The sequence below is a fragment of the Paraliobacillus zengyii genome, assembly GCF_003268595.1.
In the GTDB taxonomy this organism is placed as follows: domain Bacteria; phylum Bacillota; class Bacilli; order Bacillales; family Amphibacillaceae; genus Paraliobacillus_A; species Paraliobacillus_A zengyii.
The window spans coordinates 610,881-668,551 of record NZ_CP029797.1; the positions used below are offsets into that span (position 1 = coordinate 610,881).

A 57,671-nucleotide genomic window follows, 5' to 3' on the forward strand; every position below is an offset into this window, starting at 1 on the left:
CCGACTCGTAATCCATGGAACACAGATTATGTCCCAGGTGGCTCTAGTGGTGGTTCAGCTGCAGCAGTGGCGGCCCGTGAAGTGTTTTTCTCACTAGGTTCAGATACAGGTGGTTCGATTCGTCAGCCTGCAGCATTTTGTGGTGTTGTCGGGTTAAAACCAACTTATGGACTTGTGTCACGTTTTGGATTAGTTGCATTTGCATCCTCTTTAGATCAAATTGGACCAATTACAAGAACTGTTGAAGATAATGCACATTTATTACAAGCAATTGTTGGACAAGATCCTATGGATTCAACATCAGCAAATGTCGAGATTCCAAATTATAGTGATGCAATCAAACAAGATGTAAAAGGATTGAAAATTGCTGTACCAAAAGAATACCTACAAGAGGGTGTAGCACCAGAAGTGAAAGAAGCTGTCCTACAAGCATTAAAAGTTTATGAAGATCTTGGTGCGACTTGGGAAGAAGTTTCGTTACCACACTCTCAATATGCAGTTGCAGCTTATTATTTACTTTCATCATCTGAAGCTTCGGCAAACTTGGCGCGATTTGATGGCGTACGTTACGGTGTTCGTTCAGAGAAAGCAACAAATATGATTGATATGTACAAGCTGTCTCGTAGTGAAGGATTTGGAGATGAAGTGAAACGTCGTATTATGCTCGGTACGTTTGCACTTAGCTCTGGTTACTATGATGCATACTATAAAAAGGCGCAAAAAGTACGTACATTAATTAAAAATGATTTCGAAAAAGTATTTGAAGATTATGACATCATCGTTGGACCAACAACGCCAACACCAGCATTTAAAGTAGGCGAAAAAATTGATGATCCGTTAACAATGTATGCGAATGATATTTTAACAATTCCTGTTAACTTAGCAGGTGTTCCCGGAATGTCACTTCCGTGTGGTTTCTCCAGTGAAGGATTACCAATCGGCTTACAAATAATTGGTAAACACTTTGACGAGTCTACCATTTATCGTACAGCTTACGCGTTTGAACAAGCAACTGATCATCATAAAAAACGCCCGGAATTGGGAGGTGCTAAATAATGAATTTCGAAACAGTAATTGGCCTTGAAGTCCATGTCGAATTAAAAACAGATTCAAAGATTTTTAGCCCTAGTTTTAATCATTTTGGTGCAGAAGCAAATGAAAACATTAATCCAATTGATTTGGGATATCCAGGTGTATTACCTGTATTAAATGAGCAAGCGGTAAATTATGCAATGAAAGCTTCTATGGCAATCAATTGTGATGTTGCGACCAATACAAAATTTGACCGTAAAAATTATTTTTACCCGGATAATCCGAAAGCCTACCAAATCTCTCAATTCGACCAGCCAATTGGAGAAAATGGTTGGATAGAAATTGAAGTGGAAGGTAAGAAAAAACGTATTGGCATAACGCGTCTTCATTTAGAAGAAGATGCTGGAAAATTAACACATAATAATGACGGTTATTCACTTGTTGATTACAACAGACAAGGAACGCCATTAGTAGAGATTGTTTCAGAACCGGATCTTCGTTCTCCAGCAGAAGCATATGCTTACCTTGAGAAAATAAAAAATATTATTCAATATACTGGCGTTTCAGATTGTAAAATGGAAGAAGGATCACTTCGTTGTGATGCGAATATATCAATTCGACCAATTGGACAAGAAGAATTTGGTGTAAAAACAGAATTGAAAAACTTAAACTCTTTTTCTTTTGTTCAAAAAGGATTAGAATTTGAGGAAAAACGTCAACAGGAAGTATTGCTTGCTGGTGGAGAAATCCTGCAAGAAACGCGTCGTTATGATGAACAAACAAAAGAAACAATCTTAATGCGTGTGAAGGAAGGATCAGATGATTACCGTTATTTCCCTGAACCAGACCTTGTACCACTTTATATTGATGATGCTTGGAAAGAGCGAATTCGTGCCGAAATTCCAGAGTTACCAGATGCTAGAAGATTACGTTATATTGAAACATTAGAATTACCTGCATATGATGCAATGGTACTTACTAGCACAAAGGAAATGTCTGATTTCTTTGAGTCAACAATTGCTGCAGATGCTGATGTTAAACAAGCTTCCAATTGGATTATGGGCGAACTTTCCGCTTATATGAACAAACAACAAAAAGCGTTACATGATTTAGCTTTAACACCAGAGAGTTTAGCGAAGATGATTAAGTTAATTGAAGATGGCACAATTTCTTCTAAAATCGCGAAAAAAGTATTTGCTGAACTTGTTGAAAATGGTGGAGAACCAGAAAAAATCGTCAAAGATAAGGGACTTGTTCAAATCTCAGATGAAGGGCAATTAACAGAGATTATATCTGCATTGCTCGACAAGAATGAACAATCGATTATCGATTATAAAAATGGTAAAGATAAAGCAATTGGATTCTTGGTTGGACAAGTAATGAAAGAAACAAAAGGACAAGCAAATCCGCCAATGGTAAACAAAATAATTTTAGCAGAAATTAAAAAACGATAAAAATGGGAAGGCTACTTGCACAATTGTCTGTAGCCTTCTGTATGTTTAATTTTAATAGCTGCTCTAGTTCTCTTAAATTGAAAAAAGACATTATTCTAAAGATAGATAGAGTAACATAAAAAGGGGGTTCATTATGCAACGTGCCCGAATTATTTATAACCCAACTTCAGGACGAGAGGGTTTTAAAAAAGAGTTACCTGATGTGTTAAGAAGATTTGAAGAATCAGGTTATGAAACCTCTGTTCATGCAACCACAGGTGTAGGAGATGCGACAAAAGCAGCACGAATAGCTGTTGACAGGGCTTACGATGTGATTGTGGCAGCTGGTGGAGATGGGACGATTAATGAAGTGATTAATGGAATGGCAGAGCAACCAAATCGACCAAAACTAGGTATTATTCCAGTTGGAACAACAAATGATTTCTGTCGAGCACTTTCTATTCCAAGAAATATTCATAAAGCGGTGGATGTTATTCTAGAGAATCACTCCATTCCATTAGACATTGGACGTGTAAATGATCAATATTTCATGAATATTGCTGGTGGTGGGAAATTAACTGAATTGTCTTATGATGTACCAAGTAAATTAAAGACGATGCTCGGTCAATTAGCTTACTATCTAAAAGGTATTGAAATGCTGCCATCGCTAAGGCCTATTAAAGTACAAATAGAACATGATGGAAAGCTATTTGAAGATGAAATCATGCTCTTTTTGGTGGCTAATACAAATTCTGTTGGTGGATTTGAAAAACTAGCTCCATCTGCCAAAATGAATGATGGCTTGTTTGATCTACTAATATTACGCAAAACAAATTTAGCAGAATTTGTACGAATTGCTTCTTTAGCATTACGTGGTGCTCATCTAGAAGATGACCGAATTTTTTACACACGTGCAAGTAAGATTAAGATAAATACCGAAGAACAAATGCAGTTAAATATTGATGGAGAATTCGGTGGTTTACTACCAGGAGAATTCACCAACTTATATCGACATATTGAATATTTTGTACCCGAGTCATTCATTAAAGAAGATAGCTAGTAGTAGCAGATCTTCTTTCTTTTTTTTGCAGACTATACTATTATTCGTCATAATAGCTTATTTCCCAGGAAATATTGCAAAACGCCGTCGATAATGACCTCTTGAAGTACAACTCCATTTCTTAAAATGACTAACTTATGATAAACTTTGACCACAGTAGATAAATAAAGGACGATGATATAAATTGGAAAAGCAACAAGTCCCAGTGAAAAAAAATGAAGAAATTACTCTTCACTTCGAAGACATCACGCATGAAGGAAATGGTGTAGGTAAGATCAATGGTTATCCATTGTTTGTTCCATATGCATTACCAGATGAAACAGCAAAAGTTAAAGTAATTAAAGTTAAAAAAAACTTCGCAATAGGTAAGTTAATTGAATTAGAAAAAACAAGCAGTGAACGAGTTGAACCTCCTTGTAATGTTTACTTTCAATGTGGAGGCTGTCAGCTCCAACATATGAGTTACACGATGCAAGTCGATATGAAACGAAATCAAGTAAATAACTCCTTGAAAAAAGTCGGACATATCCAAGATGTTATTGTGCATCCAACAATTGGTATGGTTGACCCATGGCGCTATCGTAATAAGGTTCAAATCCCAGTTGCAGAGAAAAATGGCGGATTGATTACTGGTTTTTATCGTAAAAAAAGCCACGAAATTATTGACGAGATGGATCGCTGCATTATTACCTCAGAAGTAAATGACCGCATGGTAGAAGCAGTACGAAGCATTGCTGATCGACATGGTATTTCTGCTTATGACGAGAAATCGCATCGTGGAATTTTACGTCATATTATGGTTCGTACAGGTGAAGCAACGAACGAAACAATGATTGTAATCGTGACAAGAACGGCAGAGCTACCGCATAAAAAGGAATTAATTAAGGAGTTACATGAGACATATCCACATGTTAAATCTATCATCCACAATATTAACAAAGAACGAACAAATGTCATTCTAGGAAAAGAATCAAAATTATTGTGGGGCGAAGCATATATTTATGACAAAATTGGTGATATTAAATTTGCTATTTCCGGTAAGTCATTTTACCAGGTAAACCCTACACAAACTAAAAAGTTGTATGACAAAGCATTAGAATATGCTAATTTAACTGGTGGCGAAACAGTAATAGATGCCTATTGTGGTATAGGTACTATTTCGTTATTCCTTGCACAAAAAGCAAAAAAAGTTTATGGCGTTGAAATTGTACCAGAAGCAATTGAAGATGCAAAAAACAATGCGAAGCTAAACCAAATGGACAACGTAGAGTTTGTTGTTGGACAAGCTGAAAAGATTATGCCCTGGTGGACAGCACAAGGGTTAAAACCGGATGTTATTGTGGTCGATCCCCCAAGAAAAGGGTGCGAAGAAGCATTATTAGAAGCAATGACTACAATGCAACCAAAGCGTATTGTCTACGTATCCTGTAATCCATCAACATTGGCACGTGACCTCCGTATTCTAGAAGATGGTGGATATCAAACAAAACAAATACAGCCCGTTGATATGTTCCCACAAACAATGCATGTAGAGGCAGTTGCGTTGCTCGAATTAAAATTGTTGTGAAGTTAAAATAGAAATTACTCAGTAAAAATAAATATTTCCGAATTCAGGGTGTTTTTCAGGCCGGTATTTTCCTGATTTTGACGATCTTTTGTTTTAAGACCAGTAAGTATAATTAACAGTAGAACTCTACTCATCTAATGAGTGGAGTTTTTTTATTAAGTTAGATACAAATGAATTGGTTTAATGTAGTATTTTGAATTTTATTTACATAAATATTACAGTAAATTAAAAATATTGGTATTACTGCATGCTATAATTAACTCTCACAGACAACTAAATACGCTTATCCAAGTGATTTGAATCATAAATAAAACTACTTTTTGAAATTCGATGCCCCTAGCAATTTTGACGGATACGTACAAAGATAAGGAAACGGTTTTTCATAATTAGAATTAATGTTTAACATAAATAAAACGCCGATATCGGCGTTTTATTTATGATTTGACAAGGTTTAAAGGAGTATAATAATGACTAATACTAAATTAAAAATCATAGCACTTATTGCCATGCTTATCGACCATATCGGTTACTTTATCCCTGATACTCCGGAATGGTTTCGGTGGATAGGGAGAATCGCTGCTCCTGTTTTTGTTTATTGCATTGTGGTGGGTTATAAAAATACCTCGAACAAGAGAAAGTACCTTATACGTTTATATCTTTTTAATGTAGGTATGGCTTTAGTTAACTTACTTATAAATATGAACAGTTACACACTCGTTAGAACGGGTGCAATTCCAGTTAATGATTATTATATTACGAATAATATTTTTTCTCTATTTTTCTTCATCGTATTTTTACTACTCTTATTAGAAAACAGGAAGATAAAATCTTTCTTTTTGCTTATTGCATGGCAACCCATCTCTAGTGTTTTATTCTACCTTATAATTGAGAAGTACAAACTGTTTGTTCCGGCCGGCGTAGATTCAACATACCATTTTCTTGGATCAGTATTAGGGAACGTTTTATTAATGGAAGGGAGTATCCTCTTTGTTATATTAGGTGTGATATTTTACTTTGCAGATGGTGATAAAATAAAGGATGCAGTTGGTTATATTTTGTTTTGTGTCGTTATTTTTTTAGTTATTCAAAAAGTAGAACTTATGAGGGTAGCGATCTTAAGTCTATTAGTTCCGTTTGGAGACGACCAGTGGATGATGATTTTTGCATTGCCATTAATATTACTGTATAACGGTAAAAGGGGAATTGGATTGAAATACTTTTTTTACATCTTCTACCCTGTGCATATTGTTATACTTTTCTTCGTTGGATTGTGGCTAAGATAGGTGAAAGTCGAGGTAGGAATTGGAGAATAGTAAAGATCAACGAAACTCTGCTTAACTTTGGTAGAGTTTTTTGTTTTATTGGTTTTGATTTAATAAATTTCCATCTTCTCTTTAAAAAGTTCATATGTAAATAGGATTGTAAATGGTAACTTAAAAAGAGCTACTAAGACAATTGAGAATTAGCTACTTTTCCATTTATCTTCTCTCTTCTCTCTAAAACTCTTCTATCTACTATGTGAAGTTAAAATAGTAATTTCTCAGCCAAAATAAACATTTCCGATGCAGACCCCGATTTCGTGAAAATAAACTTTTCCGAATTCAGGGTCTTTTTTCTATTATCCCTTGTCCTGTCAGTCTTTTCCCGATTATCTCTTCCTTCTTTTCTCGGAGAACTTTATTTCAACTGACGAAAAAAGGTGAAAAAACAGGCGAAAAAGCGGCGAAAAACGGTCATTTTTGAAACGAAAAAGGGTGGAAATAGGGGTTCTGTCGGAAAACTTTATTTTAACTGTAACGGTGGAATGCGGGTTTGAGGGGGGGGATTTCGGAGGTGTTTAATATTTTGGTACAAAAATTGTGAAGTTAAAATAGAAACCACCCAGTAAAAATAAACATTTCCGATTAAGACCCCGATTTCGTGAAAATAAACATTTCCGAATTCAGGGTCTTTTTCATGCGAATCCCTTGTCTTTATTCGGTTGTCTCTTGTTTCCATTACGCACAATAATAACTTATGAAATCTCCATTATTTATACAAAAAAGTGAGTAAGGATTAAATGGTATTGTTAATAAGTTATTTATACTGAAAAACTTTACTGAAAATTATTTGGAAATAGAGAAGAATTAAAATACTTAGAATAGTAAAAGTTAACCAAACTAAAGCAGGTTGAAAACTGTAAAGTAACCAACCACCCATTATACTGCCAAATGATCTACCAATTCCATCTGATAATTTACTAATGCCAAAATAAAGTCCCATATTTCCAGATTTATCGGAAAAATTTGCAATAGACATTTCCATGATAGGTAACAGAAAGATTTCACCGATTGTAAATAAGATTATGCTAACAAGTAACATAGTGAAGGTATGCCATAAAGTTAATATAACAAATGCTAAAATAATCAGTGAAACACCAACATTAATGAAGAGTTTGGGTTTAGCATATTTACTTATTAATAAACCAACAAAGTATTGTAATGCTAAGCCTGTAATTCCATTAATAAGAAACAGTAATTGTATTTGGTCTGTATATGTTTTTGCGTATTCGGGCATTGTTACAAATAATTGCGCAAATAAAATATAAAACATAAGCATAAAGATCATTAGTTGTAAAAAGCCTTTGTTGTAGAACGCTTCTTTGAAATGCTGAAGAGACAATCTATTAGAATTATAAACTTTCTTGGGGTTAACAACAAAAGCAATCAATAAGAATGCTCCAAATAGATAAACGGAACCGGCAGAAATAAAAATAAAGTTATAGTTTCCATTTAATATTACAATACCTGCAATAATAGGGCCTAAAAGTAAGCCAGCATTTGTAGCGCTTGCTCTGATAGAGGAAACTTTTGCTCTATCTGTATGTTTTGAACTTTTCATTAGAAGAGATTGTAAAGAAGGACCTGAAAATCCTCCGCCTAATCCTGCTAAGGAAGAAAAGATTAACAATGATATGTAATTAGAAACGCAGCCTACTCCTATAAAACCAAAACCTCTAATCAGTTCTCCTAAAATAGATATTCGTTTATATCCATAATAATCCCCTAGTGGGCCAAGTAACACTGGTGTTATTTTTTGAGTGAAGATATAAGTGGCTGTTAACGTGCTGGCCTGGGTCAGCGTAATATTATGGATATTTGTAAGTAAAGGAAATAAAGGCATCGCAGTGTATCCACCGGTCGAAAGAATAAAAATTAGAAATGCAAGTATATAAGTTTGTTTAGTCACATAATCACTCCTCTATTACATAGTAATGGAGTATAATTGATTATAGAAACGAATTATTTTAATAGAATTAATCGAAAATATTAATTAATAGTGGGTGATGGCGAGTGGACTTTGAACAGTTAAGAACATATGTATCTCTTACAAACAGCAAGAATTTCACAAGAACAGCAGATGAAATGAATGTTGTTCAATCTACTGTTACAGCAAGGATAAAATTACTTGAAGAAGAAGTTGGGAAAAAGCTATTCATAAGGAAAACTCGAAATTTGGAGCTTACGGATGCAGGTAAGACATTTCTATCCTATGCTAAACAAACGTTAGAGATAATGAATGAAGCTATTAAAGCGACGAGGATAAAGTCCAATTATAATAGTAGCTTAGTAATAGGCGGCTTGAATTCTCTCTGGGATACACCTATTTTTGACCATATTAACAATTATCAATCTATTTATTCCAACACTGCAATAAGACTTATAACTGGTCATTCAAAGGATATTATTGAGAAGATCCAATACGGTTTAATAGATGTTGGATTTGTGTATAATCCACCTTATTCTTCGTTTTTTAACGTCTATAATATTAGAGAAGAATCAATATCGCTGGTTGGTTCAACAAAATTAGTTGCAAAATTAAATACATTAACATCAGACTTTGTAAGTGATATTCCGTTTATTCATTATAATTGGGGATCAGATTTTTCTGAATGGTTTGAAGAAGAAATAGGAAGAAATGAAACAATGCGTTACAGAGTTGATCATACAGGGGTCGCCTTACGACTTATATTAAAGGGTGAAGGTATTGGATTTATGTTGAATAGTATTATTGATAAGTATGAGAAAGAAGGTTTGATTTCTTCTGTGTTATATAAACCCAAAATAGAAATACCAAAGCGGAAAATATATATGATCTGTTCCAAAAAGAAAAAAGAAAAGGTGAATGTATTCTGGCAAAATATGATAGATGAAAATAGTGATTAGAATTATTAGATTAGTTTATGGATCAGTTACACTCTATGGGCCAATTTAGTGTAACCGATTCAATTTACTATTAATCCATTTATAATTTATATTAAAATGCTAAATGGTGATTTAAGCAAATTATTTATTTTTAGAGTGTTTAATGAAGTATCCAATAGTATATATGGGTTTTCATTTGAATTTATCGTGGATGGTTTTATAACAGCTTCATCATAACCGAGCCTTCTTAGACGCCTTTTATAAAACGTAAAGTAACTTTCTTTTTGCAATGGTCCTACATGTAAAATTCCGTTAAAATCTATATTAGAAAGTTCTAATATGACTTTTGAAAGGTCCTCAATGTTTACAAATGTTCGATACATATTTGTGGCTGCATGAAAGAACCCTTTTTCCTCGACTTCCTTGATTACTTTTTGGGTTCGCTCTTCAATATTTTGATTTAAATCCTTTCCATAAAGAGGACCTGTACGAATAATCATGTACTTTGGATGGTTATTTTGACCCTTCTTTTCACCTAATATTTTTGAATTGATGTAAGTAGCTAAAGGCGCCTCTTCAGCTATTGGAATTGGATTATCAGATTCTTTATATCCCCCTGTTCCTCCTGCAAAAACACCATCAGTAGAAATGAAAATAAGTTTTGTTTGTGAACTTATTGCCAAAATAAGGTTTGATAGGCCAAATTTTATTAGCACATCTTCTTCGTTCATACTTAATAATGACCATACAACTACATCTGGAAGAAATTCTTGGATAATTTGTTCTACAGCATCTTCATCTGTTATGTCCAATTGAGTTATATTCGCTTTTTCATTCATATGTCTTGAAGTGCCTAGTACGGTATGATTTAAACTTTCTGCTAAACCAAATAAAGTTGATCCTAGAAATCCAGTTGCACCTAATATTAAAATTCTCAAATCTAATTCCCCCATTATACTATTTTGGTCAATTACTGTTTATTGAGATAGTTTAAGTAAAATATATCTCATTCACAGTACAAGGTTATCCAGCTCACTCAATAAAACGGATTTTAATCTTTCTAGTTCTTTGTCATTGGGTTTTATATTTTCAGCATACATTTGATCTCTAGGTGTCCACCAAACGGGGTGAGTTGGATTTGACTCTGTTTCGCTTCTAGTGAAAATGTGCCAATGCATATGAGGATCACTATTACCTAAAAGCTCATAATTTAATTTTAGTGGTTTAAAAGCTCTATGTACTGCTTCTGATACTCTGCTCATTTCTAAAAGAAACTTTTCTTTAAAGTCGTTATTTAATTCATGTAGTTCACTTCGATGCTCTTTACAAAGGAACAGTGTATAACCCTTGAAATATTGATGATCACCAATAACAACATATCCTGTCTCAAGCTCTTTAACAAAATATTTATTTGTGCCTTTTTTAATCATCTTAATCCTAGTGCAAATTAAACAATCTTCCATTAAGTGTTCCTCCAATCTTGTTGAATAAATAATCATATAACTATTTAATATTATTTTCTTACCTTCTCGAACAAACAAATCTAACTGTTAATCGTAAACACTTTCTTCTATATATTAACATAAAATACCAAATTTCACGAAAAATAATCACCTAAAAAGTTACAGTTTAGTTTAAATGTTTAATGAATAATGGTATGGTATTTATATTACATATAGAAAGGTGTGATGTCTTATGGCATATAAACTAAATCATGATAAACAAGTAGGTTTTGGTTTTTGGAAAAAGTATATGCAGAGGAGATGTCAAATTGAAATTGAAAGAAGAAATATTTGAAGTAAGCTCAGAAACAGAGAGATTAGTAATAAGACCTTTAGAGAAATCTGATTATAAAAATTGGTTAAATGAATTTGAAAACCGTTATCCGACGCAATATCGCCATGATAAAGGAAAAATAGATATGAGCGCATGTACAGAGGAATGGTTCGATAATCTCGTAGATAAACATCAAGAATTAGCACTTACGGATACTGCTCACGTATTTGGTGTATTTAGAAAAGAAGACGCTACACACATAGGTATGATAGATTTTTCAACCTTAGCAAGAGATGATTTCCAATGGGGAAGGATAGGATACTCAAACCATAATCAATATTGGAGAAAAGGGTACGGTAAAGAAGCAGTAAAAGAAGCGCTTAATATTGCTTTTGACCATTTAAAATTCCATCGGATAGAGGCCCACATCAATTTAGACAATTTTGCTTCATTCAATCTAGCAGAGAGTGTGGGGATGGAATATGAATGTACAAGAAAAGGATTTATTTTTGAATTTGGAAGATGGACAGATAATTTAATTTATTATAAAAATTCTATTGAGTAAATCTTTACAACTAATAAGGCGATTGTTCAATATAGAACAGTCGCTTTTTCACTATTGAGTATAATTCTTTAACTTTAGGTGTATTAATTCAAACTATATAATATGGGGAGTGATTTAATGGATTACATACAACATTTAAGGTCAATGGTTGGAAATGAGAAGGTGATTATGGTTGTTTCAGGAGCATTTGTTTTTGATAGAGAAAATCGAGTGCTAATGCAAAAACGCTCTGATAATGGACAATGGGGTTTGCCTGGTGGATTTATGGATTTAGGAGAGAGTGTACAAGGTACAGCCAAAAGGGAAGTGTACGAAGAAACAGGACTTTTATTAGAAGAACTTGAGTTATTTGGGATTTATTCTGGTCCTCAATATGATAAGACTTTTTCTAATGGTGATCAAGTATCACTGGTCCTTATATCATTTATTTGTAAAAAATATAGTGGAGAGTTAGTTGAAAGTAACGAGGAATCTTTACAGAATAAATTTTATTCACTTGATGAACTACCAGAATGTATATTTACAGAACATAAAATGCTAATAGATGATTTATTATCAAAGAAACAAATACCGATTATTGGGTGATAATTATAGACTGCATATTAAAGGGATATATTCCTTTTGTGTAAGATATAAATAGTGTTTCAGATTTAATAATTAATTGAGAAATAATCTATGGGGGCTTCCTATTGTGAACAGAATAGCAGTAGACATGGATGATGTACTAGCTGATCCTCTGTCTAAGCATTTAGAAATTTTTAATAAAAGATACGATGAGAGAATTTCAATGCAAGACTTACGAGGAAAATACTTAACTGAAATACGGCCTCAGTTAGAAGAAGAAATTATTAGTATATTAAATGAACCTAATTTTTTTCGTGATTTAGGTGTAATAGAAGACAGTCAAGAAGTGTTAAAGGAATTAACCCAATACTATGAAGTTTTTATTGTAACAGCTGCTATGGAATTACCTACATCTTTTTCGGCAAAATATGAATGGTTAAAACAACATTTTAGTTTTTTGAATCCGAATCATTTTGTGTTTTGTGGTGATAAAAGTATTGTTGATGCAGATTATCTGATTGACGATAATCCAAAGCACTTTAAACGTTTTAAGGGTCAAGGTATTTTATTTAATTCACCTTATAATATATACGAAACAGGCTACTACAGAGTGAATAACTGGAAAGAAGTAAGAAGCTATTTTTTAAATTAAAGTCTTATTAAATAAGGTAGTGTATTTATAAAGAAATGTTAAAGGAGCACTATAATGAAGCTATACTTGATTAGACATGGACAAACAGATTGGAATATAGTTGGTACGATTCAGGGAAGTAAAGATGTTGAACTTAATTCAACTGGGATTTCACAAGCAGAAGAATTAAGTAAAAAAATAGTTGAGACTGACTATTCATTTTCAAAGGTTTATTCAAGTCATCAAAAAAGGGCTACTAAAACGGCAAAAATACTAAGTGACACTACTAAGACTGAATGTATTGAGATTAAAGGCTTAGAAGAAATTAATCTCGGAGAATGGGAAGGCTTATCTTGGGCTGAGATACAAAAAGTGTATCCTTCAGAATTTAGTGAATGGTATAAAAATCGAAGAAACACCAAACCACCAGGAGGAGAGTCATACCAAGAAATGTTGATGCGTGTTTTAAAAACGTTAAGAAAAATAGTTGATAGTAATGAAGAAAATATTTTGATTGTAACACATAGTGCAGTTATTATGTGTTTGCAATGTTATCTAACAAATACGCCATTTGAAGAAATGACAAAATTCAAAACAGATAATATGTCAATTACAGAAATAGATAGCAGTTTAATAGAAGTGAGATGATGATTTAAAAAAAGGGGAATTAATTCATAAATGCTTTTAGTACAACCAACAATAGAATTGAAAATGCAATATAATGATTTTTATCAAGAGTGGAAGAAAAGCGAAGAAGAAATGATACCTTTCGTAATAAGAAAAGAACCGGCGGATTTTCAATCGATGCTTAACTATTTATCTGACTGTGAAAAAGGAATAGAACCATCCGAAATTTGGATACCGGAAAGTTCTACTTATTGGTTAGTAGATCATCACGAGTTGATTGGTGTCGTAAATATTCGCCATCGTCTAACAGAGCCGTTATTAAATGCTGGCGGTCATATAGGATATGGTATTAGACCCTCAAAAAGAAAAAATGGCTATGCTACTCAAATCCTTTCGTTAGCATTAGAAAAAGCTAAAGATATGAATTTAGAGAAGGTCCTTTTAGTTTGTAATTCTGCTAATATCGCATCGAATAAAGTGATAGTAAATAACGGTGGAATAAGTGATGAAGATTTTATTGATGAAAAAAATAATACGCTAAAAAGGTATTGGATTAGACTACTGACATAATTTCAAGAGGTATTAAGTAAAGGGAGGAAAGTTTATGATTAAACCATTTGCATTACAAAAGGGTGATCGGGTAGCAATTATTGCACCGGCTGGAGCACCGGACAGAGAAAAGCTAGAACAAGGAATACGTGTTTTAGAGAAAATGGAACTTGATGTAGTTATTGGACGACATGTGTTTGATGTAGAGGAAGACCTTGCAGTTACAGATAAAAGGAGATTTACTGACTTGCATGATGCATTTAGTGATCCTGCTATCAACGGGGTTTTTTGTGCGAATGGGGGAGTTGGATCAGCAAGAATTGCTCCTATGATTGATTATGAAATGATACAGAAAAACCCTAAGATATTCTGGGGATACAGTGATATTACCTATCTACATAATGCAATTCAAAAATGCAGTGACTTGGTTACATTCCACGGACCAATGGTGGCATCCGATTTGAATGACGAAGAAAGAACAGCTGAGACAGAATCTTCGTTTTTGCCTTTATTCACTAGAGAAACTCTAATCTATGATTCTCACAAATCGCCCCTCATTACACTAGCTCATGGTAAAGGAGAAGGGCGTTTAGTTGGAGGGAATCTCACGCTAATAACTAATGGATTGGGAACGCCTTTTCAAGTGAATGCAAATGAGGCGATCCTACTTATTGAGGAGGTCCAAGAACCTGCGTTTCGAATTGATGTCATGCTTACACACCTTAAACAGGCAGCTGTTTTTGATGCTGTAAAAGGTGTTGTTCTTGGTAACTTCCAAGAGGATCCAGAAGAATATGTGAAGATTAAGAAAGTGCTTGAAGACTTTTTCGCTGATGCTCCTTTCCCGGTAGTTGAGAATTTTTACATCGGTCATTGTGAACCTAATTATGGTGTGCCGTTAGGAGTAAATGCGAAACTCACAACGTCACCTCCTCGATTGGCAATCGATTCAGGTGTAAAGTGATTTCTTAAATCGGTGTTGAGTTACAAGCGTGAAAACTTTGATACTATCTTGCGGTTTTAAAAATAGTAGATTATCGCCACCTTAGTCTACTTATATATATCTTTATTATCCATTCAAGTTATGGCAAGGTGAACCAACTATATGTTTATCCCCCTCTAACTTTGGTTGCTATTGTTTTGATGAATTATTAGGTGAGATTAGATTAGAAACTTCGCTAATTGAAGGACGTAGATGTTATGCAAGGAAGGTTGAAAAGGATGGGTAAAATGTCTTTTAATCCATATTTACCCAGTATGAATATATTCCGGATGGAGAGCCTTATGTATTTGGTGACAGAATATATGTATATGGCTCCCATGATCGTTTTAATGGAAATTTTTTTTGTTTCAGCGATCAGTGCTTTGGTATTTATTGTGAGTGTAAATACAGATGTGGTGTCAACTAAGGAAAGCGTAACCCCAAATGACACGAACGAAACGAGCAAAATTGATGAGATAATTGTGCGAAATGACGAAAAGTTAGAAGAGATTGAAAGAGGTGAAAAATCACCCGAAGCATTAGATGTGGAAGCATACGAAAAAGAAAAAGAAAAAGAAAAATACAATATAGAATTATTAAGCCAAGAACGTGAAATAGCAACACTTATAAAAAAATATTAGTTGCGCGAAAAAGGGATAATAAAAACAGAAGGTAACCTTGTTTATTATGAAAATGGATATCAATTTAATCGAAAAACAAAAAATGGTGGCTAGAACTTATGAAGCCAATGACGAAAAGCCAAAGCCAACAGAAGGTCAGTATATAGCACTTTTCATGGGTTTTATTAGTGATATCGATAATAAGGTAGATTAGAAGAAATGCAGCAATACACAGATAATCACGAGCCAATTCAAGTATGGACAAACGAAACAATGGCTTATCAAAAAGAAGCATAAGAAATCATTGAATCAACAGAAGAACGACAAGAAGCTATAGAGCTTTATTATAAATCGTACGAAAATATAAGAGGTTTCAATAATGCTATATGTAACGAATGAAATATAGAAGTTGATAGAAGGAAAACCTCCGAAACTTTATTATGGCTATAAAAAAGGCTGTTTTGAAATTTCTAAACAGATCTAAGATGTATAAAATTAAAGTTGTGTACTAATGGTACTCTGATTTGGAACAAAGTTATTTATTGAAGCATATTTATTATTTATTAGACATTTTGTATCAATAAAGGTTTACAACATTTTTTGTATTTTTTTTTACTTCCGCAAATACAATAATCGTTTCTCTTAGGTAATTGATAACCAGCTTGAACAAGTTCAATTAATCTTTGTTTTTTTATCTTGGATGCAACTTCTAACAATCTATTATGTGCATATTTATATACTTGCTTATGACTTTCACAAAAGTATTCAACATCCACCTCATTATTATCTCGTATTCGGTTTCTAGGACACCCCCCGTGACATAGGTGGAGAAATTCACAAGATGTACATTGCTTAGGTAAATTGGGTTTTAGTGACAAGAATTTGTCCATCAATTTGTTATTTAAAAGACTATCAAGAGAATCTATCCCAACGTTACCTAAGCGGTAATCCTCGTGGATAAAGAAATCACATGGATAAGCGTCGCCATTTTGTTCTAATACAAGATGTTTAGGGCATGATTCTCGATGAGTACATAATCCTGCTTGTTGATTGAGGTAAGCAGATAGCATATTATCAAAGAAGCGTATAGATATGTCAGGGTTACCCTCATTATACCAAACATCAAAGGCTTCACAGAGAAAATCTCCGTATTCCTTATGAGTAATTAGAAATATACCAGGTTGATTTATATCTTGTGCTTTAAAATCCATACAAGGAATGAATTGAACGAAGGGAAAATTATGTTCCTGGTAAAAATTCATGAGATCCGTTGCTCTTGAAATATTATTTTCGTGCAGAACGGTCAAAATATTAAAATCTACTTTTGCTTCTTTTAGGTGCTCGATTCCTCGCATGATTCTTTTGTAACTTCCTTTGCCAGAACCCATAACACGTCGGGCATCATTTATATCTTCTGGACCGTCTATGCTAACACCAACTAGGAAGTTATATCTTTTGAAAAATTCTGCACACTCTTTATTTATTAAAGTACCATTTGTCTGAATGGAATTACTAATAACGGTGTTATTGGGTGCATGTTTTGCTTGCAAATGAACAACTTTTTTAAAAAAATCTAATCCTGCTAATAATGGTTCCCCACCTTGCCAGATAAAAGTTACAAAACCGTTTGATATATTCATATATTCTATAATAAATTTCTCTAATACCTTATCATCTATTTTACTTATTTGTTTTGGCATGCCGTTACATTGACTATAGTAACAATAATCACAAGCCAGATTACAAGCCTCTGATACCGTTTTCCACATTACAGATGTTAATCCATTTTCTACTATGGATGTTTCTCCATAAACCATCATCTCTCATCTCCTTCAATAAGTTGGTAAGGATAATAGCTATGTTATTAGATGATAAGTGGATTGTATATGATATTTATCACATAATGTTTTGAAAAATATTATGAAAATGGTCTAAATATATGTTTAGTATTTAAGAAGCATTTTCCAAAGTAACCTGATAAATATGTTCTTAAATACTTTTAGTGATTTCATAGGATAATATTAAAAAAATACTAATATTAATATTAAATTACCGAAAAAGTTATACAACAAACTATAATATAGATTATAGAGTTTAAAATTTTCTGATATTTGGAGGAATTGAAATGATAAGAGATGTAAATAAAATAATAGATCAAATGACTTTAGAAGAAAAAGTAGGTATGTGTTCTGGTTTAGACTTTTGGTACCTAAAAGGAATTGAAAGACTTGGTGTTCCATCAATTATGGTAACGGATGGCCCACACGGATTACGTAAACAAGCCGAAGATGCAGATCATTTAGGCTTAAGTAGTAGTGTTCCAGCAACTTGTTTTCCATCTGCAGTAGGTTTAGCAAGTTCATGGGACCGTAAGCTTGTTGAGAAAGTAGGAATTGCATTAGGGGAGGAAGCACAAACAGAAAATGTAGGTGTATTATTAGGGCCAGGAGCTAATATAAAACGTTCTCCATTATGTGGTCGAAACTTTGAATATTTTTCAGAGGATCCATATATATCGTCTGAAATGGCTGCCAGTCATATTAGAGGTGTTCAAAGCCAGGGTGTGGGTACTTCTCTGAAACACTTTGTAGCTAACAACCAAGAACACCGTCGTATGTCCATAGATGCAGTGATTGATGAACGAACATTTAGAGAAATATATCTTGCAAGTTTTGAAAATGCAGTAAAGAAAGCACAACCATGGACGGTGATGTGTTCTTATAATAAAGTAAATGGTGAGTTTGCTGCCGAAAGTAAAACATTATTAACAGATATTTTAAGAGATGAGTGGGCTTTTGAAGGATTTGTCGTTTCTGACTGGGGTGCAGTTAATGAACGTGTTGATGGTCTTGAAGCAGGTTTAGAACTAGAAATGCCAGCAAGTTATGGTATGGGTGATAAAAAGATACTAGAAGCTGTTAAAAACGGAAAACTTTCAGAAGTTAAGCTTGATCGCGCCGTAGAAAGATTACTTAGAATTATCTTTATGGCGGCTGATAATCATAAAGAAAATGCAAGTTATGATAAAGAAGAACACCATCAACTTGCTAAGCAAATAGCTAGTGAAGGAATGGTACTTTTAAAGAATGAAGATCAAGTACTACCACTCTCTAAGGATAATAATATAGCAATTATTGGTGCGCTAGCTGAAAAACCAAGATATCAAGGTGGAGGCAGTTCACATATTAACCCTACAAAACTTGATAATATATATGAAGAAATGCAAAAGGCTGCTTATAGCCAAAACAGTGTTACTTATTCACAAGGATACCACTTGAATAGTGATGATGTTGATGATCAATTAATAGCAAAAGCAAAAAAAATAGCAGCTAAATCAGATGCAGCTGTACTATTTATCGGATTACCAGATCGATATGAGTCGGAGGGGTATGATCGTTCTCACCTGCTTATTCCAGAAAATCAACGTCAATTGATTGATGAGGTATCGAAAGTGCAACCAAATGTGATCGTTGTTCTAAGTAATGGTGCACCAGTTGAGATGCCTTGGTTAAATAAGGTGAAAGCAGTACTTGAAGGATATCTAGGAGGTCAAGCTTTAGGTGGAGCAATTGCGGATCTGATTTATGGTACTGCAAATCCTAGTGGTAAGTTAGCTGAGACATTCCCAATGAAGGTAAGTGATAACCCATCTTACTTAAACTTCCCAGGTGAAGGTGATAAAGTGGAATATAAAGAAGGTATCTTTGTTGGTTATCGTTACTATGATACGAAAAAAATAGAACCTTTATTTCCATTTGGATACGGCTTAAGCTATACTTCCTTTGAATATAATAATCTAAAAATTAATAATAAAGAGATTCAAGATACAGATACGATGACAGTTAGTGTAACTGTTAAAAACTCAGGTCAAATGGCAGGTAAAGAAGTTGTTCAACTATATGTAAAAGATAAACAAAGCACAGTGGTTAGACCTGAAAAGGAACTAAAAGGATTTGAAAAAGTAGATTTAAAACCAGGTGAAGAAAAGACAGTGACAATAACATTAGATAAGCGTGCGTTCGCCTATTATAATGTTGAACTTCAAGATTGGCATGTAGAATCAGGTGAATTTGAAATCTTAGTAGGTAAGTCGTCTAGAGAGATTGTTCTAACGGATACGATTAACGTTACATCCTCGGAATCGCTTGTACAAAAATTGCATAGAAATACATTAGTAGGTGATTTAATGGCTGATCCTAATTTAGCTCCACTTGCGACAGAATTGCTAAAAGAAGCGAATAAGAACAATCCATTATTTAATATGCCTGATGAATCAGATGAAATCGCTGCAATGATGGAAGCGATGATGAAGTATTTGCCATTACGTGCTTTAGCAAACTTTAGTGGTGGTAATTTCACAGAAGATAACCTAACGGATATGATTAATAAATTAAACGAAGTACAAAAGACACCGATAGAATAGACAAATTGAGATATATTAAAAGCAAACACAAACACATTAAGTGATTGTTGTTTGCTTTTTTAGTGTGCCCAGCATGGCGTAATCTATAGGGTGCAAGTCCTGAACTGTGAAGGTAGAAGTAACAGTTAACTTAACGCAAGGGTGTCCACGGTGACGTGGAATCTGAAGGAAGCAGCGGCAAACCTCCGGTCTGAGGAACACGAATTTCATAGAAGGCTAGGTGCAATTGGATGAGTTTGCTAAACAAAACAAAGTCCTTTCTAGCAAAGGTTGTACAGAGTAAATGAAGCAGATAGGTGGAGGGAAAGATTACGTTCTTACCTAGGGAGGTTCTGATAGATAGCGCAACGCATTGCGTAACCGAACAGATCACTGTTCGCTGAACTATCAGAAGTCAGCAGAAGCCATAGTACTAGATAATTCTAGAATATCTAGGAAGGGCTGAATCATTTAGGAAGAATTGTCACTTGGCGTACGTAACACTTGATGAAGCAGAAACAAGTAACCATTCCTAATGGAGGAAACGGTGAATCCCGTAGGGGACGACATTAAAAGGGCTGAAAGCTGTTACCACACAAAAAGAAGCGACAATTCACGTAGGAGTTGGATATCATGTTGGAGAAAATCTTGTCACGAGAAAACCTATTATGAGCCTTAGAACATGTAGAACGTAATAAGGGGAGTCATGGTATAGATGAAATTCCTGTACAAAAACCTACGAGCGTATATCATGGAAAACTGGTCTACCCTGCGTAAACAAATTGAAGAAGGTTCCTATTATCCGCAACTAGTCCGTCGTGTCGAAATCCCGAAACCAAACGGTGGGAAGAGGAAATTAGGTATTCCTACGGTGACAGATCGATTGATTCATTCAACAAGCAATTGCACAAGTTCTCACCGACATATATGATCCCACGTTTTCGAAATAGAGTTATGGCTTTCGACCTAACAAACGAAGACATGACGCGGTAAGACAAGCTAAAAGTTATATGAAACAAGGCTACCGCTGGGTGAATGATATGGATTTAGAATTCTAGGACTTGAAATAAGAAAAGCGATTGCTTTTAAGAAATTAACTCATGGTAGTTTCGTTAGTAAGATTATTCGTCCCTACGAAGTTTATATAATATAGAAGAGTAATAAAGTCGTATAATTAACAAATAGTTTTAATTAAATACTAAAAATATTAATATATAACCAAAATCAACAGGTTATAAATACTATAATAACTTTAATGAATAGTAAGCGCTTTCTGATTAATTATTTTTCTCAATATGTAACGGATATAATTATGGCATGCTAAATTGATTGAAATGTAGAGAGAATTTAAGAGGAGGTATTCTTAATGTATAAAGTAGATCAGGTTTCTTGGAAAGAAAGAATTAGTTATGGGCTGGCTGATACAGCATCAAATTTAATTTTTGTAATGGTGTCCACTTATTTATTATATTTCTACACGGATGTGGTTGGTGTTGGTGCTGGAATTGTTGGTACTTTATTCTTAATCGTAAGATTTCTGGATGCGGGTACCGACTTGATTGCTGGATATACCATTGACCGTACAAATACTAAATGGGGGAAGTTTAGACCTTATTTTTTATGGTTGGCAGTGCCGTTTGCGGTTATGGGTGTGGTAACTTTTCTTGCTCCAGATTTAAGTGGAAGTGGTAAAATTGTGTATGCTTATGCAACATACATTATATTAGGACTTATTTATACATTTATTAACATCCCTTTATCTGCGATGTTACCAAGTATGACGAACAATCCATTAGAAAGACATGAAGTAACTTCTATCCGTATGATTTTCGGACAAGCGGGTGGATTTATCGTCTCAGTTGCTACGTTACCGTTAGTTGCTCTACTTGGCGGTGATGATGAATCAAAGGGCTTCGCATTAACAATGGCTTTGTTTGGTGTGATTGCTATACCAATGTTTATTAATGCATTTAAAAATACAAGAGAACGTGAATATTATAAAGCTCAAAAGGATGTTCCATTCAAAGAAGGAATTAAAGCTTTTAATATTCCTTGGCTAATCATTTTCATTACAAAAATGGCATTCTTTTTCGTTTTTATCATTCGTAACCAATCAACAATTTACTTTGTAAAGTATAACTTTGGTAATGAAAGTATTATTCCAATTGTGATGGGGCTTAATTATTTAACTGTTGTATCATTACTTCTTATTCCATGGTTCACCAAAAGACTTGGTGGTAAAAAGACGATGCAGACTGGTATTATATTCTCCATTGTAGGATCCTTAGTTATTTTCTTAAGTATTTTTGCCACATCTGTTCCTTTATTATTAATAGGAGTTGGAATTGGTGGATTAGGTTTAGGATTAGTTCCAAGTTTATTATTCTCGATGATTGCAGATACCATTGATTACGGCGAATGGAAATCTGGTGTACGTGCGAACGGACTATTATACTCAGGTTCAACGTTTGCAGCAAAATTCGGAATGGGAATTGGTGGAGCTGCGGGTGCATGGATGTTAGCTTTAGGAAATTATGATCCAAGTCTAGCACAACAATCAGCTTCTGCTTTGAATGCAATTGAATTCGCCTTTATATGGTTCCCAGTTATCAGCTTTAGTTTGGTATTAATTTTATTGCAGTTCTATAAATTAGATAAAATTCATCCGCAAATTGTAAGAGAGATAGAAGAAAGAAATAAGAATAACTAAAGAAATATAAATACTGAATAAAGTAACAAACTAATTGATCCCAGTGTAACGGTCCGTAGGACTTCCATTTCAAAATATGAGTTAAGACGAAATATTTAAGTGGGAGTAATCGGACGCTAACACCTTTATTGGTTCAACTAATAATCAGTTGGGAAGAAGAACTTCTCAATATTTGAAGTTTCCCTTTATTACATTACTATTTCCTTATTCACTAAAGATCCTTTCAGAAGTATAGTGAATTAAGTTACAATAAAATTTGCATGATACAAAATTATACTATTTTAGAAAAAGGAGAGGTTTTAAATGAGAGTATTATTTTTAGACTTGGATTCAGTAAGCCCGCAACACCTAGGATGTTATGGTTATAATCGTAATACTTCACCAAATATCGATAAGATAGCAGATAAAGGTGTTCGATTTGATAATTACTATACATCTGATGCACCATGTGCACCTTCAAGAACAGCATTAATGTCTGGCCAATTTGGTATTCGTAATGGTCTTGTAGGACACGGAGGTACTGCAGGTGATATGAAAGCAGAAGGAACTGAACGAGAACTTTTTGGGAAACTTTCACTAGGTAGTTCTTTACCGTCATTTTTAAAATTAGGAGCGGGACTAAATACGGCTCTGATAAGTCCGTTCGTGGAACGTCATTCAACATATAATTTCTATGCAGGATTTAATGAGATTTTTAATACCGGTGGATTTGGTATGGAGTCAGCCGAGCAGGTTACTCCAGTTGCTAAAGAATGGTTGGAGAAAAACGGTAAAAAGGATGATTGGTTCTTATATATTAACTATTGGGATGCTCATACACCTTATCGTGCTCCTGAAAGTTATGGTAATCCTTTTGTAGAAGAACCATTACCAAAATGGGCAAACGAAGAGACATTAGAAAAACATAAGCAAGGAGTTGGTCCTCACTCAGTTCATGAATTGGAAATTGATCATTTTGGCATGACATATACGAATGAGATATCTGAAAAGTTCCCTCGTAGTCCTGGTGAAATAAAAAATATGGATGATTTAAGAAAGATGATCGATGGTTATGATACTGGAATTAAATATATTGATGAGAATCTTGGTAAGCTATTTGAAGTAATGGAAAAACAAGGTATAATGGAAGATACTGTAATCATAATTTCAGCTGATCATGGTGAAAACATGGGACAACTAGGAATCTATGGTGAACATGGTACTGCTGACGATGGCACATGTCGTATTCCTATGGTTATTCAGTGGCCAGGTATGAAGCAAGGTACAGTAGACGAAGGTCTACATTATCATCTTGATTTACCAGTTACTTTAGCTGAATTATTGGATATTCCTGCTTCACCAGGATGGGATGGAAGAAGTTTTGCGCCTGTTTTAACTAATGGTGAAGAATCTGGACGTGATTATTTGGTTGTATCTCAATGTGCTCATGTAGCACAACGTAGTGTTCGGTTTGGTGATTGGTTATATATGAGGACTTATCACGATGGTTATCATTTGTTTGATAAGGAAATGTTATTCAATCTTGTAGAAGATCCACGAGAAGAAAACAATGTTGCAAAACTGCACAGAGACAAATGTATGGAAGGTGCGTACTATTTGCAGGAATGGCATGATGAAATGATGTTTAGAACAGGCGATGATGTAGATCCGTTATGGACAGTTATTAAAGAAGGTGGACCATTTCATGCAAAAGGGTTCTTAAAAAATTATGGTAAACGTTTGATTGAAACTGGAAGAGAAGCTCAATTTAATGAATTAAAGAAAAAGCACCCTCAAGAATTTCCTGAGGAAAAGGATCTGTTAAGTGAAAAGTTTAAAGGGGAAATGTTAAAAGGCCTATTCTAAAATTAGTGAAGTCCTAGACCGCTCGCCAAAAAAACATCTGTCTTAAAAGTCAAAGGACAGGTGTTTTTTTCTTGTAAAAATATGTTAGAATATGAGTGAGTTACGAATTAGGTTTTATATCTTAATAGAGATGGCTGAAATTTGCTTCTGTACAATATAGTAATTATTATTTTACAAGCAGAAGAGGACTACGGTTTGGAATAATAAAAAATGTACAATTCTTGAATAATAATAAGGATGAGGCAAGTTCATTTTGTGAAGTATTATTGATGTAAATAGACAATTTCCTAAGAAAAACAAGGTGTTATACTTCCTAAAAATGGATCAGTTCCCTGCTGACTAAAATAAACGACTATTTTTAATTAAGCAAAAAAAGTATCCGCTGGGCGATATAATAACACCTAATGGGATGCAGATATATTATTGTAATATTTGGCAAGGAGATTTTCCGCGTCAGAACACAGAAGAAGAGGGTTTTCTTAATACAGCACCTGTTAAATCATTTTCGCTAAATGAGAATGGCTTTTATAATATGGTAGAAAAAATATGGGATTAGTGTGAAGATTGTTTTACGAATAGACTTGATCGTAAAACAGATTAATAGTCAGACTCAAAAGGTTATGGGTGACGGATCTTATCTATGCCATAAATCTTATTGTAACCGATGTCATTTAGGTGCTCATAGTTCAAATACACTTGATAGTTCCAAAGTTAATATAGGTTTTCGATGAGCAGAAGATGTTGAATAAATAGAGTTCTAGGTTTTAAATGAAAAATTTTTTCTGACATTTATAAGCTCGATTTATATAGCGAAATTGACTTATCATGTAAGATGTCAGAATAGAATGAATAAAGGAGCCTGCTACTATGTTACCGAATCAGGAGCATTTAGAATATATCTGTGAAATTCTTAGTCTATCTTATGATCTGCCTGCTTTTATATTAAATAAAGAAGGAGTTATTCAGTTTGAATCTGGATCAAACTTTGTCAAACATCCATTGATTCAATCAAAAACAGAACTATTCCATCAATTGACAGATCAAAATGATAGTTGTGAATTTCCTATTTTTCGGATAACTATTTATTTAGAAAACTTTATATCGGTAGCATTAAAAGACAGTCATGGCTATTATGGAGCAATTTTAATAGGTCCAATTATTGACTCTCGATTAATAGAGGAGATGATAGAAGGACTAGTATCGGACTTAAAGGTTCCTAGTTATAAAAAAGAAAGCGTTTTCAAATATTATAGAGAATTGCCTAACATGAGTAAAATGAAAATAGCCTATCTAAGTTTGCACTTGTATTATATGTTATACAAAAGAAGACTGGATCCTGTGGATGTAATTGAGAAAAATAGATCAATAAACAAAAAAATAGTAGAAATAGAGGATCCAAACTATAGTGTCTCAAAAAGAAGGCAGGATGTTCGTTTACACCATGACTTATTGTATGAGCAGAAAGTTCTCCAATGTGTTGTGGAAGGAAATAAAGTTGGAGTGATTAAGTATTGGAGATCAAATGATGAAGAAGGAGATTTAGGGGTACTATCAAAGAAAAGTCATCTTAGACATTTAAAAAACCTTGGAATATCTGCTATCACTCTAGCTACTAGAGCTGCCATGAAAGGTGGGATTAATCATGAGGTTGCTTACACATTGAGTGATCTGTATATTCAAAACATAGAAGATATAGATACAAGCAAAAATGTTGAGCTATTCATAGAGCATACCTTAGGCGATTTTGCAGAGCGAGTAAGGAAAAATAAACAACAAAAATATTCTAGACCAGTAAACTTTTGTCTGAACTATATTTTCAATCATCTCTATGACGAGATCAGCCTAGATATCCTTGCAAATGTTTCAGGAGTTCATCCTAATTATTTATCTGCAATTTTCAGAAAAGAAGTTGGAACTACGATGAAAAATTATATTCTTAATACTAAGATTGAAGAGGCCAAGACGCTTATACAGTTTACTGAATACTCCTTATTGAAAATTTCAACGTTGTTAAATTTTTATGACCAAAGTTACTTTACAAAGATATTTAAAAGATTTGTAGGAGTAACACCATATCAGTATAAAAATAATCTTAAATAAACGGAAACAAGGAAATATGGGTATAAGTATGTATTTTTCTGTAGATATTTAGGAAGTAAAAAAACAAGAAATCACTTTATCGATTGGACTTTAATATTTAATAGCAATGGATTGATTAACAACTTTATGTTTATCCCCCCTTCTCTTTGGTTGCTATCATTTTGGTGAAATATTAGTTAAGCTTTGATTAGAAACCAAACTTTTAAAAAATAGATTTTGCATACAGAAAGAAGGCTGAAAGAAATGGGGAAAATGGCTGTTAATCCTTATTTACCGAGTTATGAATATATTCCTGATGGCGAGCCTTATGTATTTGGTGACAGAATATATGTATATGGCTCCCATGACCGTTTCAACGGCAAGTTTTTTTGTATGAACGATTATGTTTGTTGGTCGGCTCCAGTTGATGACTTAAGTGATTGGAGATATGAAGGAGTTATTTATAAGAAGAAACAAGATCCAAAGAATAAACTAGGTTTGAAACACATGTATGCTCCTGATGTCGCAAAGGGGCACGATGATCGATATTACTTATATTATGCGCTTCTATTTAGTAGTGAAGTGGCTGTGGCAGTCTGTGATTCCCCTGCTGGTAACTTTGAGTTTTATGGCTATATCAGTAACCCAGATGGTACACTTTTGTCGAGCGAAAAGGCAGAGCCATTTCTATTTGATCCAGGTGTATTTGTTGATGATGATGGAAAAGTTTACTTATATTCTGGTTTTGCTCCAGAAAAGGGCTTACCAGCCATAATAACAGGTGGAAAAAAACGTACATTTGGAGGTGGTTATGTTACTGAGTTAGCCGCTGATATGAAGACTGCATTAAGTAAATCTACATTAATCTTTCCTAAAGTAGGGGAAGCGGAAGGGACAAGTTTTGAAGGTCATGAGTTCTTTGAGGCGAGTTCCATGCGTAAAATAAACGACACGTATTACTTTATTTATTCTTCCATTAACGGCCATGAGTTATGTTATGCGACTAGTAAAAGCCCAATGACTGGGTTTGAATTTGGTGGAACGATTATAAGTAACGGCGACTTGTATATAAATGGTTTCTCGAAAGATAAACATGCTACTAATTACATTGGGAATAATCACGGCAGTATAGTTTCTATAAAAGGACAATGGTATATTTTTCATCATAGGCAAACAAACAGGCATCATTATTCTAGACAAGGACTTGCGGAACCTATAGAAATAAAGGAGGATGGCTCTATACCACAAGTCGAGATGACAAGTTCTGGCTTAAACAATGGTCCTTTAAGTGGTAAAGGCGAATACGAAGCATGTATTGCCTGTCAGCTTATGTCAAAAGAGGGTGCTGGTAGGTATGGTACGTATTTTGGCAATATTACATTTAGAAAACATCCTTATTTCACACAAACTGGAAGAGATAGGGAAAACAACCCTACGCAGTATATAGCTAATATGAGAGACGGTGCAGTTGCTGGATTTAAATATTTCTTGATCAATGATTTGAATGAAATTGCTGTACAGATCCGTGCAACAGGTAATGGAGAAATTCTAGTATCTACTTCATTAGATAAAGAACCTATTGCTAGTATTCCAATCAAGAAAAGTACAAATTACAGCTATTTTCAAACGAATGTGACTATAGCTAATGGCAAACAAGCATTGTATTTCACTTATAAAGGCTCGGGAAAGTTGGATTTTAAATCTTTTCGTTTAAATTAATTAAGAATGAGGGAACTAAAACGGATATCACAAAGGAGTTCCGTTGAGGATTTAGCCAAAAGAAACCCTTAGTGTATCACAAGGTGTCCAGTGCATTGAGTGAAAATGGACGCTAATTGATAGCTAAGGGTACTCGAAATGAATCATAATTATAAGAATAAAAGTAGTATACCTAAATAATATTTTATCAACCAAATACCTTGTCAACTGTTGCTAAAGCTGAACCGATAACTTGATGCATATCGTAATATTTATATGTTGCTAATCTACCTCCGAATATTACGTTTTTTTCATTAACAGTTAACTGCTTGTACTTTTTATAAATTTCATTATTTTTATCATCATTAATTGGGTAATATGGTTCATCCCCGACCTTCCATTCCTTAGGATATTCTTTTGTGATTACTGTTTTATCCTGTGTACCAAATTCAAAGTGTTTATGCTCAATAATCCGTGTATAAGGTGTCTCTTTATCTGTATAGTTGACAACAGCGTTACCTTGATAATTATCTGTGTCTTCCAAAATACTCGTTTCAAATTGTAAACTTCGATATTCTAACACACCATATTTATAATCATAATATTGATCGATCATACCTGTATAGACTATTTTGTCAGCTAAACTTTCTAATTCTTCTCGTTCTTTAAAAAAGTCAATCTTTAATCTTACATCAATTCCTTCTAACATTTTTTCAATAATACCAGTATAACCACCAATCGGAATTCCCTGATAGCGATCATTAAAATAATTATTGTCATATGTAAAACGAACTGGTAAGCGTTTGATAATAAAGGCTGGTAACTCTTTTGCTGACCTTCCCCATTGCTTCTCCGTGTAGCCTTTTATTAGCTTTTCATAAATATCTGTACCTACTAATGAAATAGCCTGCTCTTCTAAATTTTTTGGTTCGGTTGCACTAGTATTGACTTTTTGCTGTTCAATTTTTTCTTTGGCTTCCTCTGGGTTAACAACTCCCCATAACTTATTAAATGTGTTCATATTAAAAGGCAGGTTATATAGTTCTCCCCGATAGTTTGCAAGTGGTGAATTAGTATAGCGATTAAACGCAGCAAACTCATTTACATATTCCCATATTTTTTTGTTATTTGTGTGAAAAATGTGCGCACCATACTTGTGAACATTGATCCCTTCTAGTTGTTCTGTATAGACATTACCACCAATATGATTTCGTTTATCAATAACTAGACACTTCTTACCTCTTTTTTTTGCTTCATAAGCAAATACTGAGCCAAATAAACCGGCACCAACAATTAAATAATCATACATGTTAAATCTCCTTAAAGTTACATATAGTGAACTATTACCTTTTAATTCGTCAAAGATAGAGTATGGATTGAATTATATCAAAGTACTATCAATTAATAAAGAACATCAATTACGCTAGTATAAAGGGAGATTCTGATAGTATTGTAGATTGCAAAAATTATAATCTGAGTGCTATACTAGGTTTAAAGTGTGGAGAGACTGATTAAAAGGTGAAAATATGAATATAGAATCATTACAACATTTCAATAAAGTTTATCAAATGAATAGTATAAATTCCGCAGCAAAGGAACTATTTATTACACCACAGGGATTAAGTAAGACGATCAAACAATTAGAGTTAGAATTTGAGACGGATTTATTTGACAGAAAGCCTCGCGGAATGGAACCAACGGAAGCTGGTGAATTATTATATGCTAGATCTCAACATATTGTGTATCTTATGGAAGATTTAAAAAAAGAGATTAGCATTATTAGTGGACGAAAAGGGACATTAAATGTGGTGGTAACATACTCTTCAACAGCAGTTATACCTGTTGAATTTTTATATGGATTTTCAACAAACTATCCAGATATCCAAATTAAAATTAGTGAGCTGCCCGATGAATCTAATCTAGATCTGTTGTTTCAAGAAGAAGTTGATGTCGGACTAGTTACTGACTATGAAGATATTGAAAACTGTGAACATGAATTAGTATCTGAAGGAGAAGCAGTTGTTGTTGTTTCTAAAGACCACTGGTTAGCAAATAAGGATGAAGTAATGGTCGAGGATCTAAAAGAAGAGCCATTGGTAATAAAGTCTGTCCGAAAAGGGAAAGAGCACAATTTTGTTGATAAGTGTTTGGAAAAAGGCTTCACACCAAATGTTGTCCATGAATTTGGTAATATTCTAACGGCACATAGATTGTGTGAGTTGAATGGATATGTAGTTGTTTCAGTAGATTATGTTGAAAATTCAATTGAGAAACAAAATTTAAAAGTTATAAAGTTAAAAGAAAAAATCCCACAGAATATATATTTAGTTTCAAGAAAAAGAGGTATCCAATCTAAGGCAATTATGCTGTTTAAGAGTTATATTAAAGACCTAAAAGAAAAAAGTTAGTCGATTTTATGTGCTGAATAGCCCGTAAAATCGACTTTTTTCGTTATAACAAACCAAAAGTTACTCCCCCCTAACTTTTGGTTTATAGTCCAATCGTAAAATTTCCGTTAAACTTAGAATATGTTAGTAAAACGCTTTCAAATAAATTGATAGCGCTCTATATAATAGAGGAGGGTAAGTAGTTACTTAGATTTATAAATTAGGGGGTTAATACAGACATGGCAAAGAAGAAAATGGGTAAGAAAAAATTTCGCATTATTATGAGTTCTATTTTAAGTGTGCTACTGGTACTAGCTATTGGAGCAAACGTAGCTTTAGGCTATTATTCAGATGTTATTACATCGTATTTTTCAGAAATTGATATAACTAGTGATGAGGCGGTTACAGCTCGTGATCATTCAGTAGAAGTTGTTGAACAAATTACAGATGAAGGTATTGTCCTTTTGCAAAATGAAGAAAACGCTTTACCGTTTGCTGAAGGAACAAAAGTAAATGTTTTTGGTTGGAGCTTCACAAATCCAATTTATGGAGGAGCGGGCTCAGGTGGTACTGATGCATCGACAGCCATTACGCCTAAAGCAGGGTTTGAGGCTGCAGGAATTGAGATTAATGAGGAATTATATAATGCTTATACTGCCACTGACCTGGAAAGACCGATAATTGGTATAGAAGGTCAAGATTTTACTATTCCAGAGCCTCAACCAGAAGGTTTCTATACAGAAGATTTAATGGCTCATGCGAAAGAATACTCGGATACAGCTGTTATCTTTATCGCCCGTTCGGGTGGGGAAGGTGCAGATCTTCCGAAAAGTTTATCTGGACCTGATACGTATGATCCAGAAGGCGGTCCACAGGGTCCTACTGGACAAACATTTGGTTTTGAAGATGACCAAGACCCAAACAAACATTATCTAGAACTTACGAATAGAGAACTAGGAATGCTTGAAGCTGTAACAGCAGCTAATTTTAGTAACGTCATTGTCGTTGTAAACAGTGCAAACACTTTCGAACTTGATTGGGTTAATGATTACGATGAAATTAAAAGTGTTGTAAATATTGCGGGACCAGGACAAAGTGGATTTGGTTCATTAGGTAAGGTTCTTGCCGGTGATTTAAATCCATCAGGTAAAACAGTAGATATTTATGCTTCTGATGTTCTTGACGCACCAGCAGTTAGTAATTTTGGTGATTTTGATTATGTTGTTGAGAATGCGGATGAAACATATTCTACAGCTAGTGATTCTGAAGGTGTTCCATTGAAATATGTTGATTTGGCTGAAGGGATTTATGTAGGTTATCGTTATTATGAAACCGCTGCCGACTTGGGAACAATCGACTATGATGAAGAAGTATTATATCCATTTGGGCATGGTTTAAGCTATACAGATTATGAGCAAGAGGTCGTAACGGACAGTTTAACTTGGGATGAAACGGATATTTCCGTTGATGTAGAAGTAACGAATACAGGTTCAGTAGCAGGTAAAGAGGTAGTTCAACTTTATTACTCTGCACCGTATACTGGACAAATTGAAAAGTCATCAATTGAGCTTGCAGCATTTGCAAAAACAAACGTCATTGAACCTGGAGAATCAGAGGTTGTAACAGTTTCTTTCGAAGTAGAAGATATGGCTGCATATGACTCTAATAAATTATTCAGTGCGGATGGTTCTTATGTACTTGAAGCAGGCGAATATAACCTTATGTTGATGAAAGACTCACACGAAAAAATTGCTGATGTGGGTTCAGAAACACTTTCAGAGATTGTATATGATTCTGGACGTTCTACAGACGAACAAGTAGCAGTAAACCAGTTCGATGAAGAAGTTACTGGTGAAGGAAGTATTGAGACCTATCTTTCTCGAGCGGATGGCTTTGCGAATTTAGATGAGATTGATCAAAATGAAACGTTTACTGTAACGAATGAGGATGGAACTACTAGAGAAGTTGAGGGTACATTAGTAGATTCTACCTTTGTTGACATGGTAAATAGTAAGCGGTACGATGTGCCAGCTGATACACAAGATTCAGCACCTACAACAGGTGCAGATAATGGATTAACGCTAGATGAATATGAAGATGTAGCTTTTGATGATGAAAGCTGGGAGCCATTACTAGATCAATTGTCTGTTGATGACTTGGTTAATGTTGTTACACATGGTGGCTATAAAACGGTTGAGCTTGAATCAGTTGGTAAACCAGCTACAACAGATTATGACGGACCTGCAGGTATCAGTTCATTCTTAGCGGCAACACCTGTATCAGGTATTCCATTCCCTGCAGAAGTAATGCTTGCATCTACATGGAATGTCGAGCTTGCTACAGCAATGGGTGAAGCAATTGGCGATGAAGCAGAAGCATATGGAGTTACAGGTTGGTATGCTCCGGCAATGAACATTCACCGTACAGCCTTTGCAGGAAGAAACTTTGAGTATTACTCAGAAGATCCATTCCTTTCTGGGGAATTTGCAGCTGCTACTACAGCAGGTTACCAAAGCAAAGGTGGATTTGTATACATGAAACACTTCGCCTTAAATGACCAGGAAGACAACCGTACGTTAGGTGTACTAACTTGGGGTAATGAACAATCGATTCGTGAAATTTACTTGAAACCGTTTGAAGTTGCAGTTAAAGAAGGTGGCGCATTAGGTGTGATGTCATCTTTTAACAGTATCGGTAGTGTTTGGGCTGGTGCAGACGAAAGTTTGCTTAAAGAAGTTCTACGCAACGAGTGGGGATTTAACGGTACAGTTAATACAGACTTCTATATCTTGGAGTCATATCCGTACATGAACGCTGAGCTTGCTGTACGTGCAGGTAATGATATCATGCTTACTGGTGTAGCGCCATTTGGTATACCTGAGTTTAATACGGACAGTAATGATACATTATGGGCGTTGAGAGATGCTGCGAAAAATGTACTTTACACTGTTGCTAACAGTAGTGCGATTGAAGACGGCATGAGTTCGGATACACCGCAATGGGTTGTCATCACAATTGTTGTTGATAGTCTTGTAGGTCTAGGAATCATTCTTGGTTTCTTCTTCACTTTCCGTAACTCCAAAAAGAGAGATGAGAGCACAGAAAGCAATAAATTAGCATAGATAAAATTTAAAGCATTTAAGGGGAACAAACATCTAATTTTGAAAAAATAAAAATCAGCGGTATTCCATAGGGACTACCGCTGAAAACATAAAAGAGGACTGACATATGAAAAATGTGGATGTAATTAAAAAAAAGACGTTTAAATATAGAGAGATAATTGAAAAATTGACGTTAGAAGAGAAAGCTTCATTAATGTCAGGGAAAGATTTTTGGCAAACGCAAGATATAGAAAGACTTGGAATAAATAATATCTTTCTAGCTGATGGCCCGCATGGTATAAGAAAACAAGCGGAAGCAGCTGATCATCTTGGACTGAATGAAAGTATACCGGCAACTTGTTTTCCGCCAGCAGCAACAGTAGCTAATAGTTGGAATACTGAACTAGGAGAAAAAATTGGACAGTATCTTGGAAAAGAGGCAGTAGCACAAAAGGTAAATGTATTACTGGGCCCTGGTATTAATATGAAGAGAGATCCATTGTGCGGAAGAAACTTTGAATATTTTAGTGAAGATCCTTATCATGCTGGCCAAATGGCTGCAAGTTATATAAAAGGAATTCAATCAAATGGCATTTCTGCATGTGTGAAACACTTTGCCGTGAATAACCAGGAAGAAAGACGGATGTCTATTGATACAATAGTGGATGAAAGAACACTGAGGGAAATCTATTTAACTGCATTTGAAATAGCTATTAAAGAAGGTAAAACAAAAACGGTTATGTCTTCTTATAACATGTTAAATGGTGCCTATACCAATGAGAACATTCATTTAATGAGAGAAATCTTACGTAATGAGTGGAACTTTGATGGTGTTGTTGTGACTGATTGGGGCGGAAGTAATGACCGGGTGGCAGGACTTATAGCTGGAAATGAGTTGGAAATGCCTACGACTGCTGGTGAGACGAATCAAGAAATTATTGAAGCAATTAAAAGTGGGGAAATTAAAGAGGAAGTTTTAGATGAATGTGTAGACAGAATACTTGAACTGATTTTTACAACAGAGGAAGTATATGAGAAGCCTTATAAAAAAGAGTTTGATGTTAAAGAACATCATAAAGTAGCGCAGGAAGTTGCAGAAGAGTCAATCGTCCTTCTTAAAAATGAAAATAATATCTTACCGCTTAAGAACAGTGTTAAAGTTGCTACTATTGGTGACTTTGCAAAAGAAGCTCGTTATCAAGGTGCCGGATCATCGGTTGTTAATCCAACAATTTTAGATAATACGTTAGATTGTTTAGAGGAATCAGGAATTATTAATATTGGTTATGAACCTGGATTTGAACGCTATGGAAAGAAAAGTAAGAAAAAAATAGATAAAGCATGTGCGCTTGCAAAAAACGCAGATGTTGTTCTTTTATATATTGGTTTGGATGAGGCTACCGAAGCTGAAGGATTAGATAGACAAAACATGAAAATTCCTGAAAACCAAATAGAGCTATTAAATGCTTTGCACGAAGTTAACCCGAATATTGTGGCGATTATTTCTAGCGGTGCTGCAGTAGAAATGCCGTGGATAGATAAAGTGAAAGGCTTATTACATGGTTATTTAAGTGGTCAAGCAGGGCCAAGGGCAATTCTTAGGGTTTTAACAGGTGATGTTAATCCTTCAGGAAAATTAGCAGAAACATACCCAATTCGTTATGAGGATACACCTGCTTATCACCATTTCCCTGGTAAGGAAGTTAGTGTTGAATATAGAGAAGGAATGTTTATAGGTTATCGTTATTATGATACAGCAAAAGTAAATGTTCTTTTTCCTTTTGGTTATGGACTTAGTTATACGACATTTGACTACACAGATATTCAAGTAGATAAACAAGGTGTTACATTTAAAATAACAAATACAGGAAATAGTGCGGGAATGGAAAGCGCACAACTATATGTAGGATGTAAATCAGATGAAATTTTCAGACCAGAAAAGGAACTAAAGGGCTTTGTTAAGGTATTTATAGAAGCTGGAGAATCAAAGTTTGTAACGATCCCTTTTGATGACAAGACTTTTCGTTATTTCAATGCAAAAACGAATCAGTGGGAAATAGAAACAGCGGATTATGTAATCAAGGTTGGTGCATCAAGTGCGGATATTAAATTAGAGGCAAGTCTTTTTGTTGAAGGCACAAGTGCACCAAGTCCATACGATAAAGAAAAGCTTCCTTCCTATTACTCTGGAAAAGTAAACAACGTAAATATTGATGAGTTTGAGACGCTTCTTGGACGAAAAGTACCTGTCTCTACATGGGATCGAACAAAACCACTTGGATATAATGATTCGATTGCACAGTGTCAATATGCAAAAGGTTTATTCGCTAGGTTTGTATTTCACTCCATAACATTTTCCCATTGGTTCCTTAGAAAAATAGGAAAAAGAAGTACTGCAAATCTTATCATGATGTCAATCTATCATATGCCCTTTAGAGGAATCGCTAGAATGACAGGTGGCATTATCAACATGCAGATGTTGGATGGCATTTTAATGATAGTAAACGGTCAATTCTTTAAGGGATTGAAACATTTGTTAAATGAAAGAAAGATAATGTTAAAAAGTCGCTTAAGTTAAAAAAATGTTGGCGCTGGCGGCAAAGGAGAGGTAAAATGAAGAGTGAAAGAGTGGAAGATAAAAAGAATAAAAAAGGACTAATTGGGTTTTGGAAGAGATACAAGGAAAATCATCCTAACATTGCACAATTTTTAGTGTTCTTTCTGCTAAGTAATGGAGTGACCGCGCTACAACTTATTTTAATGCCTGTCTTTAAGAGTATCTTTGCCCAAACATCATTAGTAAGTACTAGTTTTCAAGTATTACAGGTTGGGCAAACCTTTGATGGTAGTGATTACTATGTATTTGATTATGCTGCTGGAGCTCTCTCAGCAGGTGGTGGTGGGGGTCTTGCTTACTTTCTTGCAGTCCAAATAACAATTGCTATTGCGCAGATTATTAATTTCTTTGCCCAAAGAAGCATCACGTTTAAATCAAACTCTAATATTTGGAAGGCATTCTCTTGGTATTTAATTGCCTACATTATTATAACAATTGGTGCAGCTGCAGCTCAGGGAATTTATAAAGCTCCTATTTATAATTTATTAATGAACACGTGGGGTTTTGGTGCTGCAGGTGAAACAACAGCAGATGTTATTACAATGATCATAAACAGTGCAATTGCCTTCTGGGTATTCTTCCCGATATTTAAAATTATTTTCAAACAAGAGCCAGAAACAAAGGCGAAGTAAAGGTAGTGTGAGTATGAAAATATTATCAGTAGTTATACCCTGCTATAATTCACAAGATTATATGAGATATTGCATAGAATCCCTCCTACCTGGAGGGGAAAACGTAGAGTTACTGATAGTTAATGATGGCTCCGTTGATCGAACTGGAGAAATAGCAGATGAGTACGCAAATAAGTACCCGACTATCATAAAAACAATTCATCAAGAAAATGGTGGGCACGGAGAAGCTGTTAATGCAGGCATCCGAAATGCTACGGGATTATATTTTAAAGTAGTAGATAGTGATGATTGGGTAGACATAAGGGCATATCTTAAAATATTAGAATCTTTAAATGATCTTTTTGTAGAAGAAACATACGTTGATATGATGATTAGTAATTTCGTCTATGAAAAAGAAGGTGCAAGGTATAAAAAGATCATGAAATATGATAACGTCCTTCCAGAAGGAATAGTTTTTACCTGGAGTGATATAAAGCCATTTCGTAAAGGGCAGTATATTTTGATGCATTCTGTTATATATAGAACGAATTTACTTAGAGAGTGCGGATTAGAGCTACCGAAACATACTTTTTATGTTGATAACTTGTATGTTTATCGACCGCTTGAGCACGTTAAAAAAATCTTCTATGTCAATGTCGATTTTTATAGATATTTTATCGGCAGGGAAGACCAGTCGATTCAAGAAAATATTATGATAAAAAGAATTGATCAACAGATTAAAGTCAATAAACTCATGATAGATCAAGTAGAGTTAAAGAATATTAGAAATCCAATGCTCCAGCATTATATGCTTAGACATTTGGAAATTGTTACAATAGTATCTGCAATTTTATTAATTCGTTCAGGATCAGCAGAAAACTTGAAAAAGAAAAAAGAACTATGGAAGTATATTAAAGATAAAGATATTCATTTGTACCATAGTCTTAAATACGGGATTATGGGCGGGTTGATTAATTTACCAGGTCGTGCAGGACGTCGTATTTCTGTAGGGGCATATAAGATATCACAAAGGTTAGTAGGTTTTAATTAACTAAAGAATTGTAGGAAGATCTACAATATATACATCACATCTTGAAAATTAAAGATATGAATAATGAGGACATCATTTTGATGTCCTCATTATTTTTTACTGGAATATTTTACAATTCCTTGTTCTAGATTACTAGTAATATCATAATTTTTCTTGAGTAAGAAGTATTAGAAAATATATGGATTCTATAGTAAAATACTTTTATAGTATTAAGTTAAATATTGAATCATAATACAAATAATGTTTCGGCAGTATCTCTTGAAGGAGTGCCACTGAAAATTTAAATGAGGAATTAAGATGAAGTATAAAGACATAATTGATCAAATGACACTAGAAGAAAAAGCGTCTATGATGTCGGGAAAGGACTTCTGGCAAACACAAGATATAGAACGTTTTGATATTCATAGCATGTTTCTTGCTGACGGACCACATGGTATTAGAAGACAAGAGATAGCTGCAGACCAATTAGGTTTAAATACTGGTATACCTGCGACTTGCTATCCAACTGCTGCAACTGTTGCTAACAGTTGGAATGCTGAACTGGGAGAAAAGGTTGGAGATTATCTTGGGGAAGAAGCCATAACGCAAAAAGTAAATGTCTTACTTGGACCAGGAATTAATATGAAAAGAAACCCCTTATGCGGACGAAATTTCGAGTATTTTGGTGAGGACCCTTATCATGCAGGTAAAATGGCTGCCAGCTACATTAGGGGCATTCAGTCTCATGGTGTTTCTGCGTGCGTAAAGCATTTTGCAGTTAATAATCAGGAAGAAAGACGTATGTCAATTGATACGATAGTAGATGAAAGAACGCTAAGAGAAATTTACCTAACTGCTTTTGAAATAGCAGTAAAGGAAGGTAAAACGAAGACGATTATGTCTTCTTATAATAAGGTTAACGGTGATTATACAAATGAAAACCAACATTTGATGAACAATATTCTAAGGGGAGAATGGGGTTTCAATGGTGTTGTGGTCACGGACTGGGGTGGAAGCAACGATCGTATAGCCGGACTTTTGGCTGGAAATGAACTAGAAATGCCAACAACAGCAGGAGAAACCGATAAAGAGATTATTGATGCGATTAAAACAGGCAAGATCGAAGAAAAAGTATTAGATGTGTGTGTAGATAGGTTACTAGAACTTATCTTTTCTACTAATGAAGTTTTTGAGAAGTCTTATAAGCAGGAATTTGATGTAGAAAAACATCATAGAGTCGCTCAGAAGGTGGCGGAGGAGTCGATTGTCCTTCTAAAAAATGAAGATAACATGTTACCGCTTAAATTCGGGAAAAAGGTTGCTGTTATTGGTGATTTTGCTAAAGATGCGCGATATCAAGGTGCTGGGTCATCGATTGTAAATCCAACGATACTTGATCATACGATGGATTGTTTTGAGGAATCTGGAATCGTTAGTATAGGCTTTGAACAGGGTTTTGAACGTTATGGAAAAAAAAGTATAGATAAAATAAATAAGGCTTGTACATTGGCTAAAGAAGCAGATGTAGTGTTTTTATATGTAGGCCTTGATGAAGCTAGCGAAGCTGAAGGTTTAGACAGGCCTAATATGAATTTGCCAGATAATCAGGTCGATTTATTACATGCACTATATGAAGTTAATCCAAATATTGTTGCAATTCTTTCTTGTGGATCAGCTGTTGAAATGCCTTGGATTGATAAGGTGAAGTGTGTTTTACATGGATATTTAGGCGGACAAGCAGGAGCAAGGGCTATTCTTAGAGTTCTATCAGGAGATGTGAATCCATCAGGTAAACTGGCCGAGTCTTATCCACTTAAGTATGAGGATACGCCGTCCTATCATAATTTTCTAGATAACGAAGCGAGTGTCGAATATAGAGAAGCCATGTACATTGGCTATCGTTATTATGATTCAGCAGATGTGGATGTTCTCTTCCCATTTGGTTTTGGTCTTAGCTATACCACCTTTGATTATTCTGATATTCGTATCGATAAAGATGGAGTAACATTTAAATTAACTAATACGGGCGACATAGCAGGAATGGAAATTGCCCAATTATATGTTGGGTGTAAATCTCAAGTTATTTTTCGTGCTAAAAAGGAATTAAAAGGGTTTGATAAAATATTTATTAATGCTGGTGAAACAAAGACAGTAGCAATTCCCTTTGATGATAAGACTTTCCGTTATTTTAATGTTAAAACGAATCAGTGGGAAATCGAAGAAGCCGATTATGAAATAATGATTGGTGCATCGAGCACTGATATTCGGCTAAAGGATACTATCTTTGTAGAGGGTACAGAAGCACCTTTACCATACGATAAAGAAAAATTACCATCCTATTATTCAGGTCAAGCAAACAATGTTAGTAAAGATGAGTTTGAAAACCTACTTGGACGTAACGTACCTGTTTCAACTTGGGACAGAAGTAAGCCTCTAGGATACACGGACACTATTGAACAATGTCAGTATGCAAAAGGGTTGTTTGGGCGTATTACCTATCACTTGATTGTGTTTATACATTGGTTTTTAAGAAAAACTGGGAAAAGAAATACAGCTAATTTAATTATGATGTCTATCTATTATATGCCGTTTAGGGGAATTGCTAGATTAACAGGTGGTGTTGTTAATATGCCGATGTTAGATGGTATCTTAATGATGGTGAATGGGCATTTCTTTAAAGGATTAATACATTTCATAAAAGAGAGAAGAAAGAAATTGAAGATCTCTAGAGGTAATATCGTAGGAAAAGAAATAAGTAAATAAAAATATATGTCATTCCAGTCCCGCTAACCTATCAATTAGTTGGGACTTTTTTGTAATCCGTTTACTTTACATATTTTATAAGTTGAGATTAATTGTACGTTTATCAATTAAAAGATAACGTATTCAAAAATAAGTTGTCCGTACATTTAGGATTGTAATAGTTACTGATTTCTTTTATAATAGACTTATCGATTTATTTATCTATAATTGGGGGAAAATAATATGACACGTGATCTGAAAAATGTGATTGAAAAGGGAAAAACAGTACTTGGTATTGAATTTGGTTCAACTCGTATTAAAGCAGTTCTAATTGGAGAAGATAACGCTCCAATTGCATCTGGAAGCCATGACTGGGAAAATAGTTATGTAAATAATACGTGGACCTATAGTATTGAAGATATTTGGAAGGGTTTACAAGACAGCTATAAAAAATTGGCTGAAGATGTAAAACAAGAATATGGTGTTACTTTACAAACTGTGGGAGCAATCGGATTTAGTGCTATGATGCATGGTTATATGGCTTTCGATAAGGAAGGGGATCTTCTTGTACCTTTCCGTACTTGGCGTAATAACTTCACTGAACAAGCTTCGAGTGAATTGACAGAACTGTTTAATTATCAAATTCCACAGAGATGGAGTATTGCTCATCTGTATCAAGCTATCTTAAATCAAGAAGAGCATGTTGCCGATATTAGCTTCCAAACAACACTTGCTGGTTACATTCATTGGAAACTAACTGGAAATAAAGTTCTGGGAGTTGGAGAAGCCTCTGGTTTATTTCCAATTGACTTGAATACGAAGAAATATAATCAAACAATGATTGATCAATTTAATGAATTGATTGCACCGAAGAATTTACCGTGGAAATTTGAAGAAATTGTTCCTGAAGTATTGCTAGCGGGCGAGAATGCTGGAATTCTTACAGAGGAAGGCGTAAAACTTCTTGATCCTACTGGAGAGTTGAAGGCTGGTATTCCTCTTTGTCCACCAGAAGGTGATGCAGGAACTGGTATGGTTGCAACAAACAGTGTAGCAAAACGTACTGGTAATGTTTCTGCTGGTACTTCTGCATTTGCAATGGTGGTTCTGGAAAAAGATTTGTCTAAAGTACATCCTGAAATTGATCTGGTAACAACGCCTACCGGTAACTTGGTAGCAATGGCTCATTCTAACAATTGCTCTTCAGACTTGAACGCATGGGTAGGAATCTTTGAAGAGTTTTCAAAAGCAATGGGCATCGAAGTTGATACGAATAAGTTATATGAAACGTTATTTACGCAAGCGTTAAAAGGAGATCCAGATGGTGGTGGATTATTATCATATGGGTATCTCTCCGGCGAACATATAACGCATTTTGAAGAAGGTCGTCCGCTGTTTGTTCGTTCATCCGATAGCAATTTTAATCTGGCTAATTTCATGCGTGTTCAGCTATTCACAGCGTTTGGTGCAATGAAAGTAGGGATGGATATTCTACTTGAAGAAGAAAAAGTAAACCTGGACGAAATTTTAGGTCACGGTGGAATATTTAAAACAGAAGGTGTAGGTCAAAATTTCTTAGCGGCCGCATTTAATGTTCCTGTTTCTATTATGGAAACGGCAGGTGAAGGTGGAGCATGGGGGATCGCCCTGCTTGCATCATATATGGTAAACAAAGATGCTAATGAAACGTTAGACGAATTTTTAAATGAGAAAGTCTTTGCGAATCAAGCAGTGAGTACGGTATCTCCAGATCCAACAGATGTAGAAGGCTTTGATAAATTTATGGAACGTTATACGAATGGTCTTGCAATTGAAAGAGCAGCAGTAGACAATCTTAAATAGTTTATAATTTTAAAAACGCGAGATAAGATATTAATTTATCGTTTCGCGTTTTTTATTAGATTTTATGTCCGATCTCGCAAAAATAGTATTTGTGATGTTAGGGCTTTTTTTATTTATTGGATAGTTTTTAGCTACACTTATATAAGCAAGTGTAGTTGATCAATTGTGGAAACTAATGATTAAATTGTTTATAATAAACGGTAAGTTAAAGAATACGGTAAAACAGGGAGTAATAAAATGTTTATTGTTATAAAAAAGGTTATATACATTTGCTTTGGATTTATATTTATGACTATTGGTTTCCTCGGTGTTATTTTACCGTTATTACCTAGTATTCCGTTCTTAATCTTAGCATCTATCTGTTTTTTTAGAGGTTCAGAAAGATTAGATACTTGGTTTAAAGGAACACCACTGTATAAAAAACAAGTGGAACCATTCCTGAGAGATCGATCACTTACAATAAAACAAAAGATTTGGATTAATATACTAGCTGATTCGATGATCTTAATTTCCATATTTATTGTTGAATTTCTATGGCTTAAAATTTTGCTAGTACTAATCGCATTTTATAAGCATTATTATTTCATTTATCATATTAAGACAGTGAAATAAGATATAGACAAACATGAACGCTAATACCCCCGATTGATTCACTATCAAGAGCAAAAATCCTCAACAAATTGAAGTTTACCTATCCCACTAAATTTCTTTAAGGCTGATAAAATTGTAACGTATATGAAATAGGCGAATATACTTTGGATATGTCAGATGGGTAATTAAGGAGAGGGGGTACTAACTTCTTCCAAGTATGAAGAGACTCCTTACAAGTTAGGAGAAAGATGATGCAGATATACATTTATCAAGGGGCAACAGCACCACCAACTGTCGCAAGTATTACGATTGTGATTGATGTAATTCGAGCATTTACAGTAGCTCATTATGCTTTTCTTCAAGGGGCAAATCGTATATATCTTGCTGAGAAAGTAGAACAAGCATTTCAGATAAAGAATGAGCATACAGATTATCTGTTGACGGGAGAAATTGATGGTCTAGCTATTAAAGGATTTGATTTAGATAACTCGCCATATAATATAAAACAAAAGAACCTTGTAAGAAAGACGCTTATTCAAAAGACAACGAACGGTGTAAAAGTTACGTTAAATTGTTTGTCATCCGAGCATATATTTGTAACTGGATTTACTAATGCGAAAAAAACAGCAGAATTTATAAAAAATAAATTAATAACTAACAAAATAAAGGTTATAAATATCATTGCTTCCCATCCAAATGGGGATGATGATCTTGCTTGTGCTACATATATAAAAAGTATATTAGATGGGTCTAATTCTATGTCGAATAAAGAGGTCAAGGAGAGAATTATACATTCTCATGTAGCAGAAAGGTTTCTTGATGAAGGCAACGTAGCGTTTAATTTTGAAGATATTCTTTATTGTATAAAAGAGTTAAATACGAACTTTGTCATGAAAATAAATAAGTCTAGTGAAATACCAGTGATTGAGAGGGTTAATGTATGACAGAAATGAAATTAATTCTACCATCAAGGGCTATAAAACCAAGAGTAGATGGCTTAACAATCTTAATTGACAATGGAACACCTTTAAACCTATTTATGGATACGATCAATAGTTCAAAAACTTATATCGATTTTATCAAATTTGGTTGGGGTACATCTCTAGTAACAAGTTTTATAGAAGAGAAAATTGATTATTTAAAAGAATATGGCATTGAGTTTTTCTTCGGTGGTACATTATTCGAAAAGTTTCTTAGCCAGGGTAAAGTTGAGGAGTATTATAACTATTGTCGAAAATTTGCTTGCAACTATGTGGAGATATCTAATGGAACCATCGATATATCCAATAAATTAAAAGCTACGTTTATTAAAGAATTCTCAAATGAATTTACAGTCTTTGGTGAGGTTGGTAATAAAGGCGCTTTGGCATCTAATGAGCAGGATTCTTCTGAATGGCTAGAATATATTCAAGAAGAAATAGAGGCTGGTGCAACAAAGGTTATTACAGAAGCAAGAGAAAGTGGCACTAGTGGAATATGTAAGGAAGATGGAGATATTCGAGTTGATATTTTTGATCAAATAATTGATTCTGGTATCCCTCTCGAGAAATTAATTTTTGAAGCACCAAATAAAAAAATGCAGGCTTTTTTTATTCAACAGGCAGGTACGAATGTTAATCTTGCCAATATTGCTTTATCAGATGTTGTCTCCTTAGAAACGTTAAGATTGGGTTTGCGGTCTGATACATTTAACCTTGAATGTTAAATAAGGTGGAAAAATCACATGCAGTGAGGTGGATATGATGCGAAGTACAAATAAAGTGTTTCATTTAGCAATTCCATGTAAGGAATTAGATGAAACAGTAGTTTTCTATGAAAAATTGGGTTGTAAGCTTGCCAGAAGGTATGATGATCGCGTAACCTTTGACTTTTTTGGGGATCAGATCGTATGTCACTTAAGTCCAAATGATGTTGATGAAAAGCCTAAAATGTATCCTCGTCATTTTGGAATTACTTTCTTGGATAAGGATGAATATGATGAAGCATTAGAATTTGCAAAGGAAGAAAAGCTTCCTTTTTTCAAAGCAGAAATGGTTAGATTTAAAGGTAAACAAGAAGAACATATGACGTTCTTTTTGATTGATCCTGCTAATAACTTATTAGAATTCAAGTACTATCATGATAAGAGTATGGCTTACTAAATATTACTAATTGTATAGTTAAGAGGAATGAGAGGCTGTGTTTTACTTGATGCAGTCTCTCATTTGAATAGGTGTTTATTAAAGCGTTCATAGCATTGTTGGCTTACTATTGGAACTTACACGTTCATTTTCAATATATTACTATGTTATATTACGGTAAGGATGATTAAAGTGTCGGAATCGTGTAACCTAGTAATAGTATCTTAATTGTCTTGCTTTTCTATAAAAATATTTTTAGAAAAGTAGAAAGAAGGAGCTTTGTTATGAAAAATTGTGTGTTTTGTAATCCGGATTTAGATTCAAATCAAAAAGTTGTTCTCAGTAATGAATACTGTGTGTTTTTGCAGTTAGAGCAAGTGCAATTAAAAGGTAGTTTGCTTGAAGGTGCTGGAATAATTATACCAAAAGAACATAGAGAAACAGCATTTGATTTAACACCCAATGAGTGGGAGGCGACATATAATCTACTTCAGGAAGTGAAAAAATACATAGATAAAAAACATCATCCCGAAGGCTATAATTTGGGTTGGAACTGTGGAGAAGTTGGAGGGCAACATATTTTTCATTCTCACTTTCATGTTTTACCAAGATATAAAGATGAACCTCTTGCTGGTAAAGGAATTAGATATGCACTTAAAAGTGAAAAGAATAGTAGAAAATAGTTAAATTTTAAATAGTATAAATCGCGCTTTTTATAGGAGGTTTTGATAAATGGATTTTATAATTAGGATTATGGAAGAAAAGGATATAAAACAAGTTCAAAATATCGCAAAACTAACTTGGCATGCTACATATGAAGGGATAATCCCATTTGTTATTCAAGATAAATTTTTGGGTGCAGCATATAGTGATGAATCGATGATTAAGAGATTAAAACAATCAGATTTATATATAGCGACAAGCGGTGATTTAATTTTAGGATTTGCTAATTTTTATTCTTTAAAAGAAAAAGGAGAAGTTGAACTTGGAGCTATTTATATTCATCCGGATCTTCAAGCTAGAGGGTTGGGAACTGCTCTATTAAATAAAGGTATTAATAAATCGAAAACTACAGAGAAAATCTTTTTAGATGTAGAAAAAGAAAACCTTCCAGGAATAAACTTTTATAAAGCAAAAGGATTTAATGTCTTGCATGAATTTGATGATAATCTTTATGGCCATCATACGAAAATGTTAAGAATGTGCTTACAAGTAAAAGAAGTAGTATAACCATTCTTTAGGCTAATCTAGTAAGTTTATTTTTGTATTTTAAGGTCAATTTAAGATAATGTTGTTAAATTACCCTTATTAAGGTTTAAGTAATAATAACTATATTACAAGGGTAGTGTAAATGTGAGCAAGCATTTAACAATTGATACACATATTGAAGAATTAAGGTTAGCGATGTATGAAGCTTATTCAAAAGACCCAGATGGGGCTGAGGTATTAAGAATATCTAAACAATTGGATGAATTAATAAACATAGCACTAAAGAACCCCTAACTCAATTCTTTACAAAAATAATTGATTTACTTTAACATATAATACAAAATGTAACTAGCTGTAAAATTACTGTATTAAGTGGAAGGAGAACTATAATGTATACTAATAATAAAGTATTTGAAATGGAGTAAATTAGATATGAGCATGTTCGTTTATAGGAGGCGTAATCTTGGATAAAATTATAAACCAAAATTCAGAAATGACATTTTCTCAATATGTAGTCGTATCTATTCTTTCTCTTATTACGTTAAGAAAGATTAAAACAGTAGAGAGAATAAGAATAAAATTAAAGGAAAAAGTGGAAGAAGCTAATGATAGTAACAGAGTCTAGGGAATATAGTTTACTAATCAAACCTTAATTAAGGACTCCGACTTTTTAAATAAGTTGTAATAGAAAAGGTGCAAATCCCATGAGAATTGCACCTTTTCTATTACAACTTATTTATTTTTTTGGAATCTTTATAAGAAGCATAATAATTATTATTAGCGTAAACGCTGTAAATGCTAGTAATGGGATAGTGATAAATCCATACCAGTCAATATAAGAATTATTACATGAAACGCCATTTACACATGGTTTTATGTCAGCAAAACCAGGTACTTTCTGCTTAAGGTAGTGATAAAGAGAAATTAACCAGCCAATGCTAGCTAATGGAAGAACGTATTTTTTTATGATCAAATCATTGTTAAATGCACTGATACCAAGAATAATTGTCAATGGGTACATAAGTATCCGTTGGTACCAGCATAACTCACAAGGAGTAAAACCACGTATTTCACTAAAATAAAGACTTCCAAGCGTTGCGATTACAGAAACGATCCATGCAAAGTAGAGATAAAATTGTTTCCACTCAAACTTGGTCATATTTTAGCTAGCCTCCAATGCGCTATCTATCGCATTTTGGATTGATTCATAATTAAAGGGGTCTTCAATAACTATTCCATTAATCATAATGGTAGGAGTCTGTTGGATATCAAATGCATTTACTATATCTGTATCCTTATTTACTTCGTCAATTTGTGTGTTATCATCAATAGCGGTTTCTAATTGTTCTGTATCGATGTTTGATACACTAGAAGCTAGTTCAAGCATTTTACTCTTGGTAACCCATTCTTGACTATCACTAGGTTGCGCTTCGAAAATTGCTTCATGATAATCCCAGTAAGCATCAGGATTTTGATTATAAACGGACTCTGCTGCCAAGGAAGCTAATTGAGACTCTTCACCGTGAAACAAAACGTTAATAAAAGAAAATTCAACATCACCCGTATCAACATAATCACTTACTAGTTGTGGAAGTATATTTTCTCCCCATACTTTACAAGCAGGGCATTTAAAATCTCCAAACTCTACAACTGTAACAGGTGCATCTGATTCACCCATTGTAGGTTGTCCCTCAATAGAAGGTTGTCCATCAGAGGTTTCTGTATTTGATTCAGAGTTGTTATTGTTAATTAGAACCACTAAGGCTACAATTAGTGCAACAATAATTAAAGAGATAATCATTACAATTTTTATTGGTGACTTTTTACTTTTCATTTTAACACCTCTCCATCTTCATGTTCTAAAATTATTGTATCATAGAATTATATAAACTATTAAGTTAAGTATGTTAAAAATAATAAAACAAAGATCCGTCACATGAATAATTGAGCGGATTTTTTCTGTTTTTTTATTTTATTTAATATTTTTCTAAAAGGTTGTTGTTTATGAATGAATTTTATAAACTCCGACATAGCGTTCCTTCCGTCGGTATTACCATCAACTGCGACATAACTTATACAATTACCACGCTCTGAAAATCCACTACGCTTCCCGCAGGAGTCGTAGTGGATTTTCATCACTGGTCGGTAATAATGTGTTTATTGATGAAGTTACAATATCAACAATTACAGACTTTTTCGGAATTTAAGTTCTTTCTAGCGAAGGAAGCAAATGGATGACACTCCTGTGGGAACAGCAAATGTTTTCGATGGGATGAGTAATCGCAATCCCACAAGTTGAAGATCCACTCGGAAAGCGACTTTTGCTTATCCGAGTTAGCTGAGACTGTGCCCACGGAAAGGGAATCCATTTACTGACGTAGCGGATAAGGAAGTCTCACTAAGTCGCTGTTTCTTTCAAGTATGTGTGTATTGAAAATCAACAATCTTTGCAAAAAATGTCCTTTAATTTAATTATGGGGTATAAGATAGAGGAGTGAAAAAGGGTGAGGCTTATTTATTTTAAATCTTATTGAAATACTTATATTTAAAAACATTCAACTTCAATTAATGCATGACTTGGAATATAGATATATTTGTTAAATTGATCGATTAAAATTAAAGACATCTCATTTGGAAATTGATTATTAATTAATTGACGTTCTGCAATCCATCCGAACGGCAATCCTTCGACATCACAGATAGTAAAGTCCTGTTTATCTTGGTGATCAATGAATAATCGTAACCCACTACTACAAAGATCCTTACCTAAACGCTTAACAGCTATCACAAAAGTAGTCTGTTTAGTTAACATAGAGCGTTCTTCAGGAAATGCAGAGGTAATAATTTCGTTTATCTCAATCGCATTTAATCCATCAGAAACAAAAATAGTGTCTGCGTTATATAACTCTACGTATTTAGCCTTTGACTTGGACTCTAATAAATTGGCTATCTCATTACTTTTTTTTGAAATAAATCCAAATGTCATGTTTTCCTCTAATAGTGATAGAGCGATAGTTATTAGATTTTTAGGTGCACCTAACCTGTTTAACACATCAATTGTTAAAAACGGTTGAAAAGCACCAGTGTATTTTAGTATTTCCATACTTTTTAAATCCTTTGTACTAGTGTTGTTATCAGTTAAATACTCTTCTTTTAAACTAATCATTGATTCTCCTCCTTTATTAGAATGTTGTTTCTACATTTACTGTAACGCAAAATGGAGTAACTTTGGTTAAGTTAGTGTTAAAGCTTTGTTAAGTTTTAAATGAAAAGAAAAAAGCCTTAATCCACTATCAATCGGATTAAGGCTTTTACTAATAGAACGTATTGATTATTCATTAACCATTTCCATAATCTCATGGGTATAAGCTGTATCTAAGTCTGCGGGTTCTTCAATAACACCATATTCAAGTGCGATGTCTGCTGTTTGCTTAAACATGGCATCATCAATTTGACCTATGTTTGCTGGATCAAAACCTTCAGGTAGAATTAATTTTGCAACTTCCTCCATCATTTTTAATTGGTGGTCTCTTGATGTGCTTCCTTCTTCAGCCTCTGCCATCACGCTATCTACAGCTGCTTCAGGGTCTTCAATGGCAGCTTCCCAACCTTTTAAGGATGCTCTAACAAATTTAGCTGCAGTTTCTTTATTTTCTTCTAACCACTCAGTGTTAGCAAATAAGTTATCTTCTAACATTGCAACTCCTTCATCGTTCATATCGATCACGTTTAAATCACTCTCAGGTATGCCTTCTGCAAGTACTACTTGATATTCGTTATATGTCATTACTGACGCAGCATCAATTTCTCCAGATAAGAACTGGTCCATCGTAAAACCTTGTTTGACAAATGATAAATCTGCATTAGGATCTAAACCATATTTATCAAATAAAGCTAGTACTTCAAATTCATTTCCTCCCATCCAGTTACCTACATTCTTACCGGCCAAGTCCTCGGGTGATGAAATGCCAGCTTCAGTTTTTGAAACTAATAATAAACCACTTTTTTGGTATACTTGAGAAATTTGAACAAGTGGTAATCCTTCTTCTTGGTGAGGTAGTAAACTTGCTACCCAACCGATGCCGATATCTGCAGCACCATTTGCTACTTGTTGTTCTGGTACAATATCTGGTCCACCTGCTACTATTTCAACAGCTAAACCTTCATCCTCAAAGTAGCCCTCTTCAAGCGCCATAAAGTAACCAGCGAATTGTGCTTGTGGTACCCATTTTAATTGTAGTTTCACAGGAACCAACCCATCATCGGAATCACTAGAAGCAGAATTATCTTCTCCACAAGCTGCTAAGACAAACAGTAACATGACAGAAACAAAAAACACGACAAAGCTGCGGTTTATTTTCGCTTTTCTAATCATAATTTTCCCCCTCATTCAATTTTGTTCCGTATAAATTAGGTGTTACTATATGTGATCAGCCGAATAGGTATAATTCGGACGGTTGAATGGAATAAAATAGCCTGGCTAACTATGCGCGTTGAGAAGTGTGCCATTTTAGAAAGGTCTTTTCCATTCTTTCGACAATTAAATAGAAAATAACACCAGCAATAGCTGCTACAATAATACAAGCCCATCCTAAAGGCATTTTTGCCACTTTTATAGAGTTGGACAATAGATAACCAAGCCCCTGTGAGGAAAAGAAAAATTCTCCAACAATAGCACCTATCATACTTGCGGTTGTATTTATTTTTAGAGCTGTGAAAACAAAAGGTAAACTATTTGTTATACGTAAATATCGAAATACCTGGTTTTTATTCGCTGCATAAGAATGCATTAAATCAAGCGCTAAAGGGTTAACCATCCGCATTCCTTTATGTGCATTTATCGCCATTGCGGCCATTGTCATGATAGTAACAATCGCAATTCTTGACCCCATACCTGAACCAAACCATAGATTCATAATAGGTGCCAAAGCAACTATAGGTACGGCGTTTAAGGATGCAATCAGCATGAGGCCACCTTTTCCCCATCTAGGCCATGCGGTTGCAACTAGAGCTATAATAAACCCTAATGAAGATCCTACTATCATGCCTAATACAGCCTCTGTCATGGTATAACCTGCATAGGAAAAAAGAAGGGAGTAATTTTCGATTAATGCTTCCATTATTGTTGAAGGTATAGGTAGTTGGTATGTTTCTAAACTTAAAATTCGATGAAAAACTTGGAACTCCCATAACAATGCCATAACAATGCCGGCTATTAAAGGTAGAAACAGTTTTTTAAATTCTATGTTTTTTTTAGGTTTTTTCAGTCTTGAAGTTTTCGTTTTTGAATGGACTGTTACTTTGGGCTGTCTGTTTTCTGTATTAGCCATTGCTTTATTCTCCATCTAAGCATCACCTCCAGATCGGAAATCTGGTTGCCATGGTGCTATAATACGTTCAATTAAACTAATTAGTAAATAACTAATGAGTCCTAGTAACGCACCGACAATAACAGTTGACCAAAACATATAATTATGTGTCGGACCGTAATAAAGATTACGTAGCATAATGACACCAAGACCGTTTTGTGCACCCATTAATTCAACTAAAATTGCACCTGTTACTGCAAGTGGTGCTGCTATTTTTAATCCACTGAATAACCCAGGTATCGAAGCTGGAAAGCGTAACTTCCAATAAACCATCCAAGGTTTAGCTGCAAGAGAGTGCATGAGTTCAAGAGCGGATGGATCTACACTTCTAAGGCCTCTCAACATGTTTAGTGCTACAGGAAAAAAAGTAATATAACCAGCAATTAGAATACGCGCCATTTGTTCATCTCGAATAATACCGTATACGATTGGTGCTAGACCTAAAATTGGAATCATTTGCGATGCGATTGCATAAGGAAATGTTAATTGTTCAATCCATTTTGAAACACTCATAAGCACTGCTAAAAGAATACCTAAAATTGCCCCTAATATAAATCCTATTGCTGCGTTGGAAAAAGTAGCAGTTCCTTCAGTGTAAAGCGTGCTTCCGTATTGTGTGAACGTGTAGACAATTTCATGAAGATATGGGATTTTAGACTGAGCCATAGTTGTTTCTGTCATATGCAACAAAAGCCAAGAACCGAATTCCCATATCACAAGGAATCCAATTAGCCATATAAAAGTAGGGAACCACCGGCTTTTTAAGATAGTGTGCATGTTCATTGGATTACACTCCTTCAAAGCTATTACGAATATCTGATATGAGTTGGAAAAATTCTGGACTATTCCTCATTTCTTGTGTGCGCGGTCTAGGCAAAGGAATATCTACAATGGAAGATAACCTACCTGGATGTGGGGACAATACAAATACTCTATCTGATAAGAAAATGGATTCAGGTATGCTATGGGTAACAAAAACGACTGTACTTTTAACTTTGCTCCAGATTGATAAAAGTTCTTCATTTAGATGTTCACGTGTAAATTCATCTAGCGCTGAAAATGGTTCATCCATAAGTAATATTTCAGGTTCAATTGCTAAAGCTCGAGCAATGGCTACACGCTGCTGCATGCCACCACTTAATTGCCAAGGATACTTGTCTTTGAAATCTTCTAATCCAACTAATTCGAGTAATGCATGGACTCTAGCTTCGCGCTCTGCTCTTTTTATCCCCATCATTTCTAATGGTAGATTAATATTTTGTTTAACCTTTCTCCAATCGTAAAGGACCGGACTTTGGAATACGATCCCATACTTTTGTGCTAATCTTGCTGCACGTGCTGATTCTCCTGCTATTTTTATTTCTCCTTTGGTTGGTTGAATTAGATCTGCCATAATTCGGAGTAAAGTCGTTTTTCCACAACCTGAAGGACCGAGCAAAGATACAAATTCTCCTTGTTTTATATCCACAGTAACATCTTGCAATGCCAAAATTTCCGAGGTATCCGTTTTGTAAAGCATGCTAACGTGATCTAACTGAATTTCTGGAGTGTTTGCAGCTATTACCATTGAAATCTCCCCTTCCTGAAAATATCATGCCCTTAATAATACTTAATTGTAAGATTATTTAGCAAAAAAGGTGTCAAATTAAAACGCATGTTATGTTTCTTTACATGTTAAAGGTTTCTTCCTTCTATAACATTAGACAAAGTGTTAAAAGAGTAGTCTAAAATTGTTTCACTTTATCAAATGTCTTTAATTGAATGTATTTAGATTTCATTTCTTCTATATATATTTCTTTTAAATTAAATAATTAGATAAGGCGTGTTTGATGTAAGAGAACCTAACAAAGTCTTTTTACATAGTGCGTAATTGACTAGCGTTTTGTTTTACATGTTGTATAAATGAATACTTCGCTTTTAATTGTATAATTGTAATTATAGTTAATATAGTAAAAGGAGGGCTCTTCCTAAAAGTACCATTCAGGAAGTAATCCTAGTATTAATTATCTAAAAATTCAGATTTAAGTAGCTTTCTAATTGTATAAGGAGGGGTTTAAATGACTGATAAAATTACGATTGGTTTAATTCAAGCGAAAAATGATGTGGATGGAAATGAACCTGTTGCGGTTCATAAAGAAGCTGCAATCGAAAAACATATTAAACTTGTGCGAGAGGCAAAGGAAAAAGGTGCTCAAATCGTATGCCTTCAAGAAATCTTTTATGGTCCATACTTTTGTACTGAACAAAATACAAAATGGTATGACGCTGCTGAAGAAATTCCAAATGGACCAACAACAAAGTTATTTCAAGATATAGCTAAAGAACTTGGTATTGTTATTGTATTACCTATTTACGAAAGAGAAGGAATTGCTACTTATTATAATACTGCTGCTGTGATTGATGCAGATGGTAGTTACTTAGGTAAATATCGTAAACAGCATATCCCTCATGTAGGAGTAGAAAAAGAAGGGTGTGGCTTCTGGGAGAAGTTTTATTTTAAACCAGGTAACTTAGGCTATCCTGTTTTTGATACTGCTTTTGGAAAAGTCGGTGTGTATATTTGTTATGATCGTCACTTCCCAGAAGGTGCTAGATTGCTAGGACTAAATGGCGCTGAGATTGTATTTAATCCGTCTGCGACAACTGCAGGTTTATCAGAGTATTTATGGAAGCTTGAGCAACCAGCACACGCCGTTGCTAATGGCTATTACTTAGCTGCGATTAATAGGGTTGGTTTTGAAGGACCTTGGAATATGGGTGAATTTTATGGTCAAAGTTATTTAGTTGATCCAAGAGGTAGTTTCGTTGCTACAGGTAGCCGTGATCAAGATGAAGTAATAATCGGCGATGTGGATAAAAAGTTGATACGTGAAGTGAGAGATACATGGCAATTCTATCGTGACCGTAGACCAGAAACATACGATGAAATGACTGCGTTGCTTCCATAAGAAAAATAAAGATTCCTACTAATTGAAGTTTTACTTTATTACGAGTGATTAACATAATATTAGAAAGGGGTAGATCGAATTTGATGCATACGACACCTGAAGATTTAATAGGTAACTTTAAAGAAGCAAATGCCGGTTTAACAAGTCAGAAGGCAATGGATGAATCTAATCGCTGTTTATATTGTTATGATGCACCTTGTATAAAAGCGTGTCCAACAAGTATTGATATCCCTTCTTTCATTAAAAAGATTGCTAGTGGTAATATGAAGGGTTCAGCTATTAAGATTATGACTTCAAACCCAGTAGGTGCTAGTTGTGCAAGAGTTTGTCCTACAGAAGAGCTTTGTGAAGGTGCGTGCGTTTTAAATGAAGAAACAACACCAATCATGATTGGTGATCTCCAACGTTATGCGACAGATTGGGCAATTAAAAATGAACAAGTCTTATTTAAAGCAGGTAAGTCTAATGGAAAAACAGTGGCAATTGTAGGTGGTGGTCCAGGTGGATTATCAGCTGCTAGAGAATTAGCATTGCTAGGATATAAGGTTACTATTTTTGAAGCAGAGGAACGTGCGGGAGGTTTAAATAGTTATGGTATTGTATCTTTCCGTTTACCACAGGACGTGGCTTTATGGGAAGTGGAACAAATAGAAAGTCTGGGTGTAGAGATAAGGACGAACACGACGATAGGAAAAGATATTCCAACAAGTGAACTATTAGATCGTTACGACAAAGCAGTACTTGCTATCGGAATGTCAAGCGTACCTGATTTAGGTATGGAGGGGGAAGATCTTGACGGTGTTCTGGATGCAATTGAGTTTGTTAAAAGTACGAAAACACCGCCCATTACGGATGAAATGATTGGTAAAAAGGTGGTAGTAATTGGGGCTGGTAATACAGCAATTGACGGGGCTACTTGTTCTGTGCGTCTCGGTGCAGAAAATGTGAAGATATTGTATCGTAGAACAGCTGATGAGATGACGGCCTATGACTTTGAATACGAGTTTGCAAAACAGGATGGAATTGAATTTAATTGGTTAACGCAACCAACCAAAGTCATTAGTGATGAAAATGGAAAAGTAAAAGCCATAGAGTGCATAAAGATGGAACTAGGAAATCCTGATAAGGATGGAAGACGTAGACCAGTAGCGGTAGAAGATTCAATATTTACATTAGAAGTAGATTATGTGATTAAAGCAATTGGACAGTCAAGGTACACAAATTTAATAGAAGGATTTGGCTTACAGCATGATGATGGTGTCGTAACAATAAATGAAGAAACGTATCAAACTTCAAACACAAAAGTTTTTGCTTGTGGAGATGTTATTTTTGGTAAAGGTCAAGGAGAAGCGATGGTAGTTTCGGCAGCAGAGCAAGGTAAGCAAGTGGCCTATGCACTGCATCGAGAGCTGTTTGGTTTTGCTGAAGGAACAGCTTCGTAAAAGCAAATACTACAAAAATAGGAGGCCAATATATGGCAGACTTAAGTATCAATATGGCTGGTATTAAATCACCGAACCCATTTTGGTTGGCATCTGGTCCGCCAACAAATACTGGTTACCAAGTTCAACGAGCATTTGAAGCTGGATGGGGTGGTGCTGTTTGGAAGACGTTAGGTGATCCAGTAATTAATACGTCATCTCGTTTTGCGGCTATTGGTTTTAATGGTCAACGCGTTGCAGGATTTAATAATATTGAATTAATCACTGATCGTCCGTTGGAAATAAATTTAAAAGAAATTTATGAAACAAAGAAAAAATATCCGGATCATGCAATTATAGCTTCTGTGATGGTTGAACCACAAAGAGAAAAATGGCATGAAATAATGAAACGTTTAGAGGATGTTGGTGTTGATGGCTATGAATTGAATTTTGGCTGTCCGCATGGTATGGCGGAACGTGGAATGGGAGCCGCATCTGGTCAAGTACCAGAATTAGTAGAAAAACAAACATATTGGGCAAAAGAAGCTACAACAAAACCAGTAATTGTTAAGCTAACTCCAAATATAACAGATATTACAGTAACTGCAGAAGCGGCTGTTCGTGGTGGGGCAGATTCTATCAGTATGATTAATACGATCAATAGTTTAGCTGGTGTTGATATTGATACGTGGAATACGATTCCTCATGTCGGTAACAAAGGAGCACATGGTGGATATTGTGGTCCAGCAGTTAAACCAATCGCCTTGAATATGGTGGGCGAGTGTGCCAGGAATGAAAAAATAGGCATTCCGATTTCTGGAATAGGTGGTATTTCTAATTGGCAGGATACGGTGGAATTTATGCTGATGGGCTCTACAAGTGTCCAAATTTGTACGGCAGCAATGCATCATGGTTTTAGAATTGTAGAAGACATGATTGATGGATTAGACAATTATTTAGATAATAAAGGTATAGACTCTGTGATGGATATTGTCGGTCAAACGGTACCGAAATACTCTAATTGGGGAGATTTAGATCTTAACTATAAAGTGGTAGCACAGATTGATAATGACACATGTATTAATTGCAATAAGTGTTATATTGCTTGTGAAGATACGTCACATCAATGTATAGATATGTTAAAGGATGGGGGTGGAAGAGACATACTTCAAGTGCGTGAAGAAGATTGTGTAGGCTGTAATCTTTGTCAAATTGTTTGTCCGGTTGATGGAGTGATTAGTATGGTTGAAGTTGATACCGAATTCCCACCAATGACATGGAATCAAAGAGAGGCTGTCACTGGAACAATAGGTAGTAACGCTAACTTAATTAAATAATGTATTCAACTTTCTCGCCAAA

General features: G+C 34.6%; 50 protein-coding genes and 2 pseudogenes (1 of these 52 only partly in view). 40 read left to right on the forward strand and 12 right to left on the reverse strand.

What is annotated here, in order from left to right; genetic code table 11:
- The 5 genes from gatA to DM447_RS03105 form a co-directional block, all read left to right on the forward strand.
- Nucleotides 1-1,056: the 3' portion of an Asp-tRNA(Asn)/Glu-tRNA(Gln) amidotransferase subunit GatA gene (gatA, locus tag DM447_RS03085; protein WP_112179851.1), read on the forward strand. Its footprint begins 414 nt before the window's first position; only the last 1,056 of its 1,470 coding nucleotides appear in the window; its start codon lies beyond the left edge, outside the window; the stop codon is at nt 1,054-1,056.
- Nucleotides 1,056-2,486 (forward strand): Asp-tRNA(Asn)/Glu-tRNA(Gln) amidotransferase subunit GatB, encoded by a 1,431-nt coding sequence (gatB, locus tag DM447_RS03090; RefSeq protein ID WP_112179852.1) that lies wholly within the window; start codon nt 1,056-1,058, stop codon nt 2,484-2,486. The genes gatA and gatB overlap by 1 nt, the downstream gene beginning before the upstream one ends.
- Nucleotides 2,487-2,619: 133 nt before the next feature.
- Nucleotides 2,620-3,525: a diacylglycerol kinase gene (locus tag DM447_RS03095; RefSeq protein WP_112179853.1), complete on the forward strand. Its 906-nt coding sequence runs from the start codon at nt 2,620-2,622 to the stop codon at nt 3,523-3,525.
- A gap of 184 nt (nt 3,526-3,709) precedes the next feature.
- Complete coding sequence (rlmD, locus tag DM447_RS03100) at nt 3,710-5,092, forward strand: 23S rRNA (uracil(1939)-C(5))-methyltransferase RlmD (protein WP_112179854.1); 1,383 nt, start codon at nt 3,710-3,712, stop codon at nt 5,090-5,092.
- Nucleotides 5,093-5,559: 467 nt separating this feature from the next.
- Nucleotides 5,560-6,375 carry a TraX family protein gene (locus DM447_RS03105; RefSeq protein WP_112179855.1) on the forward strand — a complete coding sequence of 272 codons (816 nt, stop codon included), beginning with the start codon at nt 5,560-5,562 and terminating at the stop codon, nt 6,373-6,375.
- 793 nt (nt 6,376-7,168) lie between these two features.
- On the opposite strand, the gene DM447_RS03110 is transcribed toward DM447_RS03105, so the two are convergent.
- On the reverse strand, nt 7,169-8,320 hold the full coding sequence (locus DM447_RS03110) for an MFS transporter (RefSeq protein WP_112179856.1): 1,152 nt from the start codon (nt 8,318-8,320) through the stop codon (nt 7,169-7,171).
- A 104-nt stretch (nt 8,321-8,424) separates the two neighbouring features.
- On the opposite strand from DM447_RS03110, the gene DM447_RS03115 reads away from it, so the two are divergent.
- Entirely contained in the window at nt 8,425-9,297 is an 873-nt protein-coding gene (locus DM447_RS03115) for a LysR family transcriptional regulator (protein ID WP_112179857.1), read from the forward strand.
- Between the two features lie 86 nt (nt 9,298-9,383).
- Here DM447_RS03115 and DM447_RS03120 read toward each other — a convergent pair whose 3' ends face one another.
- The gene (locus tag DM447_RS03120; RefSeq protein ID WP_157967340.1) at nt 9,384-10,214 is read right to left on the reverse strand and encodes a sugar nucleotide-binding protein; all 831 of its coding nucleotides are present in this window, start codon (nt 10,212-10,214) and stop codon (nt 9,384-9,386) included.
- Nucleotides 10,215-10,286: 72 nt separating this feature from the next.
- Nucleotides 10,287-10,739, reverse strand: coding sequence for an HIT family protein (locus tag DM447_RS03125; protein WP_112179859.1), 453 nt, complete (start codon nt 10,737-10,739; stop codon nt 10,287-10,289).
- A 308-nt stretch (nt 10,740-11,047) separates the two neighbouring features.
- On the opposite strand from DM447_RS03125, the gene DM447_RS03130 reads away from it, so the two are divergent.
- From DM447_RS03130 to DM447_RS18225, 9 genes and pseudogenes are all read left to right on the forward strand, one after another.
- Nucleotides 11,048-11,617 (forward strand): GNAT family N-acetyltransferase, encoded by a 570-nt coding sequence (locus DM447_RS03130; RefSeq protein ID WP_198663140.1) that lies wholly within the window; start codon nt 11,048-11,050, stop codon nt 11,615-11,617.
- 117 nt (nt 11,618-11,734) lie between these two features.
- Entirely contained in the window at nt 11,735-12,202 is a 468-nt protein-coding gene (locus DM447_RS03135; RefSeq protein ID WP_112179860.1) for an NUDIX hydrolase, read from the forward strand.
- A 127-nt stretch (nt 12,203-12,329) separates the two neighbouring features.
- A complete protein-coding gene (locus tag DM447_RS03140; protein ID WP_162632687.1) occupies nt 12,330-12,833 on the forward strand; it encodes a 5' nucleotidase, NT5C type in 504 nt (167 codons plus the stop codon).
- A 54-nt stretch (nt 12,834-12,887) separates the two neighbouring features.
- The gene (cobC, locus tag DM447_RS03145; protein WP_112179862.1) at nt 12,888-13,460 is read left to right on the forward strand and encodes an alpha-ribazole phosphatase; all 573 of its coding nucleotides are present in this window, start codon (nt 12,888-12,890) and stop codon (nt 13,458-13,460) included.
- A 30-nt stretch (nt 13,461-13,490) separates the two neighbouring features.
- The gene (locus DM447_RS03150) at nt 13,491-14,009 is read left to right on the forward strand and encodes a GNAT family N-acetyltransferase (RefSeq protein ID WP_112179863.1); all 519 of its coding nucleotides are present in this window, start codon (nt 13,491-13,493) and stop codon (nt 14,007-14,009) included.
- A gap of 34 nt (nt 14,010-14,043) precedes the next feature.
- Entirely contained in the window at nt 14,044-14,952 is a 909-nt protein-coding gene (locus DM447_RS03155; protein WP_112179864.1) for a S66 peptidase family protein, read from the forward strand.
- 257 nt (nt 14,953-15,209) lie between these two features.
- Nucleotides 15,210-15,346: pseudogene (locus DM447_RS18795) on the forward strand (family 43 glycosylhydrolase); the annotation flags it as partial.
- Nucleotides 15,347-15,386: 40 nt separating this feature from the next.
- Nucleotides 15,387-15,611, forward strand: a complete 225-nt coding sequence (locus DM447_RS18800) for a hypothetical protein (protein ID WP_162632550.1) — start codon at nt 15,387-15,389, stop codon at nt 15,609-15,611.
- Between the two features lie 52 nt (nt 15,612-15,663).
- Nucleotides 15,664-15,804 (forward strand): hypothetical protein, encoded by a 141-nt coding sequence (locus DM447_RS18225; protein ID WP_162632552.1) that lies wholly within the window; start codon nt 15,664-15,666, stop codon nt 15,802-15,804.
- A 349-nt stretch (nt 15,805-16,153) separates the two neighbouring features.
- Here DM447_RS18225 and DM447_RS03170 read toward each other — a convergent pair whose 3' ends face one another.
- Nucleotides 16,154-17,407: an anaerobic sulfatase maturase gene (locus DM447_RS03170; protein WP_112182636.1), complete on the reverse strand. Its 1,254-nt coding sequence runs from the start codon at nt 17,405-17,407 to the stop codon at nt 16,154-16,156.
- A gap of 308 nt (nt 17,408-17,715) precedes the next feature.
- Here DM447_RS03170 and DM447_RS03175 point away from each other — a divergent pair, with 308 nt between their 5' ends.
- From DM447_RS03175 to DM447_RS03210, 7 genes and pseudogenes are all read left to right on the forward strand, one after another.
- The gene (locus DM447_RS03175; RefSeq protein WP_112179866.1) at nt 17,716-20,013 is read left to right on the forward strand and encodes a beta-glucosidase; all 2,298 of its coding nucleotides are present in this window, start codon (nt 17,716-17,718) and stop codon (nt 20,011-20,013) included.
- A gap of 609 nt (nt 20,014-20,622) precedes the next feature.
- Nucleotides 20,623-21,044, forward strand: a pseudogene (locus tag DM447_RS18420) (group II intron reverse transcriptase/maturase); the annotation flags it as partial.
- A gap of 314 nt (nt 21,045-21,358) precedes the next feature.
- A complete protein-coding gene (locus DM447_RS03190) occupies nt 21,359-22,702 on the forward strand; it encodes a glycoside-pentoside-hexuronide (GPH):cation symporter (RefSeq protein ID WP_112179867.1) in 1,344 nt (447 codons plus the stop codon).
- A 303-nt stretch (nt 22,703-23,005) separates the two neighbouring features.
- Entirely contained in the window at nt 23,006-24,547 is a 1,542-nt protein-coding gene (locus DM447_RS03195) for a sulfatase family protein (RefSeq protein WP_112179868.1), read from the forward strand.
- A 361-nt stretch (nt 24,548-24,908) separates the two neighbouring features.
- On the forward strand, nt 24,909-25,103 hold the full coding sequence (locus tag DM447_RS03200) for an SUMF1/EgtB/PvdO family nonheme iron enzyme (protein ID WP_277871508.1): 195 nt from the start codon (nt 24,909-24,911) through the stop codon (nt 25,101-25,103).
- Nucleotides 25,104-25,414: 311 nt separating this feature from the next.
- A complete protein-coding gene (locus DM447_RS03205) occupies nt 25,415-26,647 on the forward strand; it encodes a helix-turn-helix transcriptional regulator (RefSeq protein WP_112179870.1) in 1,233 nt (410 codons plus the stop codon).
- Nucleotides 26,648-26,890: 243 nt separating this feature from the next.
- On the forward strand, nt 26,891-28,345 hold the full coding sequence (locus tag DM447_RS03210; protein ID WP_112179871.1) for a family 43 glycosylhydrolase: 1,455 nt from the start codon (nt 26,891-26,893) through the stop codon (nt 28,343-28,345).
- 187 nt (nt 28,346-28,532) lie between these two features.
- Here the strand turns inward: DM447_RS03210 and glf are convergent, their stop codons facing one another.
- Nucleotides 28,533-29,633 carry a UDP-galactopyranose mutase gene (glf, locus tag DM447_RS03215; protein ID WP_112179872.1) on the reverse strand — a complete coding sequence of 367 codons (1,101 nt, stop codon included), beginning with the start codon at nt 29,631-29,633 and terminating at the stop codon, nt 28,533-28,535.
- A 217-nt stretch (nt 29,634-29,850) separates the two neighbouring features.
- On the opposite strand from glf, the gene DM447_RS03220 reads away from it, so the two are divergent.
- From DM447_RS03220 to DM447_RS18230, 15 genes are all read left to right on the forward strand, one after another.
- Nucleotides 29,851-30,732, forward strand: coding sequence for a LysR family transcriptional regulator (locus DM447_RS03220; protein ID WP_112179873.1), 882 nt, complete (start codon nt 29,851-29,853; stop codon nt 30,730-30,732).
- Between the two features lie 218 nt (nt 30,733-30,950).
- Entirely contained in the window at nt 30,951-33,833 is a 2,883-nt protein-coding gene (locus tag DM447_RS03225) for a beta-glucosidase (protein ID WP_112179874.1), read from the forward strand.
- A gap of 106 nt (nt 33,834-33,939) precedes the next feature.
- On the forward strand, nt 33,940-36,390 hold the full coding sequence (locus DM447_RS03230) for a beta-glucosidase family protein (RefSeq protein WP_112179875.1): 2,451 nt from the start codon (nt 33,940-33,942) through the stop codon (nt 36,388-36,390).
- 35 nt (nt 36,391-36,425) lie between these two features.
- A complete protein-coding gene (locus tag DM447_RS03235; RefSeq protein WP_112179876.1) occupies nt 36,426-37,061 on the forward strand; it encodes a hypothetical protein in 636 nt (211 codons plus the stop codon).
- Between the two features lie 13 nt (nt 37,062-37,074).
- Nucleotides 37,075-38,091, forward strand: coding sequence for a glycosyltransferase family 2 protein (locus tag DM447_RS03240; RefSeq protein ID WP_112179877.1), 1,017 nt, complete (start codon nt 37,075-37,077; stop codon nt 38,089-38,091).
- Between the two features lie 297 nt (nt 38,092-38,388).
- Nucleotides 38,389-40,833 (forward strand): glycoside hydrolase family 3 C-terminal domain-containing protein, encoded by a 2,445-nt coding sequence (locus DM447_RS03245; protein ID WP_112179878.1) that lies wholly within the window; start codon nt 38,389-38,391, stop codon nt 40,831-40,833.
- 222 nt (nt 40,834-41,055) lie between these two features.
- Nucleotides 41,056-42,654 (forward strand): xylulokinase, encoded by a 1,599-nt coding sequence (locus DM447_RS03250; protein ID WP_112179879.1) that lies wholly within the window; start codon nt 41,056-41,058, stop codon nt 42,652-42,654.
- A gap of 237 nt (nt 42,655-42,891) precedes the next feature.
- A complete protein-coding gene (locus DM447_RS03255) occupies nt 42,892-43,266 on the forward strand; it encodes a YbaN family protein (RefSeq protein ID WP_112179880.1) in 375 nt (124 codons plus the stop codon).
- A gap of 230 nt (nt 43,267-43,496) precedes the next feature.
- Complete coding sequence (locus DM447_RS03260) at nt 43,497-44,189, forward strand: 2-phosphosulfolactate phosphatase (RefSeq protein WP_112179881.1); 693 nt, start codon at nt 43,497-43,499, stop codon at nt 44,187-44,189.
- Nucleotides 44,186-44,950: a phosphosulfolactate synthase gene (locus DM447_RS03265; protein WP_112179882.1), complete on the forward strand. Its 765-nt coding sequence runs from the start codon at nt 44,186-44,188 to the stop codon at nt 44,948-44,950. The genes DM447_RS03260 and DM447_RS03265 overlap by 4 nt, the downstream gene beginning before the upstream one ends.
- A gap of 37 nt (nt 44,951-44,987) precedes the next feature.
- The gene (locus tag DM447_RS03270) at nt 44,988-45,386 is read left to right on the forward strand and encodes a VOC family protein (RefSeq protein ID WP_112179883.1); all 399 of its coding nucleotides are present in this window, start codon (nt 44,988-44,990) and stop codon (nt 45,384-45,386) included.
- Nucleotides 45,387-45,649: 263 nt separating this feature from the next.
- Nucleotides 45,650-46,048, forward strand: coding sequence for an HIT family protein (locus tag DM447_RS03275; RefSeq protein WP_112179884.1), 399 nt, complete (start codon nt 45,650-45,652; stop codon nt 46,046-46,048).
- 49 nt (nt 46,049-46,097) lie between these two features.
- Nucleotides 46,098-46,595, forward strand: a complete 498-nt coding sequence (locus tag DM447_RS03280; RefSeq protein WP_112179885.1) for a GNAT family N-acetyltransferase — start codon at nt 46,098-46,100, stop codon at nt 46,593-46,595.
- Nucleotides 46,596-46,718: 123 nt separating this feature from the next.
- The gene (locus DM447_RS03285; RefSeq protein WP_232824158.1) at nt 46,719-46,868 is read left to right on the forward strand and encodes an aspartyl-phosphate phosphatase Spo0E family protein; all 150 of its coding nucleotides are present in this window, start codon (nt 46,719-46,721) and stop codon (nt 46,866-46,868) included.
- Between the two features lie 169 nt (nt 46,869-47,037).
- Entirely contained in the window at nt 47,038-47,199 is a 162-nt protein-coding gene (locus DM447_RS18230; RefSeq protein WP_157967342.1) for a hypothetical protein, read from the forward strand.
- A gap of 111 nt (nt 47,200-47,310) precedes the next feature.
- Here DM447_RS18230 and DM447_RS03290 read toward each other — a convergent pair whose 3' ends face one another.
- The 7 genes from DM447_RS03290 to DM447_RS03320 form a co-directional block, all read right to left on the reverse strand.
- On the reverse strand, nt 47,311-47,733 hold the full coding sequence (locus tag DM447_RS03290; RefSeq protein WP_112179886.1) for a disulfide oxidoreductase: 423 nt from the start codon (nt 47,731-47,733) through the stop codon (nt 47,311-47,313).
- A gap of 3 nt (nt 47,734-47,736) precedes the next feature.
- A complete protein-coding gene (locus DM447_RS03295) occupies nt 47,737-48,408 on the reverse strand; it encodes a DsbA family protein (protein WP_112179887.1) in 672 nt (223 codons plus the stop codon).
- A 711-nt stretch (nt 48,409-49,119) separates the two neighbouring features.
- Entirely contained in the window at nt 49,120-49,740 is a 621-nt protein-coding gene (locus DM447_RS03300) for a hypothetical protein (RefSeq protein WP_112179888.1), read from the reverse strand.
- Nucleotides 49,741-49,905: 165 nt separating this feature from the next.
- Nucleotides 49,906-50,949 (reverse strand): ABC transporter substrate-binding protein, encoded by a 1,044-nt coding sequence (locus DM447_RS03305; RefSeq protein ID WP_112179889.1) that lies wholly within the window; start codon nt 50,947-50,949, stop codon nt 49,906-49,908.
- Between the two features lie 109 nt (nt 50,950-51,058).
- Nucleotides 51,059-51,919, reverse strand: coding sequence for an ABC transporter permease (locus DM447_RS03310; protein ID WP_241964554.1), 861 nt, complete (start codon nt 51,917-51,919; stop codon nt 51,059-51,061).
- The gene (locus DM447_RS03315; protein WP_241964555.1) at nt 51,920-52,624 is read right to left on the reverse strand and encodes an ABC transporter permease; all 705 of its coding nucleotides are present in this window, start codon (nt 52,622-52,624) and stop codon (nt 51,920-51,922) included.
- A gap of 106 nt (nt 52,625-52,730) precedes the next feature.
- On the reverse strand, nt 52,731-53,510 hold the full coding sequence (locus DM447_RS03320; protein ID WP_112179890.1) for an ABC transporter ATP-binding protein: 780 nt from the start codon (nt 53,508-53,510) through the stop codon (nt 52,731-52,733).
- A 490-nt stretch (nt 53,511-54,000) separates the two neighbouring features.
- Here DM447_RS03320 and DM447_RS03325 point away from each other — a divergent pair, with 490 nt between their 5' ends.
- From DM447_RS03325 to preA, 3 genes are all read left to right on the forward strand, one after another.
- On the forward strand, nt 54,001-54,891 hold the full coding sequence (locus tag DM447_RS03325) for a nitrilase-related carbon-nitrogen hydrolase (RefSeq protein ID WP_112179891.1): 891 nt from the start codon (nt 54,001-54,003) through the stop codon (nt 54,889-54,891).
- A gap of 83 nt (nt 54,892-54,974) precedes the next feature.
- Nucleotides 54,975-56,333 carry an NAD(P)-dependent oxidoreductase gene (locus DM447_RS03330; protein WP_112179892.1) on the forward strand — a complete coding sequence of 453 codons (1,359 nt, stop codon included), beginning with the start codon at nt 54,975-54,977 and terminating at the stop codon, nt 56,331-56,333.
- Nucleotides 56,334-56,365: 32 nt separating this feature from the next.
- The gene (preA, locus tag DM447_RS03335; protein ID WP_112179893.1) at nt 56,366-57,649 is read left to right on the forward strand and encodes an NAD-dependent dihydropyrimidine dehydrogenase subunit PreA; all 1,284 of its coding nucleotides are present in this window, start codon (nt 56,366-56,368) and stop codon (nt 57,647-57,649) included.
- Nucleotides 57,650-57,671: the final 22 nt, after the last annotated feature.

Bases quoted from the DNA above. Each gene is read 5' to 3' on its own strand.
- gatB (WP_112179852.1), top strand. From the start codon at position 1,056: ATGAATTTCGAAACAGTAATTGGCCTTGAAGTCCATGTCGAATTAAAA.
- DM447_RS03095 (WP_112179853.1), top strand. From the start codon at position 2,620: ATGCAACGTGCCCGAATTATTTATAACCCAACTTCAGGACGAGAGGGT.
- DM447_RS03105 (WP_112179855.1), top strand. From the start codon at position 5,560: ATGACTAATACTAAATTAAAAATCATAGCACTTATTGCCATGCTTATC.
- DM447_RS03125 (WP_112179859.1), bottom strand. From the start codon at position 10,739: ATGGAAGATTGTTTAATTTGCACTAGGATTAAGATGATTAAAAAAGGC.
- DM447_RS03135 (WP_112179860.1), top strand. From the start codon at position 11,735: ATGGATTACATACAACATTTAAGGTCAATGGTTGGAAATGAGAAGGTG.
- DM447_RS03140 (WP_162632687.1), top strand. From the start codon at position 12,330: ATGGATGATGTACTAGCTGATCCTCTGTCTAAGCATTTAGAAATTTTT.
- cobC (WP_112179862.1), top strand. From the start codon at position 12,888: ATGAAGCTATACTTGATTAGACATGGACAAACAGATTGGAATATAGTT.
- DM447_RS03150 (WP_112179863.1), top strand. From the start codon at position 13,491: ATGCTTTTAGTACAACCAACAATAGAATTGAAAATGCAATATAATGAT.
- DM447_RS03155 (WP_112179864.1), top strand. From the start codon at position 14,044: ATGATTAAACCATTTGCATTACAAAAGGGTGATCGGGTAGCAATTATT.
- DM447_RS18225 (WP_162632552.1), top strand. From the start codon at position 15,664: ATGGATATCAATTTAATCGAAAAACAAAAAATGGTGGCTAGAACTTAT.
- DM447_RS03170 (WP_112182636.1), bottom strand. From the start codon at position 17,407: ATGGTTTATGGAGAAACATCCATAGTAGAAAATGGATTAACATCTGTA.
- DM447_RS03175 (WP_112179866.1), top strand. From the start codon at position 17,716: ATGATAAGAGATGTAAATAAAATAATAGATCAAATGACTTTAGAAGAA.
- DM447_RS03190 (WP_112179867.1), top strand. From the start codon at position 21,359: ATGTATAAAGTAGATCAGGTTTCTTGGAAAGAAAGAATTAGTTATGGG.
- DM447_RS03195 (WP_112179868.1), top strand. From the start codon at position 23,006: ATGAGAGTATTATTTTTAGACTTGGATTCAGTAAGCCCGCAACACCTA.
- DM447_RS03205 (WP_112179870.1), top strand. From the start codon at position 25,415: ATGTTACCGAATCAGGAGCATTTAGAATATATCTGTGAAATTCTTAGT.
- DM447_RS03210 (WP_112179871.1), top strand. From the start codon at position 26,891: ATGGGGAAAATGGCTGTTAATCCTTATTTACCGAGTTATGAATATATT.
- glf (WP_112179872.1), bottom strand. From the start codon at position 29,633: ATGTATGATTATTTAATTGTTGGTGCCGGTTTATTTGGCTCAGTATTT.
- DM447_RS03220 (WP_112179873.1), top strand. From the start codon at position 29,851: ATGAATATAGAATCATTACAACATTTCAATAAAGTTTATCAAATGAAT.
- DM447_RS03225 (WP_112179874.1), top strand. From the start codon at position 30,951: ATGGCAAAGAAGAAAATGGGTAAGAAAAAATTTCGCATTATTATGAGT.
- DM447_RS03230 (WP_112179875.1), top strand. From the start codon at position 33,940: ATGAAAAATGTGGATGTAATTAAAAAAAAGACGTTTAAATATAGAGAG.
- DM447_RS03235 (WP_112179876.1), top strand. From the start codon at position 36,426: ATGAAGAGTGAAAGAGTGGAAGATAAAAAGAATAAAAAAGGACTAATT.
- DM447_RS03240 (WP_112179877.1), top strand. From the start codon at position 37,075: ATGAAAATATTATCAGTAGTTATACCCTGCTATAATTCACAAGATTAT.
- DM447_RS03245 (WP_112179878.1), top strand. From the start codon at position 38,389: ATGAAGTATAAAGACATAATTGATCAAATGACACTAGAAGAAAAAGCG.
- DM447_RS03250 (WP_112179879.1), top strand. From the start codon at position 41,056: ATGACACGTGATCTGAAAAATGTGATTGAAAAGGGAAAAACAGTACTT.
- DM447_RS03255 (WP_112179880.1), top strand. From the start codon at position 42,892: ATGTTTATTGTTATAAAAAAGGTTATATACATTTGCTTTGGATTTATA.
- DM447_RS03260 (WP_112179881.1), top strand. From the start codon at position 43,497: ATGCAGATATACATTTATCAAGGGGCAACAGCACCACCAACTGTCGCA.
- DM447_RS03265 (WP_112179882.1), top strand. From the start codon at position 44,186: ATGACAGAAATGAAATTAATTCTACCATCAAGGGCTATAAAACCAAGA.
- DM447_RS03270 (WP_112179883.1), top strand. From the start codon at position 44,988: ATGCGAAGTACAAATAAAGTGTTTCATTTAGCAATTCCATGTAAGGAA.
- DM447_RS03275 (WP_112179884.1), top strand. From the start codon at position 45,650: ATGAAAAATTGTGTGTTTTGTAATCCGGATTTAGATTCAAATCAAAAA.
- DM447_RS03280 (WP_112179885.1), top strand. From the start codon at position 46,098: ATGGATTTTATAATTAGGATTATGGAAGAAAAGGATATAAAACAAGTT.
- DM447_RS03290 (WP_112179886.1), bottom strand. From the start codon at position 47,733: ATGACCAAGTTTGAGTGGAAACAATTTTATCTCTACTTTGCATGGATC.
- DM447_RS03295 (WP_112179887.1), bottom strand. From the start codon at position 48,408: ATGAAAAGTAAAAAGTCACCAATAAAAATTGTAATGATTATCTCTTTA.
- DM447_RS03300 (WP_112179888.1), bottom strand. From the start codon at position 49,740: ATGATTAGTTTAAAAGAAGAGTATTTAACTGATAACAACACTAGTACA.
- DM447_RS03305 (WP_112179889.1), bottom strand. From the start codon at position 50,949: ATGATTAGAAAAGCGAAAATAAACCGCAGCTTTGTCGTGTTTTTTGTT.
- DM447_RS03310 (WP_241964554.1), bottom strand. From the start codon at position 51,919: ATGGAGAATAAAGCAATGGCTAATACAGAAAACAGACAGCCCAAAGTA.
- DM447_RS03315 (WP_241964555.1), bottom strand. From the start codon at position 52,624: ATGACAGAAACAACTATGGCTCAGTCTAAAATCCCATATCTTCATGAA.
- DM447_RS03320 (WP_112179890.1), bottom strand. From the start codon at position 53,510: ATGGTAATAGCTGCAAACACTCCAGAAATTCAGTTAGATCACGTTAGC.
- DM447_RS03325 (WP_112179891.1), top strand. From the start codon at position 54,001: ATGACTGATAAAATTACGATTGGTTTAATTCAAGCGAAAAATGATGTG.
- DM447_RS03330 (WP_112179892.1), top strand. From the start codon at position 54,975: ATGCATACGACACCTGAAGATTTAATAGGTAACTTTAAAGAAGCAAAT.
- preA (WP_112179893.1), top strand. From the start codon at position 56,366: ATGGCAGACTTAAGTATCAATATGGCTGGTATTAAATCACCGAACCCA.